Here is a 56,967-nt window from a genome sequence, read left to right as displayed (position 1 = left end):
TGCGGAACTTTGCCAGCCGCGGCAGTGAACCAATTGTTGCCATCGGGTTTAACCAGGCAAATGCGCTGGGCCAGGTGGCGTCGGAGTTTCCGGAAGAAGATTTTGCCATCGTCGATATGGTGGTCGAGCAGCCAAATGTCCGCTCTTACGTCTTCAAGGAACATGAAGGCGCCTACATCGGTGGTTTGCTGGCCAGCATGGCCTCAAGAACCGGGACGATCGGATTTGTCGGCGGCATGGACATCCCGATCATTCAGCGTTTCTTGTGCGGCTATAAGCAAGGTGCACTGGCGGCAAACCAGCAAACCAAGGTCCTGTCGAATATGACCGGAGACACGCCGGCAGCGTTTGCCGATCCGGTGCGCGGCGCGGAATTGGCGCGCGGCCAGATCAATCGCGGCGCGGATGTGGTTATCCAGGCAGCGGGTGGGACCGGGATTGGCGTCTTGCAGGCTGCCGCGGATGCTGGGGTCCTCGGACTTGGGACAGACAGCAATCAGAATGGTCTGCATCCGGGCAAGGTACTGACATCCATCCGCAAGCGCGTGGACAATGCAGTTTACGACAGTTTTACCACTGCAGTGAATGGATCCTTCGCTCCAGGCATCCAGGTTCTGGGCCTTAAGGAAGGCGGAATGGACTGGGTGCTGGATGAAAACAATCAGGACCTGATTTCAGAAGACATGAAAGCAGCTGCAGATGCAGCGGTTGACGCAATCTCCAAGGGGGAGATTGTGGTCCATGATGTGGTGGCGGATGGGCCGTGCCCTTTTTGAAGGCATGCCTGAACGCTGAACAGGACACAGCAAGAATGACAAAAAGTAATCGTCACGCCTGGGGGATGGCATGAGCGAAACACCTGCAATTGAGCTGCGCAAGATCAACAAAAGCTTTGGGGCGGTCCACGCCAACAAGGACATCGACCTTGTTGTAAAGAAGGGATCAATCCACGGCATTATCGGTGAAAATGGCGCGGGCAAATCGACCTTGATGTCGATCCTTTACGGCTTTTATCAAGCTGACACCGGAGACATTCTGGTCAACGGAAATAAGGTCACGATCTCGGATTCAAAGGCTGCGATCGGGATGGGGATCGGGATGGTTCACCAGCACTTCATGCTGGTCGACAATTTCACCGTTCTGGAAAACGTCGTTCTTGGCGCGGAAGACAGTGCGCTTCTGGCCGGTGGCCTTAACCGGGCCAGATCCGAACTGCATCGCCTGGAAACCGAATATGAGCTCCGGGTTGATCCGGAAGCAATCACCGGTGAGCTGCCGGTCGGACTTCAGCAGCGTGTTGAAATTCTGAAAGCACTCTATCGCAGCGCCGAAGTCCTGATCCTTGATGAACCGACGGGCGTTTTGACGCCTGCTGAGGCGGACCACCTGTTCAAGATCCTGGAAGTTCTGAAGAACGAAGGCAAAACCATCCTGCTGATCACGCACAAACTGCGCGAGATCATGGCTGCGACCGACATGGTGTCTGTCATGCGCCGCGGAGAGATGGTGGCGACCCGCGAGACCAAGAACACCTCAATGGAGGAGTTGGCCGAGCTGATGGTCGGGCGCAGCGTCTTGTTGCGGGTCGACAAGAAACCAGCCGAACCCAAAGCGCCCGTTCTAGAGGTGGAAAACCTCACGGTGACAGACAGCCGCGGCGTCGAAGTTGTGAAGGATGTTTCTTTCAAGGTGCATGAAGGCGAAATCGTCGGCATCGCGGGCGTATCCGGTAACGGGCAGTCAGAACTTCTCGAAACTCTTTCCGGCATCCGTCGCGCCACCCGGGGTACCTTGAAAATCAACGGTGAGACGATTGATCTGGCCAACCGGGCACCGGACGCCGCCGATATGCGCGCAAAGAGCATGGGCCATGTTCCAGAAGACCGGCACCGTATGGGGCTGATCAATAGTTTCGCCGAGTATGAGAACTCCATTCTCGGGTATCACCGGGACCCTGCCTATTCAAAAGGCCTTCTGCTCGACCTGCCGGCGATCAAGAAAAATGCCGTCGATGAAATCGAGAAATACGATATCCGGCCGCCAAATCCGATGCTCAAGACCGCAAACTTCTCAGGGGGCAACCAGCAGAAGGTTGTTCTGGCTCGGGAAATCGAACGGGACCCGAACATCCTTTTGGTTGGCCAGCCGACCCGTGGTGTGGACATCGGCGCTATCGAATTCATTCACAAGCGGCTCATTGAACTGCGTGATGCGGGGAAAGGCATCCTTTTGGTTTCCGTGGAGCTCGACGAAATCCGTGGCCTGTCCGACAGGGTGCTTGTGATGTTCGACGGCAAGGTCGTGGGCGAACGCGGCGCGGATGCTGAAGAAAGTGATCTTGGCCTGCTGATGGCCGGGATTGAGGACAAAAAGATCGCCGTTGAAGGAGACGTCCAATGAGTGGCGGCCAGCTACCCCGGTGGGTCGATTACGGCCTGATCCCGTTCCTGAATCTTGCGGCCGCATTTCTGGTCTCCGGTCTTGTGGTGATCTTGATCGGTGAAAACCCGATCGATGCTGTCAAAGTCCTAATCTGGGGCTCTCTCGGTTACACGGAAGGCTTCGGATACACACTCTTTTATGCGACCAACTTCATCTTCACCGGGCTCGCGGTGGCAGTCGCGTTTCACGCAGGCCTCTTCAACATTGGCGGTGAAGGGCAGGCGTACCTGGGCGGTCTAGGCGTAGCCATCGCGTGTCTGGCTCTGGACCATTATGTGCCATGGTATGTGACATTGCCGTTCGCCATCATCGGATCCGCCTTGATGGGCGCGGCATGGGCCTTCATCCCGGCCTGGCTGCAGGCAACGCGCGGCAGCCACGTGGTTATCACTACCATCATGTTCAACTTCATTGCCGCCTCTTTGATGGTCTATCTGCTCAATGGCTTTCTGAAAAAGCCAGGCTCCATGCAGAACGAGACCCGCACCTTTGAAGATGGCGGCCGCTTGCCGTTCCTGAACGACATTTTCCCGTCTTTCGGCTTCGGTTTTGCGCCGGTCAATCTCGCGCTGTTTGTTGCTTTGGCAGCCTGCGTCCTGGTCTGGCTGTTGATCTGGCGGACCAAGCTCGGATTTGAAATCCGCTCCTTCGGCGCCAACGCGACAGCGGCAGTCTATGCGGGTATCTCACCCGTGCGTATCACCGTGGTGACGATGCTGATTTCCGGCGGTCTTGCTGGCATGATGGCGATCAACGAGATCATGGGCTCACAACATCGCCTGCTGATCGATTTCGTGACCGGATACGGTTTTGTCGGCATCGCCGTTGCGCTTATGGGTCGGGCCCACCCGGTCGGTATCCTGCTGGCGTCTATCCTGTTCGGGATGCTGTATCAGGGCGGCGCAGAGCTTTCTTTTGAGATGCCAAACATCACGCGCGACATGATCATCGTGATCCAGGGCCTGGTGATCCTGTTTGCCGGTGCGCTTGAGCATATGTTCCGGCCTGCCATTGCCCAGTTTTTCATGCCCGCTCGGCCCAAAACGGCGCAGGAGGCTTGATCATGTTTGAGACGTTGATCCTGACACTTGATTCCACGGTCCGCCTGTCAACGCCGCTCCTGCTCGCCTGTCTAGCAGGGCTTTACTCCGAACGTTCGGGGATCGTCGACATTGGCCTGGAAGGCAAGATGCTTGGCGCTGCCTTCGGCGCCGGTGCGGTCGCCTACATTACCGGCAACGCCTGGATTGGGCTCATGGCGGGCATTGCCGTATCGATTGGCCTGGCGCTCATCCACGGATTTGCGTCCATCACCAACCGCGGCAACCAGATTGTCTCCGGCGTTGCCATCAACTTCCTGGCGGCCGGTCTGACGGCCCTGCTCGGACAAACCTGGTTCAGCCAGGGGGGACGGACGCCGTCGCTTCAAGGGGATGGCCGCTTCCGCGACATCGTCTTGCCGGGCGCTGAGCAAGTGCGCGATGTGCCGATTATCGGCCCGATCTATGCCGAACTTTTGTCCGGTCATAACATCCTGGTCTATGCGGCCTTCGTTGCCGTGCCGGTGACATGGTGGGTGCTGTTCCGCACGCGTTTCGGTTTGCGACTTCGTGCGGTGGGTGAAAACCCGGCCGCCGTGGACACGGCAGGTATTTCGGTGACCTGGCTTCGCTACCGGGCCGTGATTGCATGCGGCATTCTCTGCGGGCTTGCGGGCAGTTATCTTTCGATCGCTCAGTCTGCCGGTTTCATCAAGGATATGACCGCCGGTAAGGGCTTTATTGCGCTTGCAGCGCTGATCTTCGCCAAGTGGCGGCCTGCGAGCGCGATGTTCGCTTGCCTGCTCTTTGGGTTCCTCGATGCAACGGCGATCCGCATGCAAGGACAAGAAGTTCCTGGCATTGGCGAGATCCCGGTCCAGTTCTTCCAGGCGCTGCCATACATTCTGACGGTCATCCTGCTTGCGGGCTTCATCGGGAAAGCGATCCCGCCGAAAGCTGCTGGCATTCCGTATCTGAAGGAGCGGTCATGAGTGATCTGGACAAGCTGTTCGAGGCCGCCAAGGCGGTGCGCGAAAAGGCATATGCTCCTTATTCCAACTTTCTGGTCGGGGCAGCATTCCGCACTCCGGATGGGACGATTTTCACCGGCTGCAATGTGGAGAATGCATCCTACCCGGTCAGCGTATGCGCTGAAGGTGGTGCAGCCAGCGCCATGATTGCCGCCGGTTACCGGGAAATCGAAGAAGCGGTCGTGATTGGCGATGCGGCCCTGTGCACCCCGTGCGGCATGTGCCGTCAGCGGTTTGCGGAATTCGGAACTGAAAATCTTGTGGTCCATGTTGCGGACCTCAACGGCATTCGCCGCAGCTTCACACTGGATGAATTGCTGCCGGCGGCATTTGAACTAGAAGACAAGAAGGACTGACCCACCATGAGTGGTTATGGCCGTGAGTGCGCGGATATTGTGCGCGCCGCCCGCGAGGGCTCCTACAAAATTGGCATGATCCTGGGATCCGGGCTTGGAACCCTGGCCGAAGAGGTCGAGGATGCAGTCCGCATTCCTTATTCTCATCTGACCGAGTTTCCGGTATCCACGGTAACATCGCATTCCAGCGAGCTGGTTGCCGGCACACTTGCCGGGGTTCCTGTGGTCATCCTGTCTGGCCGCGCGCACTATTACGAAGGTGGCGATCCGACCGTTATGCGGACACCGGTTGAAACCTTGAAGGAGCTCGGCTGCGAAATCCTTCTTGCGACCAATGCGGCCGGGTCCTTGCGCGAAGACGTCGCTCCCGGAAGTCCGATGGTCATTTCGGACCATATCAATTGGTCCGGCAAAAACCCGTTGATCGGCGAAGAAGACGAGAAGCGGTTCCTCGATATGAGCGCGGCGTATGATCAGGACCTTCTGGCGGCAATGAAGAAAGTTGCCGAAGAAACTGGCGACCCTGTCGCAGAAGGCGTCTACATGTGGTTCTCCGGCCCGTCATTTGAGACGCCTGCCGAAATCCGCATGGCCAAGATGTTGGGAGCAGATGCGGTCGGAATGTCGACCGTCCCGGAAGTCATCATGGCCCGGTTCCTAGGGATGCGTGTCGCAGCGATGTCCATCATCACCAACTACGGTGCTGGCATGCAAACCCATGCCTTGTCGCACGACGAAACCAAGTCCGTGGCGCTCACCGGCATGGAACGGATGAAGCAGCTCGTCCGCGCTTTTGTAAAAGAGGTCGGCCAATGACCGATATGATTGAAACCGCCAAACGGGCCCTTGGCCTGGTGGATTTAACCAATCTGAATGACGATTGCACGGCCGAAGATATTACGGCTTTGACAAATCGCACGGTAACCCCGCATGGCGCCGTTGCTGCCGTATGCGTGTGGCCCTGTTTCGTCGCGCAGGCTGTCAAGGAACTCGCCGGAACTGGGGTCAAAGTTGCGACAGTTGTCAACTTCCCGGCTGGCGGTGAAGACACGCAAGCTGTGGTCGCTGAAACTCGCCAGGCGATTGCCGATGGTGCGGATGAGATTGATCTCGTCATGCCTTACCGGACGTTTGTCGAGGGTCGGAAGGGCTTTGCCGAAGAGCAGATCGTTCAGGTCAAGGCCGCGATCCCAGAACCTGCCATCTTGAAGGTTATTCTCGAGACAGGCGAGATCAAGGATCCGCTCCTGATCCATGCCGCGTCCAATGTTGCGATCGCAGCCGGTGCAGATTTCATCAAGACCTCGACCGGCAAGGTTGCTGTCAACGCCACTTTGGAAGCTGCTGAAATCATGCTGACGGCCATCGAAGAAGCGCGGCGCGAAAACGCTGAGCGCGTCATCGGCTTTAAACCTGCCGGCGGGATCAAAACCGCTTCGGATGCGGCCGCTTATCTCGCGCTGGCAGACAAGATCATGGGACACAATTGGGTGTCCGCCTCAACCTTCCGTTTTGGCGCGAGCGGGTTGCTCGATGCTCTCACGGCAACGATAGACGGCAAAGACGCCGCAGTGGGTGAAGGATACTAAGATGCTGCCACAAGAGCTCATCAGGAAAAAACGGGACGGCGGAGCGCTGTCCTCCGAAGAGATCGCGTTTTTCGTAAAGGGCCTCGCTGACGGATCTGTCACCGAAGGACAGGTTTCCGCCCTTGCCATGGCGGTCTTTTTCAAGGGTCTCACCATTGATGAGCGTGTCGCTCTAACGCTCGCGATGCGCGACAGCGGCGATGTTCTGGACTGGTCGGACATTGAAGCTCCGGTCCTTGATAAACACTCCACCGGCGGTGTGGGTGACAACGTTTCGCTAATGCTGGCTCCGGCACTTGCGGCTTGCGGTGCAGCTGTCCCGATGATCTCTGGCCGTGGTCTCGGCCATACCGGTGGTACACTCGACAAGTTCGACAGCATTCCGGGCTACAAGACGCAGCCGGACAATGCGCTTTTCAAAAAGGTCGTGAAGGAAGTCGGCTGTGCCGTGATCGGTCAGACTGGCAATCTCGCTCCAGCCGACAAGCGTTTTTATGGCATCCGGGATGTGACCGCGACGGTCGAGAGCATTGACCTGATCACCGCATCCATTTTGTCCAAGAAACTGGCAGCGGGTCTTCAAGGGCTTGTGCTCGATGTGAAGTGGGGCAGTGGCGCGTTCATGGCAACGCTTGAAGAAGCGCGCGCGCTTGCCGAGAGCCTTGTCCTGGTCGCCAACGGTGCAGGCCTCAAAACAACCGCTCTGCTCACCGACATGAATGAGCCCTTGGCCTCTGCTGCGGGCAATGCGATCGAGATGCAAAATGCGGTCGACTTCCTGAAAGGCGCTGCCATCGACAACCGTCTGTGGGATGTCACCGTCGCGCAAGGCGGCGAACTGCTCGCAAGCGGCGGCCTCGCTGAAGATGCTGAGGCCGGATGTGATATGATGCGGTCAGCCTTTGAAAGTGGCAAGGCGGCAGAGAAGTTCGCTGAGATGGTGAGCGCGCTTGGTGGGCCTGCCGACTTCATGGAAAAGCCGGAACTCTATCTTGCGACAGCGAATTTCGAGGCACCGGTCTATCCATTTGAGGACGGCGTCGTCACGGAAATCGACGCGCGCGGTGTCGGGGTTGCGGTTGTTGCGCTTGGCGGCGGACGTAAAGCTGCTGCTGACGTGATCGACCCATCTGTTGGATTCACAAGCCTTGCAGGCGTGGGCAATTCGGTTGACGCAGATAGCCCGCTTGCGATCGTGCATGCCCGCAATGAAGAAGAAGCAGAAGCAGCTGCGATCGCATTGCGTGCAGCCTACACCGTCGGTTCAGCAAAGGACGTTATGGATCGTCCGAGTGTTGTAGAGCGCATCGCGCCGTAACCGCGGCCGGGCCGGGCGTAAAATCCGGCCCTCTCCGGCATAACATGTCGGCAACAATAATGAGGAGATGCTCATGCCCCGTGCGATCTTGTGCGTACTTGACAGTTTCGGGATTGGCGGCGCGGCGGATGCGGACGCCTTTGGCGATGTGGGGTCGGATACCCTTGGCCACATTGCGCAGCATTGCGCGGCAGGAAAGGGCGACAGGAACGGCCTTCGATCTGGTCCTCTGTCTGTCCCGAATATGGATCGGCTTGGGCTTGGTGCGGCCGGCCGTCTGTCCACCGGTGAAGACGTCCCGGGTCTGACCTATTCTGGAGAGCCAGAAGGACTTTGGGGCTATGCAGCCGAAGTCTCGAACGGCAAGGATACCCCGTCCGGGCACTGGGAAATCGCGGGCGTGCCTGTCCGGTTCGACTGGGGCTACTTCCCGGAAACAATCCCGACATTTCCGTCAGAGCTGATTTCCAAGATCAGCGAAAAAGCCGGATTGAACGGGATCCTGGGCGACAAACATGCCTCCGGGACCGAGATCATCGCAGAACTCGGGGACGAGCATGTGAAGACCGGGAAGCCGATCTTCTACACTTCCGCTGACTCGGTCATTCAGATCGCCGCTCACGAAGAGCATTTCGGCCTGGAGAAGCTCTATGACCTTTGCGAAATCACGCGCGAATTCGCGGACCCGTACAACATCGGCCGCGTGATTGCGCGACCCTTTCTCGGCGACAGCGCTGATACGTTTGAGCGCACGGCCAACCGCCGCGATTATTCCGTTTTGCCACCTGAACCAACGTTACTTGATCGGCTGACTGCTGATGGTCGGACAGTCTATGGCATTGGAAAAATCTCCGACATCTTTGCGCATCAGGGCGTGGCCAAGGTTCTGAAGGGGGCTGGCAATGATCAGCTTTTTGACAAGACCCTTGAAGCCATGGATCTGGCGCAAGATGGCGACATGATCTTTGCCAATTTCATCGACTTCGATTCCCTTTATGGGCATCGCCGCGATGTTCCGGGATATGCTGCAGCACTGGAGCACTTTGACGGACGTCTTCCGGAAATGATTGCCAAAATGCGGGAGGGTGACCTCCTAATCCTGACGGCTGATCACGGATGCGACCCGACCTGGCGCGGGACGGATCATACCCGTGAACATGTTCCTGTGATCGCCACGGGACCCGGCATTGCGGGTAAGGGTATTGGCGGGCGCAAGACTTACGCCGATATTGGGGAGAGCGTTGCGCATCATCTTGGGATCGACCAAGGCCCGCACGGAACCAGTTTCCTGTAAAAGAAGGACAGCGAACGACTGTGGCCCCAAAAGGTAAGGACGAGACCCTCGCGGTCCCAAAGGTCGAACTTCACTGCCACATTGAAGGGGCTGCTCCTCCGCGTCTCGTCCGTCAGCTCGCTGATCAGCATGGTGTCGATGTCTCAGAGGTGATTGACGGCAAGGGGCAGTACGTCTGGTCCGATTTTACCTCTTTCCTAAAAGCCTATGACACGGCCAGTTCCGTCTTCAAGACACCGGCTGACTACGCGCTCCTTGCCGAGACTTATTTCCGGATGCTTGCAGCAGAAGGGGCGATCTACGGCGAGATTTTCATTTCGCCCGATCATGCTCAAGCCGCCGGTCTTTCCTACCGTTCCTATGTAGAAGGCCTTGCGGCCGGGATCGAACGGGCAAAAATCGATACGGCCATAGACGGCCGGATGATCGCAATCGGTGTACGGCACTTCGGCACAGCCTCCGTCGAACGTGTCGTCAAGGAAGTGATTGGCAATCCCCATCCCCTGGTCACCGGTTTTGGTCTTGCAGGGGATGAACGTTCCGGACATCCGGCAAACTTTGCCAAGGCGTTCCGTATGGCAGCCGATGCCGGGTTGGGAACGACAGCCCATGCCGGGGAGTTTGGCGGACCGGAAAGCATCACCGCAGCTCTGGAGTTCTTGCGGGTCAAGCGTCTTGGCCATGGTGTCCGGGTCATTGAAGATCGGGATCTTGTGAAACGGCTCGTCGACGAAGACGTTGTCCTGGAAGTGTGTCCGGGATCAAACATCGCGCTTGGCGTTTATTCCGTCTTGCGCTTTCACCCGGTGAACATGCTTCGAAAAGAAGGGGTCAAGATCACCCTGAATTCCGATGACCCGCCCTTTTTTGGCACCACACTCGGCAAAGAGTATTCGTCTGTCTCGGAGACGTTTGGCTGGACAAGAGACGATCAAATGGAGATTAGCCGCACTGCGATCATGGCCGCGTTTTGTGACGACAGCACACGCAACCGGTTGCTGACCCGTCTCGACAGCGCAAAGATTGGCAGCTAAGTACGCCGACCATGACCACCAAAGCCCAAAATGACAACGGCCTGTTGGAAACCTTCAAGGCCGAACGGGTTCGCTTAGTCGCGAACAACCTTCTGGATCGCGCGCTCGCTGATAAATTGGATCATGTGAGCGTGGACATCAGCAAACTGGATCAAGCCTTGATCCAGGTTCTTGAAATCACCAAGCAGACCTATCCTGATTTCCAGATCCCGCCCTACGGCGTCTGGCGTTTGTTTGAAGCAGGGGGCGTTGATCGGTGGAGCGCCCTTGCCTCAGCGCGAAACTTTCAGTCGGCGGATGAGCTTCTTGCAGCGGCATCGGACTTGGCAATTCTCGCGGCCTACATGGATGTGCACACACCTCAGGGCTGGTCCTACGAAGACACGATGGCTGGAACCGAAGTCAAAGGCCGTGAGGCCGCGGCATTGGCGGTCATCAACATGTTCGCCGCAGGATCGTTTTCCTCCGATCCTGTCGATCCTTTCCGAGTTGATGCAGACGCTTTGATCCGTCTTGAAATCGAAGAACTGGCCAACGGACTTCAGCTTAGCGCCGAGCAGGAAGGTGATTTCTTTAAACTCCTCCAGCGCCACTTGAAGCGGTTTGGCGAAGCGCTGGCCTTGCGTCCCGATCTCTTTGGCGAAGGTCAATCCACGCGTCCTGGAAACCTCGTTGTAAAAGTTGGCAGCGAAGGCTGGGGGTCGGTTGACGCCGCTGTTCTGCTGGATCGTTTGTTGCAAAGCCTTGCTCCGTTGTGGGAGGGCGGTGCCGCCGAGGGCGACGTCTCGTTTGGAGACAGTTTTGCGCATCCTGTGAAGGCCAATCCCGCAAATCAAGATATTGTGCCCTTTCATCTGACCGCCCAAAGAATGGTCTATTCCCTTGTGGAGCCGCTGGCCTGGGCCGGATATGAGGTGGATGAGCTTGATACGCTGACAGGACCGGGCGAGGCAGAACACACCGGATTATTCGTGAGCACCGGTGTTCTCAGTATGAAATCCGAAACTGACGACTTGTCTGATGATCAGGCATTGGACCGGCAGACGGAACTACGCGCTGTCACGATTGCGTTGACGGACAGACTTGCGGCCATGCTGCGCAAGGAGCTGGATGTTGAGCAAGAACAATTGCCGTTGTCCTGCATTCTGGAAGGGGGAACTAGCCGGGCTGGAGCCGCGATAATCTCCGAAAACCGGGAATTGCGGGAAAAACTGGAAAAAATCATGAACCCGGGCTCTATTTTTTGGTTGCCGTTCGGGGCATAGGTCCACAACATCAAACAAACGGAAGACCGCCCGCTATCGGATGCGGCCCACACAAAGAGAGGCAGATATGTCCGGAGCAAATGTCATCAGCCATCCGCTGGTCCAGCACAAACTCACCATCATGCGCGACAAGGGAACGTCAACTCAGGGGTTCCGGCGTCTATTGCGCGAGATTTCGACGCTGCTGTGTTACGAAGTGACCCGCGATCTTCCGCTGGTTCGCCAGACCATCGAAACGCCGCTTGCCGAAATGCAGGCACCGTCACTGGCGGGCAAGAAGCTTGTGTTTGCATCCGTCCTGCGCGCCGGTAATGGTCTTTTGGAAGGTATGCTTGACCTCGTGCCATCTGCACGCGTCGCCCACGTCGGCCTTTATCGTGATCCGGAAACTCTTGAGCCGGTTGAGTACTATTTCAAGGCTCCGGAAGATCTGAACGAACGTCTCGTGATTGTTGTCGACCCAATGCTGGCGACCGGAAACTCGGCCATCGCAGCTGTCGATAAACTGAAAGAACGCGGCGCAAACAACATCCGGTTCCTGTGCCTGCTGGCATCTCCTGAAGGTGTGGCGAAATTCAACGAGAAACAGCCAGATGTGCCGATCTATACGGCTTCCATTGATGAGAAGCTCAACGAAAAGGGCTACATCGTGCCAGGTCTTGGAGACGCTGGTGACCGGATGTACGGCACCAAATAAACCTGACGGCTTTGTGTCTTTAAACGCGGTGCCAATGGCGCCGCGTTTTTCTTTTGTGTCAGCCGTATTGGACCGATGTTCGGGGGTCTAAATTGAACCCAGAACGCTTTACGGTGCGATAAGGTTGTTGTGATAGCGCTAGGTTTCCGGCAAACGAGGCGGCCCATGTATCGTTTTCTAATCGTCTTGGTTTTGTGCGCAGCAATTGCGCCTATCGTCCCGTTATGGGTTGAACATCAAAACAACCAGACAAGTGAGACTGCAGCTGCAACATCAAATGCCCCTTTAGAGACCGGTGAACGCCGGCATCGGATATCGGCAAACCGAAGCGGTCAGTTTGTGGCAGACGTTCATCTAAACGGTCAGATGCATGAAATGCTGGTCGATACGGGCGCGTCTGCGACGGTTCTGCCGGTTTCAGTCGCGCGGACTGTGGGTATTTTCCCGGCAAACGACGATTTCAAACTTCGGGTCAGTACCGCCAACGGAACCACCTATGGCGCCCGGGCTATCATCGACCGGCTGCAGATCGGCAGGATCAACTTGAGAAACATTGAGGCATTGGTGTTGCAAGACAGCAATCTGTCGATCCCGCTACTTGGCATGACGGCCCTCAACAAGCTGGACCGGTTTGACATTTCAAACGGCACCCTACTACTGATCCAGTAGATTTGTCTTTGCTGTCACAATGGCCTCCTATACACCAATTAGATGACAAAGCTTTTAGAGGACTTCATGTTTCCGAAGCCAAGACCTGCCCTTACACCGAACACCTATGAATATGAAACGTTGCCGCTTGTGAAGCCAACGGGCTTCCGCGAGTACGACGCGCGTTGGCTGTTCGAAAAAGAAATCAACCTGATGGGAATGCAGGCGCTCGGTATGGGCATCGGCACGCTCATTCATGAGCGCGGCGTGCGGCCCGATATCGTCGTTGGGCATGATTTCCGCGGCTACTCCGCATCGATCAAGATGGCTGTGATAAACGGACTTCTGGCAGCGGGCGTAAACGTTCACGACATCGGTTTGGCTTTGTCGCCAATGGCCTATTTCGCGCAGTTTGCACTCGATGTTCCGGCCGTTGCAATGATCACGGCGTCCCACAACGACAATGGCTGGACCGGTGTAAAAATGGGTATCGACCGCCCGCTCACCTTCGGTCCAGACGAGATGGGACGGCTGAAGGAAATCGTTTTGGATGCGGCCTTCGATTTGAAAGGTGGCGGAAGTTATCGCTTCGTCGACGGCTTTGCAGATGTTTACTTCAAAGAGCTGACTGATCGCGCAAAACTGAACAAACCGATCAAGGTGGTCGCAGCTTGCGGCAATGGGACAGCGGGTGCCTTTGCGCCAAAAATCCTCGAAGCGCTCGGCGCGGAGGTCATTCCGCTTGATGCCGAGCTCGACCACACGTTCCCACGCTACAATCCGAACCCGGAAGATATGAAAATGCTTCATGCTCTCCGGGACAAGGTTCTGGAAGTTGGCGCGGATGTCGGTCTCGGGTTTGACGGAGACGGAGACCGTTGCGGCGTTGTTGACAATGAAGGCGAAGAGATTTTCGCCGACAAAGTCGGTGTCATGCTGGCCCGCGATATCTCGGCATTGCACCCGAACAGCCAGTTCGTTGTCGACGTGAAGTCCACTGGTCTGTTCAACACAGATCCCGTGCTTCAGGCCAACGGTGCCAAGACCGACTATTTCAAGACTGGTCACTCCTACATCAAGCGCCGGGTGACCGAGCTGGACGCAATCGTCGGCTTTGAGAAGTCGGGACACTATTTCTTCAACAAGCCCATCGGCCGCGGCTATGATGATGGCCTGGTGTCCGCAATCGCCATTCTCGACATGCTCGATCGTAACCCGGACAAGTCCATGGCAGACCTGCGCAGAGATTTGCCCAAAACCTGGGGCTCGCCGACCATGTCACCGAAATGTGCTGACGAAGTAAAATACGATGTCGTTGACCGGGTTGTCGCCCGGTTCAAGGAAATGCATGGCGCTGGCGAGAAAATTGCCGGGCAATCCATTGCCGATCTGATCACCGTCAACGGTATCCGCGTTGTCAGCGAAGACGGCACCTGGGGCCTCGTTCGGGCCTCCTCGAACAAGCCGGAGCTTGTCGTCGTGGTCGAAAGTCCGGCTTCGGAAGCGCGGCTGCATGAAATGTTCAAGGCTGTTGACGCCGTGCTACGCGAAAATCCCGAGGTTGGCGAGTACAATCAGACGCTCTAAAGTCTTGACGTAGTTTGAGAAAGGCGGCGAAATCCTCGCCGCCTTTTTTGTTTTTCTCCAGGAGTTTTCTTAATGATCCAGGAATTCGGTGTTCTTCCGGATGGCACTCCCGTTGGGGAGATCACCTTGAAGAAGGGCGAGCTTGAAGCATCGGTACTGACCTTCGGCGCTATCATCCGGGATCTGAAATTCGCAGGTCAATCAGTCGTCTTGGGTTTCGACAATTTGCAGGACTATCTGGATCACTCACCGTATTTCGGCGCAATCGTCGGCCGGTGTGCGAACCGGATTGCAAATGGCAAGTTAGAGATCGACGGGCGTGCGTATCAGTTGGATCAGAATGAAAATGGCCATCATCTCCATGGAGGGACTCAAGGGTTCTCGCGACGAAACTGGCAGATTGAGCAAAGCGACAAAGCGAGTGTGTTGCTCAAACTCGTGTCAGAGGACGGCGATATGGGCTATCCGGGACGCGTTGAGGTGCTGGTCCGGTACACCCTGACGGGCGCAGGTGCGGTGCGTGTGAAGATGTCAGCAACGACTGACCAGACCACTCCGGTCAATCTGGCGCAACACAGTTATTTCAATCTCGACGGCAGCGATACGATCCTGGATCACCAACTTGAGATCGCCGCAGAAACTTATGTCCCCGGGAATGATCACCTGATTCCAATTGGGGAGATCCGCAGCGTTGCATGGACACCTTATGATTTTCAGGATGGCCGGCGGCTGCGTAGAAGGTCTGGTGAAGAGTCAGTGATCTATGATCACAATTTCTGCCTGTCAAATGCGCCAAGAGATGCTGTCACGTTTGCTGCAGCACTGGAAGACAAAAGCGGTGACCGACGGATGGAAGTCTGGACGACCGAACCCGGGCTACAGCTCTACGACGGCGGAAAAATCGATGTTCCTGTGCCTGGGCTCGCCGGGAAAAACTACGGTGCTCATGCAGGCTTGTGCCTGGAAGCACAACGTTGGCCAGATAGCGTCAATCAGAAGACGTTCACGGATGTGTTGCTGAGACCCGGTGCCAGCTATAACCAGGTAACGGAATTCCGTTTCTCTTAAGATCGTTTAGAGTATTCTTCGACAAAGTGATTTCACCGGGACGGGGGCCAAATTGTGAAGACGGTTTTTTCAGCGACCCAGCTAGCCCACGCACCGGCGCAGGAAATTTCAGACGGTAAGCTCCAGCCCGCTGTCGAAATTCCGAGCAGGGCGGAAATCGTCTTGTCGACGGTGAAAGACCGCAAGGTCGGCGACGTCATCTCTCCATTGGAGTTTCCGATCCGACCGCTTCACCGGGTGCACTCTGAGGAATATGTATCCTTTCTTGAGCGGTTTTGGTCGCTATGGACAGCCAGTGGCCGTGATGCGGAAGCCTTTCCCTTCGTCTGGCCAATCAGAAGCCTTCGGCAAGACACAAAGGTTGAACACATCGACGGGCTGCTGGGGCGCTACTCCATGGATGCCGGCACACCGCTTGGTGAGCATACCTACAGGGCCGCACGCGCCTCAGCAGATACCGCGTTGACGGCTGCCAAACTCGTGCTCGACGGGGAAAAGTCTGTTTTCGCACTTTGCCGCCCCCCGGGACACCACGCCGGGCACGATTTTTTCGGCGGGTATTGTTTCTTCAACAATGCCGCAGTCGCTGCGCAATACCTTCGGGATTATGGTCTTCACCGCGTCGCTATACTGGATGTCGACTATCACCACGGAAACGGCACGCAAGCGCTGTTTTATGATCGGCCAGATGTTCTTTTCCTGTCTCTTCATGCCGATCCGAAGGATGAATATCCTTATTTTCTAGGCTATGCGGATGAAACCGGTGAGCATGCCGGAACCGGTTTTACCCGCAACTGGCCATTGCCCCTTGGAACAGACTGGGAAGCATATTCGCCGGCGCTCGACGAGGCGTGCCGCTGGCTTCTCGTTTACAAGCCGGAGGCAATGATTGTTTCTCTCGGATTGGATTGCTTCGAGCGGGATCCGATCTCCGGTTTCAAGTTCAAATCCGAAGACTTTGTGAGGTTGGGGCAACGTCTTGCGCGCGTTGGCGTGCCGACCATCTTTATTCTGGAAGGCGGCTACGCCGTCGATGCGCTTGGGACCAACTGCGTGAATGTCCTTGAGGGTTTCTCCGGTTAGCCGTGCGGCTCAGGTTCATCGCGTGATCAAGTTGAGCGCAGCCAGCTCACGCTCTAAACCCGCTGCGTTTTCAAAATGATGCGCAGTCATTCCCAATTGCCGTGCGGTTTCAACATTCGGGAGTGAGTCATCAATGAAGAGGCAGCGTTCGGGGGTGAGATCATTACGATCAATTAGGATCTGGTAGATCCGCACATCCGGCTTAAGCATGCGCTCTTCCGCTGAGACCACAATGTCCAGAAAGCTGGTTTTCAGGAATGGAAACCTGTCTTGCGCTTCGACGAATTTCTCCGAAGAGAAGTTTGTGATCGCATAAAGCGGTGTTTTGTTCGATTTAAGTTCGGATAGAAGAACCTCTGTTCCCGGGACCGGTCCAGGAACCATTTCATTCCAACGGTCTGCGTAGGCCCGTATCAACGCCGTCTTTTCGGGAAACTCCCTTGATAAAACCTCTACGGCTTCCGTCCAGGTCCGCCCAAGGTCTTGTTGAACATTCCAGTCAGGAGTGCAGACTGTCGTCAGAAACTCATGCCGTACGTCATCGTTCGGTATAAGTTTGCGATAGAGATTTTCCGGATTCCATTCGATCAGGACATTTCCTATATCGAAGACGACGTTGGTAATCGTGTTGGCCATGAGAACCTTTTAGGCAATGATTGGTCTGAGAACTGTTCTGCAGTTTCTTCGGACAGCATTAGGGTAGATATGTGACGGACATAAAACGATTTTTTTTGTTTGTCGGGTTATGCTTGGTGCTTGTTGTGCCAACGTCGGCTGTTGCGAATCCGGATCTCCCGGATCGTGTCCGGTTGGGCGCTGTTGTCGCAACGGAACAAACAGCACGAGAGCGTATTGAACCCTTTCGCAGGGCACTCGAAGAGATCACCGATTTACCTGTCGACCTGTTCTTGATGCCGACTATGGCCGATGGCATCGAGGCTCTTGCAGCTGGGCGCATTGACTACATTCGTCTCTCACCCTCCGGGTATGCCGCATCTTTTGAGCTTTGCGAATGTGTAGAGCCATTAGCGACCGCCGGCCCGGATGATTTCCCGGCGCGCTTTTACGCCATCATGATCGCCAAGCGGGATGGTGAAACGGTTACGCTGGAGAGTCTGAAGGATATGCGGCTCGGTGTCGGTGCAAAGCATGCAGTCACAGGATACCGGGTGCCGTTGGTCAACCTGGCGGCAGACGGCATAAACGCCCGGGAGTATTTCCAAACGCTTGTTGAAGTCAGGGACCCGGTCGAGGGCATTCGGGCCGTGTTGGATGGCCGTGTTCACGCAACGCTCGGATGGTCCTCGCTGGCCGGGGAGGCGAAGAACGGCTTCACTGCCGGTACGCTGAACGAATATTACGTTTCGGGCGGGAGCCAGTTTGAAGATCTGGACATCGTGTGGCGGTCAGCGCCCATTCCATATTCGGCGCATACTGTCCGCACCGATTTACCTGATGTCTTGAAGCGGGCCATCAGAGCCGGGCTCATGGATTTGCGGCGGGAAGATCCCGCAGCCTACCTCGCAATCGAACCGGATCTCCCGGGCGGCTTTGAACCGGTTGTTCATTCCGACTACCGGCCGGTGCTGCGCACCTTCGAGAAACCTTATGCGAAGGTCATCCAGACCGACGCCAATTGACAACGCCAATAGGCGTGAGGATGCCGACCTGAACCGGCCCAGTTGTCCAAAGGGACTGTGATGAGATCAGGCCGGTACAGGACTAGCCGTAAGGAGAGCTTCCGTGTGCCGACGGATCATTTCTTCCTCGTTCGTTGGTATGACCAGCACAGCGACTTTGGAACTTTGTGTGGAAATGGCTCCATCGCCGGCATTGTTCAGCGCAGGATCGACTTGAATGCCGAGCCACTCTTGATCTGTGCAGACGCGCTCGCGAATGAGCGCGGAGTTTTCGCCAATGCCACCGGTAAAGACAAGTGTGTCGACACCACTGAGAACAGCCGCCATCGCACCAAGTTCACGGCGCACCCGGAAGACATAGTATTCGATCGCTTCCGCGGCCCTGGGATCGTCACTCTGGCTGAGTGCGCGCATGTCCTGGCTGATGCCAGACAGACCTTTCAGGCCGGACTTCTTGTAAAGAAGATCAGAAATCTCGTCTGGGCTCATGCCGTTTGTTGTCATGAGATAGAGAATGACACCCGGGTCTAACTGACCGCATCTGGTACCCATCGGCAAGCCATCCAAAGCGGTGAACCCCATCGTCGATCCGATGCTCTGGCCTGCCCGGATGGCGCACATGGATGCACCGTTACCGAGATGTGCGACAATGACTTTTCCCTTGTATGCGTCTTGGGCGTTTTGCTTCAGGTATTCGCAGATGTATTCGTAAGACAGCCCATGGAAACCGTATCGGCGAACCCCCTCGTCATAGAAGGAGCGGGGAAGAGCGAAGGTGTCGTTGACCCATGGGTGTTTCCGGTGAAATGCTGTATCGAAACAGGCCACCTGCTCTGCCTCTGGAAAAGCTGCCTGAGCTGCTGCTATGCCAGCAAGATTGTGCGGTTGATGAAGAGGCGCGAGAGGTTCCAGCACCTTCAACTCTTGCAAGACAGCATCTGTTATCCGGACCGGAAGATCGTGTTTGGTTCCGCCATGGACGACGCGATGTCCGACGGCCGCGACAGGTCGTTCTCCAAGCTCTTCATTCAAGATCGGAAGCAGTGCCGCCAGGGCCGCTCCGTGAGAGCTGCCGTCAGTGGTGTCTAACGCCCGGTCAATCTGGCGCCCGGAAAGCGGGGCCTCGAGGTTTACGTGCGGTTCCGCACCAAGCCCTGAAATTTGTCCGATGACCTGTGCTGTCGGCCCGTCATAGAGTGAGAATTTGATCGAAGACGACCCGGAATTCAGAACCAGAATGACCGGGGCCATGATCAGTCTTCCTCCCGGTCAAAGATCCCGGCAGGTGCAGAATTCTCTTTCCAATGGGTGAAAAGAAGCGCCAGCGCACAAGAGGCCAAACGTGCGCGCCCATCGTCAGCCCGGCTGGTCAACATGACCGGTACTTTGGCACCGATTACCAAGCCAGCTGCTTCTGCATGGGCGATAAATGTCAATTCTTTGGCGAGCATGTTGCCGGATTCAAGATTGGGCACAATCAGGACTTCCGCATGGCCTGCCACAAGCGACGTGATCCCTTTGGTCCGCGCAGCCTGCACATCGATTGCATTGTCCATGGCAAGGGGGCCGTCAACGATGCCTCCCTTGATTTGACCCCGCTCCGCCATTTTCGACAACACCGCTGCATCTAGACTGGACGGAATGGCCGGATTGACCGTTTCAATGGCTGAGAGAATGCCGACACGTGGAGACTGGAGACCCAGTGAAAGGGCCGCATCAATGGCATTTTGCGTGATGTCGACTTTGGTGTTCAGGTCCGGCGAGATGTTGATAGCCGCATCCGAAATCAGAACCGGTGTTTTTCGTCCTGGAATGTCCATCACAAAGACGTGGCTGATCCGGCGTTTTGTTCGAAGGCCACCATCTTTTTTCACCACATGATGAAGAAGGTGATCTGTGTGAAGATGCCCCTTCATGATGGCTTTGACCCTGCCTTCGTGCACCATCTGTACGGCTCGTCCGGCAGCTTCCGACTCGTCTTCTATGTCGACAAATTCGTATCCGTCGAGGGTCTCATTCAACTCGTCTGCCGCTTGGGTGACCCGATCCTTGGCGCCGATTAGGATTGGCTCAATCAGTCCTTCCCGGGCGGCCATAAGAGCGCCTTCAAGGGAATTTGGATCATCCGGGGCAACCACGGCTGTTGGCAAAGCGGGAAGGGTTTTTGCCAGCTCGATCATCCGGTTGAAATGCCGGTGCCGTTGAACAAGCAGTGCCGGGATATCGCTTGAATCAAACTCGATCGTTTCCGTCGGCGCGATGACCTCAGCTTCCCCCTCAACAAGGCTTTGACCGGTCTCATTCAAGACAGCCATGTCGAACATGATAATGTTGTTCGGCCTTTTTTCCGTAACGGTCACGCGGACCGTCAGTTTGTCACCAACCGCAGCGCGCCCCAAGAACCGGAATGACTGGGCTTTGTACATGGTGCCGGGGCCGGGGAGGATATTGCCAAGCACAGCGGAGGCTAGACCGCCGATCCACATGGCCGGCGCGACAGGTTTGTCGATGTGTCCGTCGCCGGTCCAATCCGTGTCAGGCAAGTGGATCGGATTCCGGTTTCCGGATGCGTGGGCGAACACCAGAAGATCATTGGAGGAGCATTCACGGACGATTTCCGCAGTGTCTCCGACGTTGATTTGATCGTAGGTTTTGTTCGTCGCCATCGGCTGGGTTACTCCTGCTCATCAGACTGCTGCGCCGCAGCAATTAGCAGGACCCTACCAGCGCTTTACAACGTTATAAATACGGCAAATCCACAATTCGAAACATGATTTCGCTTCAACAGTCAGTGCACTGGATCGTGCCGACAAGCCGTGGCCGAAGGTAATATGTGTCACTCAGCGTGATGACAGAATCTCGGGAGTAATACTGCGTGAATATCCCTGCTAAGGGAGGCGTGTACCCAAGTGTCACTGCGCCGACTACTATTGAGGTGTTGGGAGAAACAAGTGTGGCGGGAAGTGTGATGGGAGGTTCGTCGCCTGCGGACCAATCACTTGCCGGCCCGCCAACACCAGCTTTCCTTTGATAGCTCCAATCCACTTCGGGGACTCCATTTGCCTGAAAGGTGACACCTGCGATGACAAAGGTAAGATCGTCAGAAGGATATGGCTTGAGAATAGTCTCGCCGAGCTGCAAATAGGCATTAAGTTCGCTTCTAGTGACAGTCTGAGCCTGAGCCACCAAATCCGTTACGGCATTTGCCATCCGGCTAACTTTGCGATCCACATTCAGCGCGTCAGTAAGTTCCACCATCCCGATCATTAAAACCAGCATGAATGGGAGGATCATTGCAAACTCGATTCCCGCAACGCCTTGCTCGTTCCGTCGAAATAGCCTGACGGACCTCTTAATACCCCTGATTAAGGAGGCGCGGAGATAAGAGTGCTTAGGACCATGGTTCATTTCGGAAAACCATCGTTGACGACAAGTGGCGCTCGTTGCCGTGATCTAGTGCCGAAAGGTTTAGAAATGACGTGAACATGGGCCACTTATAGATGACATTCACAGCAACAATCTCGCTTTTTTGAGACTGCGTATAGGCGTTGTCATCCTTCAAGTTGCCATCCTCATCATAAAGCGAATCAATAGAGTTTACGTTCACAAAATCATTTGCAACGCTCACGTTGACGCGGATGCGATCTGCGTTGCAAAGAAACGTTGGCAAGGATGCACAGACTTGATCCCTGAAGTTCGCAGTTGAAAAATTGGCTTGGGATGCTTGGCCGGTTCTGATCATGCGGGAGGCCTCAATCACCGCATTGTCCACCATGCGATTGACAATAAATGCCAGTCCAAGCTCCAGTATGGCAAACACAACCGTGAAGAACGGCAAAGCAACCAACGCGAACTCAATTGCCGTCGCGCCCTCTTTGTTCCGGGCAAGCTTGCGTGCACAGGCACGCAGTGCAAGGCGGCGAAGGCCTTCGAAATTGCGTTTATGGCTTCCGTTCAGCATCAACGATTACTCTTTAGCCTCATCTGTTGCCGGCGGCTTGCTCTGCCAGTTCGTTTCTGGAGGTAGCCTGGGTAGCTGTGTTCTGGAACGTTTCTTCCGCATCTCCCAAACGCAAAGTTGGTTCGCAGATTGGGCTGCAAGAAAATGTCGCTCGCGCGGAGTTCCTATACACCGAGACTATGCCCTGCTCAGATGCTCGCACTTGAACGACTTCATCGACAATCGGTTTATTGTCTTGATCCAATATGACAAGATTGGTCGTTCCATAACTCTTGCCGGTGATAACTACAGTGTTCTGATCGACCATTGCGACATCGGCAATGAAGGGGTTGCCGACAATGACCGCGGCAGCTCCATCTTCAACTTGAAAAATTTTAGCTCGATCTACAGTCACCAAGACTGGTCCATCATCCGCAATTGCTGTGCTGGCAAAAGTGGCCGTCAGGAAACCTATAATAAGTCTGACCAGGTGAATTCGCATCTCACTTATCCCTAAACGCGCTAAGATCACAGCATTTTATCGAGATTATCGTGAATGTTCTGCTAACAGACCTGCGAAAGAAGTATGAAAAAATACCGTTGCTAGAGAGTTGAAAATTCGAATCGATAATAAGGCGTTGGTAATTATGGAGGGAGCGAAGGTTGTTGACACAGTACAATTTTATTAATTTTGACGGTCACTTAATGAGTGTAGCTATAAATGCCAAGTGCCGAACAAGGTGTGTCGACTCTAAAGACAAGCGTTTGATGAAAAAATACATTTATAATTAACTATAGGCACTTTTGGCGGTTATTTTTCAAGTTGTCGCTGCAAATTTAACTGATTGGAAATTTCTCTGACCTAGGGTCGCATTACACCGAGCGGGCGTTATGAAGATCTGCCGGATTGAAGCTGTCAATAAAGTGGTACTTGGAGCAGAGAAATGAAAACTCTTTTTTCACGGTTCGCGAAAGACGAATCTGGCGCAACTGCAATTGAATACGGCCTCATCGCAGGACTGCTTTCGGTCGCAATTATTGGTATTTTGGTCACCATGGGTGACAGTCTTACAAGCGTCTTTAGTCAGATCGATGATGCTCTGAAAACCGGTGCAGGCTAATCGGTCACTAGGACTTCTGATAAACGGGCGGTTCTCCGCCCGTTTTGGTTTCTGGCTACTGAGCGAACTACAGTGTCCTGTTTTGGCATCATGTCAGATCCGGTGAATATGAAATGATTGAAGCGGTAGTTCTTGTTCTTTTTCCCATGCTGGTAGCCTTCGCTGGCGCATCCGATCTTTTAACCATGAAAATCGGAAACCGGGTCTCAATCCTGTTAATCATTGGTTTTATCGTTTTGGCAGCGGTCAATGGCATGCCCGTAAATGAGTGGGGTGTGCACGGGCTTGGATTGGTGGTGGTTTTCGTACCATGTTTCGCTTTTTTCGCAGCTGGCTGGATGGGCGGTGGCGACGTAAAGCTCTTGAGCTCGATTGGCCTGTGGTTTGGTTTCGGGCCAAATCTTATTGATTTTTTGTTTCTGGTCGCCTTGCTTGGTTGTATCCTCACACTCTCACTTATTGTGATCCGAGGTTCCCTAGTTGTTTTGCCTGCCCCCCTTAGAGGTCAGGATTGGGCGCTTCGTTTACATGATGTTAAAAGCGGGATCCCTTATGGAATCGCAATTTCCGCTGCTGCACTTGTTGTCTATCCAAGGTCTAATTGGTTCTCGATGATTGCCGGCTGAGCTATCGGTAAGTCGGTGTAGCGGCACCAAAGCCAACAAGTACTTCGTTACTCCATAGCTCTGTTTCTCCTACTTGGTTCGAAAATTTCAAAAATATAGTACTTTTTAAGTAACCTTAACGCTTGTTAACCAAAAATATCTACATCCGGTTAACCATGTTTTGACCAATTGCGATCAACCTAACCGTAACGGTGCAATTGCGCCTTCGGAATCTTGGTGGTTGGTCATGAAATTCGCACGTATATTGGTCTTGGCTATTGCGGTGGCTGCCGGCGTATTGGCGTTCCGCATGGTAATGATGTCGGGTGGCTCTTCAGATCAAGCGGCCAATGCCCCCGTTCCTGTAGAACAAGCAAAAGATCAGGTTCTAACTGCGGCGAACGACATTTTGCTTGGTGCCAAGCTCACTGCAGATGACATGGTTTGGACGGATTGGCCTGAAGAAGCAGTGCCGATCGGTGCGGTGACGAAACAAGGCAACCCGGCTGCCAGTGAAGAGCTGTTGGGCCAAATTGCTAAAACTCCGATTTTCAAAGGCGAACCCATCCGACCGGAGCGACTAATCAGCACGGACAAAGGGTTCATGTCGGCAATCCTGCCCAAAGGCAAGCGGGCGATTGCAGTCTCAGTTGAGGCAGAAACAACAGCTGGCGGGTTCATTCTGCCCGGTGACAAGGTTGACCTGATCTTGACGCGCCGGACAGACGACACCGCTGTCAGCGAAACAATCTTGGAAAACATCCGGGTGCTAGCGATCGACACCACAACGGCGGGCGAACAGGATCAAAAAAACCTGTCACCTCAACGAACCGCTACGTTGGAACTGACACTAGGCCAATCAGAAATCGTTGCCCAGTCACAACAAGTGGGGACGATTGCGCTTGCACTGCGAAGTGCACAGGACTCGGCCGACGATGCTGAGCCAACGGAAACCCGACGTGGCGTCAATCTCGTCAAATACGGCATTACCAGCCAGGCAGGCGTGAAATGATAAAGAACACTCAACATAACGGCCAATTCGACAAGCAAAGCATTCGCCGGTCCGGTTTGAGGTTCTGCGCTCTTGCTGCAGTTTTGGGAATTGTATCTTTTATGGCACCGGCTTCATGGTCTCAGGAAGCCTTTCCGAGCCAGATCCATGTTGCTGCTGGTGAAAGGGCGACTGATAGAATCTTGAATGTCGGCATTGGGCGATCTGTCGTCATCAACTTGGCAGAGGATGCCGCAGACGTTCTGGTTTCAAATCCGCAAATTGCCGATGCAGTCTTGAGAACACCTCGGCGAATCTTTGTGTTGGGCAACACGGCCGGCCAGTCCCGTCTTGTACTGTTTGGCCGGAGTGGGCGTGAGCTGGCTAGTTTTGACATTCGCGTCGAGAAAGACACTTCAGATATTACACGCATAATTCGGCGATTGATCCCTGGAACCAGCGTCCAGGCTGAATCTATCAATGGAAAAGTTGTCTTAAGCGGGACAGCAAAAAGTACCCTGGAAGCGCAGCAGGCCGCTGATATTGCCGCCAAATTCCAAGGCGATGAGACTGGGTCCTCCATTGTGAATCTGATTGCTGTCTCTGGTTCGGACCAGGTCCATTTGAAAGTGACTGTCGCGGAAGTTGAGCGGTCGATTATCAAACAGCTGGGCGTGAGTTTCCAAGCGAACCTCGGCGCTGGCAATTTCTTCCCGTTCGGAAGCAATTTCCCTAATTTCAACGTGAATCCATCGATCGTCAATCAGGCAACTGGCGGTGTGACATTTTCAAGTGGCACATCCTCGTTGACCGCCCAAGTGGAAGCTCTGCAACGCGACGGTGTGATCCGCACATTGGCAGAACCGACACTAACCGCAACTTCCGGCGAAAATGCCAGTTTTCTCGCGGGTGGCGAGTTTCCCATTCCGATCGCTCAGGAAGACAACCAAATATCGGTGGAATTTAAGAAGTTCGGTGTCGGTCTCGATTTTACACCCATTGTGCTGACGGGCGGCCGCATAAGTCTGCGTGTCAAAACCGAAGTGAGCGAACTTTCAAATGAAGGCGCGGTGTCTGCTGGCGGGATCACGATTTCCGCACTCAAAGTCCGTAGAGCAGAATCGACAATGGAACTTCCGTCTGGCGGGACCCTTGTTATGGCGGGTCTTCTAGAGGAGTCTTATCAGCAAGCTGTCGAAGGCGTGCCTGGACTGATGCAAATCCCTGTGCTGGGTGCGTTGTTCAAAAGCCGGGATTTTCTGAAACAACAAACAGAACTTGCCGTCTTTGTAACGCCTTACGTTGTTAAGCCGGTGGCAGCACAAAAGATGGTGCGGCCCGACAAAAACCTATTTGCTCCATCGGATGCTGAGGCGATTTTTCTGAACCGGCTAAACAAGATCTTTAATCCGGCAGGTGAGCAGGCCCAAGGCACATACCACGGCCAAGTTGGTTTCATCTACAAATGAGGACGGTCGGATGAATATGACCCTAGATCCCAGGTATAAACTGACTGTCTCCAAGGGAGCGTTCCTCGTGGCAGCATTGATGCTGTCCGGCTGTCAGACCGAACCGAAGTCCAATGCTGAGTTGCTTGCGACCCACGATTACCGGTACCAGCATCCGATCGTAATTTCCGAGGCACCGGAAACCCTTGACTTACCGGTTGGCAAGAACACGAGGAATCTACGGAGCCCTGTAACAGATACCATCACGTCTTTCGCGATGGATTCGCGCCGACACGGGAGCGGTAGTGTGGAGATCCTTGTGCCGACCGGGGCTGCAAATGAGAGTGCGGTTCATGCGGTTGTGCGCGATGTTCGGGGAGCTCTGAGCCGGGGCGGTGTCAACGGGAAGCACGTGACAACGCGCACATACCGCTCCACTGACTCGTCTGCCGATGCGCCAATCCGTCTCTCATATGCGCGCATGAAGGCGACGACCGGAGAGTGCGGAGTCTGGCCGAAAAACATCGGCGGTGGTATCGGCGAAAACACAAACTACTACAACTACGGCTGTGCTACGCAGGCAAACTTAGCGGCAATGGTCGAGAACCCGTCAGACCTCATCACTCCGCGCGCAATGACACCGTCGGAGCAGAACCGGCGGGCGGTAGTGATCGAAAAGTATAGATTGGGCGAAACAACTGCCAGCACCTTCACAGAAGGCGTCGGCGCAGAAGTTTCGGAGTAACGGCATGATGACAACCAGCTCTGAGCCAACGCGCGTTTCTGGTGATGCGGAAACGTACCTAAATCAGGACAGTCATGGGTACACAGCTTCTGCTGACACATCGGACATCGCAATGATCCCGCGGATAACAATTCATGCATTTTGCCTGGAAGACCGCACGATGCATGTTGTCGAGGCTGCGACCGAAGACCGGCGGATGCTAAAGGCGCATATGAAGGCAGAAATGGGGGGGATACCAGCTGCCATTGAGATGTTCGAAAAGGCCCCCACGCCTAATTTGATCATTGTTGAAACGTCTGGCGCTCGCGAAGATTTGCTCCAGAGTCTTGATCAGCTCGCCGAGTACTGCGACGCTGGAACAAAAGTCATCGTGATTGGGGACGTGAATGACGTCACCCTTTATAGGGAGCTCATCGCTCGTGGTGTGAGCGAGTACCTGATTACGCCAGTATCTATCTTTCAGCTTATTGGTTCCGTCAGCAGTCTTTATAACGATCCTGAAGCAGAGCCTTTGGGACGAACGGTTGCATTCTACGGTGTGAAGGGTGGGTGTGGTTCCTCGACTATCGCCCATAATGGCGCTTGGTGTCTGGCAAGGAAGTTCGATAGTGAAGTCGTGATTGCCGACTTGGATCTGCCATTCGGGACGGCCGGCCTTGATTACAATCAAGATCCATTGCAAGGGGTCTTCGAAGCGATCTCTGCGCCTGAAAGACTAGATGAAACATATCTGGACCGGATACTTTCTAAATGCAGTGATCATTTGAGTCTGCTTGCAGCACCAGCAACGCTGGAGCGGACATATGATCACGGTGAAAAGACGTTTGAGCTTCTCATAGACACGATGCGATTGGGAACACCGCACGTGGTTCTTGATGTACCGCATGCTTGGAATTCTTGGATCAGAAACACGCTGCTGAATGCGGATGAAATCGTGCTGGTGGCCGAACCGGATCTTGCAAATCTTCGGAATGCGAAGAACGCGGTCGATCTCCTTAAACAGATACGGCCGAATGACAAACTGCCGCATTTGGTCATGAATAAAGTGAACGTTCCAAAGCGGCCGGAAATCAAGCCAGACGAATTTGCAAACGCCTTGGGTCTTAGTGTGGATGCAGCCATCCCGTTCGATCCTCATTTGTTTGGCACTTCTGCGAACAACGGCCAGATGATTGGAGAACTCGACAGCAAGCATGCGATTGCGGGAATGTTCCAGGATTTGGCACAAACAATTTCAGGAAAAGTGCAACCCGCTAAGACGTCGAAGTCGCCCTTGGGCGGATTGTTTTCCAAACTAAAACGAAGAGCAGGCTAAAGGCCAAGGCAACGGAGCGGCAGGTTCACTATGTTTGGTAGACGTGGCAGTTCATCTTCTGGAGCGCCCGAAATTCGGCCTGGAAACGTGCCGGAAATGCCGGAGACTCCGGCCACGGCACCGGCTGTGCCAATGCCAGAAGCGCCCGTACAACAAGCTCCTGCTCCTTCACCTGCTCCACGTGCGCCTGCTTCCCCAACCGTTGCCGTAAGCGCACCAGCGGAGCCAACTGCGGCATCGCCGAGCAGAAAAAAGACCGGTGAATACTACGAGACGAAAGCGCAAATCTTCAACGCGCTTGTTGAAGCAATCGACCTGTCTCAGCTCGCGCGACTGGATGCAGAAGATGCTCGGGACGAAATCCGGGATGTTGTGAATGACATTATCGCGTTGAAAAACGTTGTAATGTCGATTTCCGAGCAGGAAGACTTGCTTGAAGACATCTGTAACGATGTTCTTGGGTATGGCCCGCTGGAGCCTTTGTTGGCGCGCGACGACATTGCCGACATAATGGTCAATGGGGCGCACACGGTTTACATCGAAACCCAGGGCAAGGTTGAGCCAACCAGCATCGCATTTCGCGACAACGCGCAGCTCATGAACATATGCCAACGGATCGTGAGCCAGGTGGGCCGACGTGTAGATGATGCCAGTCCAATCTGTGATGCACGCCTTCCCGATGGATCCCGCGTAAACGTTATTGCCCCCCCACTGTCTCTTGATGGTCCTGCACTCACAATTCGTAAGTTCAAACGCGACAAGCTGACGCTCGATCAACTGGTGAAGTTCAATTCAATAACGCCAGAAGGTGCAACCATACTGCAGGTTATCGGCCGCTCTCGGTGTAACGTACTGATCTCCGGAGGTACGGGGTCCGGTAAGACCACACTCTTGAACTGTTTGACGGCTTACATCGAGAACACGGAACGCATTATCACTTGCGAAGACTCCGCTGAGCTTCAATTGCAGCAGCCGCATGTTGTACGTCTCGAAACAAGACCTCCCAACCTTGAGGGGGAGGGTGAGATCACGATGCGTGACCTTGTAAAAAACTGCCTGCGTATGCGCCCTGAACGTATTATCGTGGGCGAGGTACGTGGACCGGAAGCCTTCGATTTGTTGCAGGCAATGAACACGGGCCACGACGGGTCAATGGGCACGTTGCACGCCAACTCTCCGCGCGAAGCCTTGTCTCGTCTGGAATCCATGATCACCATGGGGGGCTTTTCCTTGCCCTCTCGAACCTTGCGGGAAATGATCGTATCGTCGATCGACGTGGTCGTTCAGGCTGCACGCCTAAGGGACGGTTCTCGCCGTATCACGCATGTGACTGAAGTGATGGGGATGGAAGGGGACATCATTACCACCCAGGACATCTTCCTTTACGACATTGTCGGAGAAGACCCGAACGGGATGATCATCGGGCGGCATCGGTCAACCGGTATCGGTCGTCCCAAGTTTTGGGATCGAGCACGTTATTTCGGAGAAGAATCCCGCTTGGCAGAAGCGCTTGATGCGTCGGAAATGCCCGAGTACATCGCGGAATAGGAAGAAACATGCCTGTATTCGAGCAATTCATGACACCTGCCATCACCGGAGCCGCGGTTGCGCTGCTGGTCATGTTCAGCGTCGGCGGCATCATCTACGGGCTATTTCTTCCTTCGTTATCTGGGACAAAAAAACGCGACGCTCGGATGAGCGCCGTCTCGGCACGGCCTCAGTCAGAGACGCAGCGCAAAACCATGCGAGATACCAATCGTAGAAAAAAATCGATTCAAGATCAGTTAAAGGATTTTGAAGAGCGCCAGAAAGCTAAACACGAAAAACAGAAAAACATTCCTCTTAAAGTAAAAATAGAGCAGGCCGGTTTGGAATGGGAGATGCGGCACCTTGTTCTTTTTAGTGTTGTAAGTGCAGTTGTTTTCTTCGTAATTTCTTTGATTGCGAGTGGCAATTTGTTGATCGCAGCCGCTTTCACATTTGTAGGTGGAATCGGTTTTCCGCGTTGGTACATCGGAAACAAGCGGCAACGTCGTTTCAATGCGTTTCTGAATGAATTGCCCAATGGGATCGATATCATCGTCCGCGGTGTCAAGGCAGGTCTTCCACTAAGCGATTGCGTCAAGGTTGTTGCGAAGGAAGCCCGTGAACCCGTCGCGACCGAGTTTCGAAAGGTGACGGAAACTCAAGTCATGGGAGTTTCGCTTGCCGAAGCTCTGTCGAGAATGCCTGATCGTGTTCCGTTGCCGGAGACAAATTTTCTGGCGATTGTTGTGAGCATCCAACAAAAAGCCGGTGGTGGTCTAGCAGAAGCCCTGGGAAACCTCTCAAGGGTTTTGCGCCAGCGGAAGGCCATGAAGGCCAAGATCAAGGCATTGAGCTCTGAGGCAAAGTCGTCTGCGGCGATTATTGGGGCCCTTCCTTTCGTGGTCGGAGGGATCCTCTTTTTCATCGCGCCAGATTACATGATGATCCTTTTCACAGTGACAACGGGCAAGATTATTGTTGCCGGGTGTCTGTTCTGGATGTTCTGCGGAATAATGGTCATGCGGTCCATGATCAATTTTGACTTCTAACGGGGGCAAGACATGGACCTTGAATCGATCGCATCGGCACAATTCCTTGCAGCGGTTTTGGCTATGATTGCCGTAACAGGAACTATTTTCTCCCTTGTTATGCCGTTGTTGTCGCGAGACACGTTAAAGGCACGCATGAAAAACGTTGCCTTGGAGCGTGATAAGCTCCGAGCAAAAGAGCGGGCTCGGTTGCAAACCTCCCAAGGGGATGCACGAATGTCATTGAGGAATCAGCCGAAGGCGAAGATGAAGAACTTCGTTGATCGGCTGAACCTCAAAGAAATGCTCGCGGATGACAGTACGCAGGACCGGTTGCGCATGGCCGGCTATCGGGGTAGCGCTCCGATGTATTATTTTCTTACTGCGCGAATTGCGCTTCCCGGCGGACTGTTTGTTTTTGCTTTGACGTATGCGTTTCTTCTAGCGCCGAACACGATTCCTGCTTTTTCTAAAGTATTGTTTTGTATTGTATTTTCCGGTTTCGGAGCGTTTTTGCCGAACATATACTTGAAGAACCAGATTGATAAACGGAAGCTTGGAATCCAGCGTGCTTGGCCAGATGCGCTTGATCTGATGCTAATTTGCGTTGAATCCGGCATGTCGATTGAAGCTGCTTTTCAGAAGGTTGCTGAGGAAATCGGCGCGCAATCCGTGGAATTGGCAGAGGAACTGTCTCTCACCACAGCTGAACTATCGTACTTAAGTGAACGCCGGATGGCTTATGAGAATTTGGCCAAACGCACCGGAGTAGATGGTGTCAAGAACGTGATGATGGCACTTATCCAGGCGGAACGGTATGGTACTCCGGTAGGGACTGCTATCCGCAACATGGCCGATGATACGCGCGCGGAACGGATGCAGTTTGCCGAGCAAAAAGCAGCGTCGCTTCCGCCAAAGCTGACGGTTCCGATGATCATGTTCTTTCTGCCGGTACTCTTCTTCGTGATTCTCACGCCGGCAGTCATTCAGGCGATGGGCGCATTCTGATATGACGTGCTGGTTGTGTAAATTCTGAGAACCGAAGACGCTTTGGCAAATTGAAGTGAGGTCGTGCAAGGCGAAGAAGTGAGCGCCGCAGCTTGCAGAAGTTATTCTAATTCAGAAAATAAAGTTATGGCTGCGTACTAATTTGCCTGAACAAAAGCATAGTCTGGCTCACGTTTGGCAGACTATGGCAGCCAATAAGAAAACTGCACCCGATTGAGTGTTTTCCAGTCTAGCCCTGACGTTGCTGCATCATGGATCTGAGATAGGCGATGTTGGCTTCCGCCTGGCGAGGGTCCAATTCTGCACGCGCCACCTGAATGGCCTCATCATATTTGCCCTGGATACCGAGGACAAGCGCCAGGTTTTGACGCACGCGGCTATCTGCACCGGGCAGGGTCGCGGCACGGCGCAGGGTGTACTCGGCATCGGGAAGTTCATTCGACAGCAAATAAGACAGGCCGAGATTGTTTAAGAGACTTGGATCGTCCGGAGCAATCTGCAGGGCTTGCTTGTAGATGCTTCGCGCTTTTTTGTGCTCGCCCATCTGATCGTAGATCGCAGCTTTTGCGGACATCAGTTTCCAGTCCGGGGTATCGGGACGTTGCGCGCCTTTCAGAACGTTCATCGCCTCATCGAAGCGACCGTTCATTGCAAGCACTTTCCCATAGGCGGACGCGATTTCACGGTCCTTCGGATGTGCGATGACGCCAGCACGCAGCACGGCCATGGCTTGCGGTGTCTGACCATTGCGACTCAGAGCATCAGAATACCCGAGAATGGCCATCCGGTTGGTCCGGTCCTTCTCATAAGCGCTGCCCCATTTCGAAACGGCGGCCCGCGCTTGGGCCGAACCCGGATTGGAGTAATGCGTTCCGGATGCCGGGGAATGGGTTCCAGTATTGGATTTGTTCGATGCACAGCCTGTGACCAGCACAAGAGCCGTCATGGCCATGAGCGTCTTTGTCAGGCGGGAGCGCTTTGTTGCCGAGTGTGTCGAGGGCGCTTGCATTGTCAAAATCCTAGCTGTCCGCAGCATGTAAGTCCTCTACAGCAATAGATAATTAACCCTAATGGATGGTTAAGCTCAGCTGCAGAATGCGAAACAGCCTTTTTCCTCATCGCGCTTGCTTCTGAATTTCTCGCAGACTAGGTCTTGAAGCACTTGCCCAGTCGTTGAATGGAGAGCCCTCGTGCGTGAAACGCTGATCCGTCAAAGTGATGCCCAATCTTCAGTGCCGATTGTCGCGGTTGACGCGGAAAGTCTGGAAACAGTCCTCACCGGGTTGGGAGAAACCGCGAAAGTCTGGTGCCAAGCAAATGGCTTTTCAGCGAAACCTTCCTCCTTCCAGCTTGTGCCGGGCTTGAGCGGAGACCTCCAGGCGGTTCTATTCGGCGTCGATAGCGGAGGAAACGCTGATCCGTTCAGTCTTGGAAGCTTGGCAAATGCGCTTTCAAGCGGTGATTACCATTTGGCAGATGGTTTTCCGGGTGCAGCGGAGGCGTCACTGGCGTTTGCTCTCTCAAGTTACAAATTTGACCGATACAGCGCGTCTTCAAACAAAAAGGTTGTCCGGCTTTGTGTTCCGTCAGATGTGGACCTCGATAGGCTCTCTGCCGTTCTCGATGGGGTTCAGCTGGCCAGAGATCTGATCAACACGCCGGCCAATGACTTGGGGCCGGAGGAATTGGCAAGTGCTGTTGAGGCGTTGTTTGTCGAAAACGGTGGCTCTGGCCAGATCACCGCCGGGGGTGATCTTCTAAGGCATGGTTTCCCGATGGTACATGCCGTTGGCCGTGCGAGTTCTAGAGCGCCCCGCATCGCGGACTATTCATGGGGCGCCGAAGACGCTCCGAGAGTCACGCTCGTGGGCAAAGGTGTGATCTTCGACACCGGCGGTCTAAACCTGAAGCCCGGCAACTCCATGACGCTTATGAAAAAGGATATGGGTGGAGCGGCAAATGTTCTCGGGCTGGCCTCTATGATCATGGCCGCAAAGCTGCCTGTTCGGTTGCGGGTCATTGTGCCGTGCGTTGAAAACGCGGTTTCAGGCAATGCGTTTCGGCCGGGAGATATCCTGAACAGCCGCAAAGGACTAACAGTCGAAATTGGAAACACGGATGCGGAAGGCCGCCTGATCTTGGCCGATGCATTGGCATTGGCCGATGAAGAAAGCCCGGAAGTTTTGATCGACATGGCGACACTCACTGGTGCGGCACGAGTCGCTTTGGGTCCGGATCTGCCGCCGTTTTACACCGATGATGAAGCCTTGGCGGAAGATATCGCCGTGATGTCAGAAGCGGCTACTGATCCCTTGTGGCGATTGCCGCTCTGGAAGCCATACATGAAATACCTCGACAGCAAAGTGGCCGACATCAATCACATCAATACATCCGGCACCGGTTATGCCGGTTCCATAACTGCCGCTTTATTCCTCTCCCGGTTTGTCGAGAAGGCAGAAAGCTGGGTGCATTTCGATATCTTCGGTTGGACACCTGCCGAAAAGCCGGGAAAACCGATGGGCGGAGAAGCGCAGGGAATCCGGGCTTTGTTCGACCTGCTCAGTGAGCGCTACACCAAAACAAAATAACGGAACCGAAACGTATTCATGCTTGAATGATCCCGAATAGGAATTGGGAACGGATCATCAATGGGCATTGAAATACGCGGCGCACAGGCGTTGCGGCTCATGCACGAGGTCAATTTGGCGTTGGTGCGCGGCAGCGATCAGGATCTGTCCGCACGGCAATTGACGATTCTTTTGACGGTTTACCTCGAGCCGCCGCCCCACACTGTGCGTGGCTTAGCGGCAAAGTTGAACGTCACCAAACCAGCCATCACCCGGGCTCTCGACACTCTTGGCTCCATGCGGTTGCTGTCGCGAAAAAGGGATGAGGCCGACAAACGCAATGTGATCATCACACGCACGGTTGAAGGTGCGCTCTATTTGGAGCAGCTTGGAGACCTCGTTGTCGAAAAGGCCGCCGAGCTTCCTCGATAGTCAACTCAACCCTCCATCTACTCCAGCCTAGGCGGATTGCTTTCTATGAAGACCAACTTCGATCGACGGCGTCATCCGGTGCGCTTGGATCTGGCAGCTAAATCGTATGAAGGGCAGGTAACCGCAGACCGGTTCGTCGAGGGTGAGGAATACCGGGTGAACGCTGACCGTTTGGAGTTTAGGCCGCAACCTCGGCCAGACGTTTCAATTGATACCGAAGCGTTGTTCGGTGAGAATATTACCGTTTACGAACAAACCCCTGAGGGCTGGGCCTGGGGTCAGTTGGAAACCGATGGCTATGTGGGCTGGTTTTCCTCTGACGCCATTCAGAAGGCCGGAAAGCCAACGCACCGCGTGAAAGCGCTGAGGACATTTCGGTATCCAGCGCCAGAGCTCAAGATGCCGCCGCTGGGCCTGCTTTCAGTCGGGTCTTTGGTGAGTGTTGTAAGTGAAGCAGAAACGCGAGGCTTGCAATACGCTCTCTTGGCAGATGGCTCTGCCATTGTCGCAAAGCACCTGGTTCCCTTGGATCACACCGAGGGCGATTGGGTTACAAGTGCCGAAGCACTCCTCGGAACTCCTTATTTGTGGGGCGGGCGCTCCAGTTTGGGGCTGGATTGTTCTGCGCTCGTTCAACTGGCGGCGCAAACGGGCGGCATGCTGCTTCCGCGGGACAGTGATATGCAGGAAACAGAAGCCGGGACCGAAATACCTTTCGATGACTTATCGTCACTTGTCCGTGGCGATCTTTTATTTTGGAAGGGGCATGTCGGGATCATCACAGCTCCAAACCAGCTGCTTCATGCCAACGGCCACACGATGACCGTGGCCTATGAGGATCTTGAAAAGGCTGTTGCTAGGATAGCGGCGACGGAATGGGGCGCGATAACGAAAGCGCGGCGCCTGGGCTGAGATAGGATGCGGCTCGCTGTCCTATAGCGAGCAGCCCTACCGGTCGGGAGCTAAGGCCAGCTGAGGCGCATCATCACCTTGTGTATCAGCGCTCGAAGAGACTTCCCCAAGCTCCAGGTCCTCGATCCTTCGGCTGCGTTTGCCGATCTTTTCTGACGAGATGAGGATCTGGTCGATGTCCTTGTTGGCCTGGGCAAAGTGTGACTGCAGCTTACCAACGCGGTCGTTCAAGCGGCCGACATCTGCAATTAGGTGGCCAACTTCGGCTTGAATGAGATGCGCTTGTTCACGCATTTTCGCATCGCGCAACACGGCCTGAATCACTTGGATCGACAGCATCAAGAGCGACGGAGAAACGATCACCACGCGGGTGCGGTGAGCTTTCTGGATCAAGTCTTCAAACCGCTCATTAAGCTCTGCGAACACGCTTTCGGAAGGTACAAAAAGGAATGCTGTGTCCTGGGTTTCTCCGGGCAGCAGATACTTGTCGCCGATGTCCTGAATATGCTTTGTGAAGTCCCGCCGGAACTGTGCTTGCGCGTACTTGAGCTGTTCGTCCGTTTCGGCATTCCGAATGAGATTGAACGCCTCTAGCGGGAACTTTGCGTCGATGGCGAGCGGAGGCGCGCCGTTTGGCATGTGAATGAGACAATCAGGCCTGCTGTTGTTGGAAAGCGTGGATTGGAAGGAGTAGCCGCTCGGCGCCAACTGATCCTGGATGATCGCTTCCATGCGTCCTTGCCCGAATGCCCCCCGCGTCTGTTTGTTGGACAGGATCGCCTGCAGCTGCCCGACCTGTCCGGAAAGGTCGGTAATGGTCGCTTGTGCCCGGTCGATCACTGCAAGCCGCTCATGCAGATGGCGCAGCCCGTCCTGGGTGCGCTTGCTCGTATCTGCCATGGAGAGCCCGAGCTTGTGTCCCATCCCGTCGAGGCGCTCATTGACAGCGCGCATCATGTCCGACTGACGGGAGCCGAATACCTCGGCCATGGTCTGCATCCGGCCGGTCATCTCGCCTTGAGATTTCAGCAACTGCGAGAGGTGGCTTTCCAGCTCGTGAATGCGTTCCGTAGCGGCTGTATCGGCTTCAGCGCGCAGACGGATCTCTCGCATGGTTTTCATGACCAGCCAGACAATCAGAGCAAGCAGAAACAGTCCGCCTCCAACGGCCGTTTCCAAAACTGTGACCGGTCGTCCGCTCAATTCAAAAAGGATCTCGTTCATGAAACAAACATAGAACGATTCGGTGGAAAGAACATCCGACAAGAGGGAAAGCAAAGCTGAACAAGCAGGCACACTTGGCGGAATTACGCGTTGACCGGGATGCCGCGATTTCCTATGTCAGGCGCATGACAAAACGCCCGATTATCACCATTCCTGACCCGGTACTCCGCGAAGTATGCGCGCCAATTGGAAAGGTCGACGCTGAAACCATCGCTTTGGCCGATGATATGCTGGAAACCATGTATGACGCCCCCGGTATTGGCCTTGCTGCCAGCCAGGTCGGCATCTTGAAACGGATATTCGTTCTTGATGTTGCCAAGGAGGATGCACCAAAGGACCCGATGGTTTTCATCAACCCGGAAATCATCTGGTCCAGTGATGAACTTTCAGTCTATCAGGAAGGGTGTTTGTCGATCCCGGACTATTACGAAGACGTCGAGCGTCCGGCTGAAGTTGCCGTCAAGTTTATGGACCGGGAAGGTGCAGAGCAGGAGATCAAGGCTGACGGATTGCTGGCAACGTGTATCCAGCACGAGCTCGACCACCTGAACGGCAAGCTGTTCATCGATTATCTGTCCAAACTGAAACGCGATCGGGTGGTCAAGAAGTTTACGAAACAGGCCAAACTGGCCGGCCAACTCTAAGCAACGCCGCAAGGCACTCAATCCTCCAGCTTCTGGGAAACAGATGTCACTTCGCGTCGTTTTTATGGGCACCCCCGATTTCTCCGTGCCAACCCTGATGGAAATTGTCGGGCAGGGCCATGAGGTTGTGGCTTGCTATTCACAGCCGCCGCGTCCGGCCGGGCGGGGCATGGATTTGAAGAAGTCCCCCGTCCACGAGGCGGCGGAGTCGTTTGGCATTCCGGTTTTCACGCCCACAAGCCTGAAAGGTCCGGAAGACCAAGCCCAGTTCGCAGCGCTTGACGCCGATGTTGCGGTTGTTGTCGCGTACGGTCTGTTGCTGCCGAAGGCGATCTTGGAGGCTCCGGAAAACGGCTGTCTGAACTTGCACGCATCGATGCTGCCGCGCTGGCGGGGGGCGGCGCCGATCAATCGGGCGATCATGGCCGGGGACAAAGAGACCGCGGTTCAGGTCATGCGGATGGAAGAGCGGCTGGACACGGGTCCTGTTTGTATGTCTGAGACGGTAGCAATCTCGGAAAATATGACCGCCGGAGAGTTGCACGACCAATTGTCGAGCCTCGGTGGCGACTTGATGGTTCGGGCGCTCGCAGCCTTGTCCCGGAGCGCGTTGAGTGAACAGGTGCAATCCGAGGAGGGTGTCACCTATGCGGCGAAGCTCTCCAAACAGGAAACCCGGATCGATTGGTCTTTACCGGCTAAAAACGTACACAATCACATCCGTGGCCTTTCACCGTTTCCGGGCGCCTGGTGCGAGATGCAGCTGGGCGGCAAAACCGAACGGGTGAAGGTTTTGCGCAGCAGCTTAGCAGATGGCAATGGCGATCCCGGAAATGTATTGGCTGTTAACGGGGCACCAGTTGTGGCTTGTGGCGCTAATGCGGTGCGCCTCGATCAGGTTCAACGTGCTGGCAAGAAACCGATGACAGGCGAAGATTTCTTGCGCGGCGCTGCCCTATCTGTTGGAGCACATGTCAGCTAGGCTGCAGCAGGAGCGACCGATGAGCAATGACAGCACCATTTCCGACGTTACCATCCGGGAGCTGACACCTGCGGATGAAAAGGCTGTTGAGGCGCTTCTTTTGTCCGTTTATCCGTCGGATATGGAAGCGCGCCTCGTGCACAAGCTACGTCATTGCGGTGCGCTCGTACTGGAACAGGTGGCAGCAGCATCTGATGGCGCCATTCTTGGACATATCGCCTTCAGCCGAGTCACGAACACCACGATAGGGGCAAATCAAGCCGTTCAGGTTGCCTGTCTTGCTCCAGTCTCGATACGAGCTGATGAGCAACGCAAAGGGATCGGATCCCGGCTCATTGGATCGTCGATGGAGCGTCTCGGCGAGCTGCAGGAAGATCTGGTTTTGGTGCTCGGTCCGCCGAGCTATTTCCCGAAGTTTGGCTTTGATGCGGAGCTGGCTAAAAAAGTTCATGGGCCCTATGCCGGTGCGGCTTTTATGGCGGCACCCTTGACCGAAGCTGGGTCGAACAACTTGCCGATCGAAGTCACCTTCGCCACGCCCTTTGAAGAATTTGAATAAGAAGACCGATGCCGCGATACAAGCTGACCGTGGAATATGATGGCCGACCCTTTTGCGGCTGGCAGCGGCAAGCAAATGCGCCGTCTGTGCAGGCGGTGATCGAGCGGGCGATCAAGGCGTTCTCCGGCGAAGCAGTGACCATTGGCGGGGCAGGACGCACGGACACAGGCGTTCATGCAACAGGTCAGGTCTGCCACGCGGATCTCTCCAAGAAATGGCCAACCAAAACGGTCATGGGCGCGCTGAATTTCCATTGCCAGCCCGACCCGGTGGTCATCCTTGAGTGTGAAGAAATGCATAAGGGATTTGATGCCCGCTTTTCTGCGATCCGGCGTGCCTACCGCTATCGAATTCACAATCGTCTGCAGCCATTGACGCATCAGCTCGGATTGGCTTGGCATGTGAAACATGAGCTGGATGCCGATGCCATGCATGAGGCGGCGCAGGAGTTCGTTGGCCACCACGATTTCACGACCTTCCGTCACTCCCGGTGTCAGGCAAAAAGCCCGGAAAAGACACTTGAGCATTTTTCAGTTTACCGGGACGGCGAATTTGTCATTGCCGAATGTTCCAGCCGATCCTTTCTGCACAATCAGGTCCGGTCAATGGTGGGAACGCTTCGTCTCGTTGGCGAAGGCCGGTGGGGTCCAGGGGATATCTCCAAGGCGCTGCAGGCGCGGGACCGGAAAACGTGCGGACCGGTCGCTCCAGCTGACGGTCTTTATCTGACCCGAGTTGATTACCGGCCTGCACAAGTCGATATCGACTCTTTGGCAGAGTGGCAGGCGCGCAAAGCGGTGATGGCTGCTGAGGAAGCGCCCGCCGACTAGGCCGACCAACCGCGGCTAGCCGACCTCTGCTTTTTCAGGAAACACCACGCACTTTTTGTAAAGGTGCCATGTTGTGTGTCCGAGGATCGGCAGTGTGATGATCAATCCCAGGAAACCGGGTGCCATCGAGACGATCAAGGTGGCAGTCACGGCGAACGCCCAGCCGATCATTGGCACTGGAGACGTGACAACCGCACGAACACTCGTGATCATTGCTGTGATGAAATCCCGGTCCTCTTCGAGAAGGAGCGGGAACGAAATGACAGTCAATGAGAAGAGGATCAGAGACAGGATCGCGCCGACCACGTGACCAACCGCCAGGAACATCAGGCCTTCCGGTGTCGAGACAATCTCGGTCAAAAACTCTTCGAACGAGGCGAATGACCTGAAGCCCAAAAATAACGCAAGCAACAGTCGGACCTGGTACATCCACATGATCTGGATGAAGAGAACCACAAACGCCATCCAGGACAGCTCCCGGCCCTTTTGCGCCCACATGGTGCCCAAAATCTTGGACCAGGAGAGTTCTTCCCCCGATTGCAGTCTGCGGCTGACCTCGTACAGTCCCACTGCGGCAAATGGGCCGAGCAGCACGAACCCTGCTGCGGCCGGATAGGACAGGTAACTCATCTTCAGTGCGGCGGCGCTGAGGACAACAAACAGCCCTCCCGCCGCGAAGATTGCTCCGATCGTAATGCCGTAGACCGGGGCGCGGCGGAAATCCGCCATACCTGCGGCCAGGGCATCAATCACATCATTGGCGGTGATCTTGTTGACCTGCGGCATTGGGCGCAGCTCATTTGACGCCAACTCTTGTTCGCTCATGTCTCAGCTTCCTCCCAAAAGCACACGAAACAATTGTTTGTGGTTCGATGATACGCTTGAGAGAGCCCTTCCGCCAATGCGCAGAAGGGCTTACTTTTCAAACTAAGTCTGAGGGGCAGGCTTAGGAGCAGCTGCTTCTGCCGCTGCGGCGGCAACGGCTTCCTTTTCGCTATCATCGAGTTTTGCGTTTTCCGGCAACTGTACTCGAACCTCCTTGCGGGCAAACTGGATACCGTTTTCTTCAAACGCTTTTTGGACACGCTTGTAGATTTCCCGGCGGACACCGAACTGTTTGCCTGGCTTGGTTGTGAATTTGCCCCGGACCACAATACCAACATCGTCGACATCGGCGACACCTTGACCTTTGAATGGCGCAAGCATGTCGTCCTTGTATTCGTCCATCTCCATGATCTCTTGGCCGATTTTCTTGAAGATCTTGCGGACCTTCTCCTGATCGGTGTCGAACGGGATGGTGAACTTCAGCTTCATGATCACCCAGTCGCGCGACAGATTGGTGAGATTTGAAATCTGACCATAAGGCACGACATGGACGGCGCCCTTCGTGCCGCGCAGCTGCATCGACCGAATCGAGATTTTTTCAATCGTGCCTTGAGCACCGCCTGTGTTGATGAATTCACCCATGCGGAATGCGTCGTCCATCAGGAAGAAAATGCCCGCAACGACATCGCTCACAAGCGTTTGCGCACCAAAGCCGACCGCCAGGCCGACAACGCCGGCACCAGCAAGCAACGGGGTGATGTTGACCCCAAGCTGACTCAAGCCAAGCAGGACGGTGAGGGTGACAATGGTGACCTGTAGAACAATCCGGACAAGCGGCAGAATTGTCGCCAGACGGGACTTGCCGGCACCGCCCATTTCCGATTCCTCATCTTGAGCGGCTTGCGGCGGTGAATCCTTGGCCAGCTGGCGGCTGACCCAGAGATTGGTGATCTCCCAGGCCAGATAACCGGCGGCCAAAATCAGAAGGAAGATGACACTGTTGCGTGCAACATCGGATCCCCCATCACCCCCAAGAGCCAAGAGGTTCAGGCCGTAAATGCGGCCCACGGTCAGGATGAGGAAGGCAAGCAGTGCGACACGGGCGATCCGGACATAGCTGTGCCGGGTTTGCATGTGCGCGGCCTCCGCAACCGGTCCTTCGCCCTGCATCGGCGGAACAATATGCGACACGATCCCGCGGACCATCGTATCGAGGAACGGGGCAAAGACCACAAGAGCAATGACGCCGAGTGATCGGCCCGCAGTCAATGCATCAATGCCCATGCTGGATGTGATCTGGACGAGCAGCCAATTGAAGACGATGAACGCCATTGAGAAATAGGGCCAGAACCGCGCCATGCGCTCCAGGCCGCTGGTGGGTTCTTCATCGTCGCCCAAGATAATGTTTGTGAGGCCATGCCGCGATTTCCAGAGAACAGCGACCAGCCAGGCGTTCACGCCAAAGCCGATAAAAAACCGATAGGTCTCGCCAACATCGGCCCCGGTCGCCAGCATTACGTTGCGCACAAAGAACGAAACACCGACAAAGGCGAACAGTGACGTGAAGCTGCGGTAGAGGGACTTTGCGGTCGTGTCATTGGCACTTACCAAACGCAGTTCGCTGCGCTGAGGCGCAAGTGCAAATCGCAACAAGGCTGCAATGATCCTCGGCAGCAGGACAATCCAAAAGACGGCCTGGAACGCAAAGGACCGGGTCACGGGGTCGAAGATCGCCATTCGGCCGACAATCATGACGACAATCGCGAAAATGATCAGTCCGCCAAGATCCAGTCCGGCCCGCGTGGAAACAGTCTTAATGGTCTGGAAGAGGGAGTCAGGCTCCTGAGACTGGATTTGCACTCGTTTCTTGATGACCAAGCGATTGAAAAGAAACTCGGCAGCATAACCAGTCACCAGGAGCAGAGCGATCGAGCCGAGTAGGATGTGGACCGGTCCAGCGACCGAGCCCGCGAACAAGGCGGCGATCCCTGACACGATCCCTGTAACAAGTGCGGGCAAGTTTTGGAAATGGCCGGCGATCATGGCCCCAAAGGCGCCAACTGCGGATTGCAACTGCTCGATGAAGCTTCCCCCCTTAGCAGATGCGTCAGTGCTTGCATTCTTGGCGTCTGCGCCTTCTTGCAGCAAGGTAACAAGATCAGCCAGCGCATTGACTTGATCCGGATCGAGATCAGACGCCAGCTTTTCCATCGACTCTTGCTGGAGTGCTGGTGGAAGTGCCGATGCCGTTTCCTGGGCGTTTGACGGAGTTATGAAAAGTGGGATGGAAATGAGTGCGATGAGGAAATAGGCGATGGGATTCTTTATTATTGAAGCATTGATCATGGGTGCCCCGCTCAGGAAGTGGAACTGGAGGGTAGTTGCGTTAATCTTCCTACCGGCAAAAGCCTGCCAAAAAATTACGCAGCGGTATTATTGACTTGTTGCGACAGAAAAAACCAGTGCGGCGTTGGTGTGCGTCTTTCGCGCAGAACGAAGCTTGATCCCGATGTCTTAAGCGACTAACTCCTGTCCAGATCCGATTTTAACAAGTGGACTTCTATGACCAACGCTCCGAGCGCCAATATTTCCCCCGGTCCCGTCTGGGCCCTGTTCAGCCCGATCGGGAGGATCGGGCGGGAGCCGTATTGGCTGTGTTTTGCGCTTGTGTGGGTCGTGATCGCGATTTCAGTGAACATGTGGTGGAGCTCGACTGAGATCGATTTCACGGCGGAGACGGTGGCGATTTCCCAATTCATGGAATCCAATCCGCTGTTTCCGATCTTGTTTTTTGTTCTGCAGTGGATCGAATTGGCGCTTGTAATCAAACGATTGCAGGATATGGGATTCAGTGGATTCTGGGCCTTGCTGATCTTTGTGCCCGGTCTGAATATTCTGATGGTCTTGATCGTTGGTTTTACGCCGGGTGTCGCAGAACCCAACAAGCATGGCCCCTTGCCCAACAGTTACTGGCGCAAAAGCTGATTCCGCCTGCCATCCAACACTACAAAAGTTCGCATCATGTCCATGTCGCCTGCCACCGCCATCGCCCGTGATTTGATCCGGTGCCCGTCTGTCACGCCGAAAGAAGGTGGCGCTTTGTCGGCGCTTGAGACGCTTCTAATAGACGCCGGTTTCCGCGTGGATAGAGTGGTTTTTCAGGATGACGACACACCGGATGTGGAAAATCTCTTTGCCTCGGTTGGATCTGGAGCCCCGCATTTTGTTTTCGCGGGGCACACTGATGTCGTTCCAGCTGGTTCTGAGTTGGATTGGACGCACGGACCGTTCGATGGCGAAATCGATAATGGAGTGCTTTATGGCCGCGGCGCTGTTGATATGAAGGGAGGCATTGCCTCCTTTGCAGCCGCCGCGCTGGAGTTCGTTGACCATAAAGGAACGGAATTCGGCGGCACGATTTCGTTCCTAATAACGGGTGACGAAGAAGGGCCGGCGATCAATGGCACGGTCAAATTGCTGGAGTGGGCTGACAAGCAAGGCCATCGGTTTGACGCCTGCATCGTCGGCGAGCCAACCAATCCGGACGCTCTTGGAGACGCAATCAAGGTGGGCCGCAGGGGTTCTCTCTCGGGCATTGTCACAGTCACCGGCGTTCAGGGCCATGCAGCTTATCCGCATCTTGCGGACAATCCGATCCCGGGCCTGACAAATCTGATGGCTGCACTCAACGATCTAAAATTGGACGAAGGCAATGAGCGGTTTCAGCCCTCCAATTTGGAGATCGTGACGGTCGATGTCGGCAACACGGCATTCAACGTCATTCCGGCCCGGTCAGAGTTCCGGTTTAACATCCGGTACAATGACACTTGGACGCTGGACAGCCTGAAGACGAAGATCCTGGAGACGCTGGAAACGGTGGACCTGGGTTCCTTGAAAATGAATATCGAGTTCAAGAGAGACGCCAGCGAGTCTTTCCTGACCGAAGATGAAATGCTGATTGAGGCGCTCAGCATGGCCGTCTCTGAGGAAACGGGGCGGACGCCGGAACTATCGACAGGCGGCGGGACGTCAGATGCCCGGTTCATCAAGAACTACTGTCCTGTTGTGGAGTTTGGTCTGGTCGGTCAAACGATGCACAAGGTTGATGAATGTGTCGCAGTGGAAGATCTTGACCGTCTGGCTGCAATCTATCATCGATTCTTGGTCAGCTACTTTTCGAAATAGGCCGGAGCCGTCGGGATTTGATCAGCACCAATGAATTGCGGGCAGCGTGGGAAGGCTCATGGCTTCTTTTGCGCAGCGACCCTCAGGGAATGTCCTATTTCGACTTGTCCCTACAGGGGTTCTGGCGATCGTTTCAGGTGATCTTCTTGTTGGCGCCTGTGTTTCTGGTCAGCGCCATGGCGGAAAAGAAGCTGCTGATTTCTGAAAATGTCATCGTCGCAGAGCTCTTTCCCGCAGACACCTACTGGTTTGCTCAATTCATGAGCCTTGGCATCGATTGGGTTACATTACCGCTCATCTTGGCGTTGATTGCCGGCCCGATTGGTATTTCGCGGCAATACGTGCCGTTTATTGTGGTGCGCAATTGGACGAGCATTCTGGCGTCCATGCCCTATCTGGCTATCGCTCTGCTGTATCTGACCGGCATCATCCCGTCCGGGATCATGGTGCTGCTGTCTTTCACCTGCCTGATTGTAGTGCTGTGGTATCGTTTCCTGATTGCACGCATTGCCTTGCAGGCATCAGTCAGCATGGCGATCGGAATCGTATTCCTCGACATTCTTTTGTCGCTCGTGATTGGCGAGCTGACGGGACGTCTTTGGGCAGCTTGAGTTAACCGGCCAAAACGCAGAAAACTCGCCGCAGACCGGCGGGTTTTCCAATTTAACTCAAGCTTTTACTGTTTAGTCGCGCAGCAGCTCGTTGATTGCGGTCTTGGACCGTGTCTTTTCGTCGACCGTCTTAACGATAACGGCGCAGTAGAGGTGCGGGGCAGCTTCACCATTGCCCATGGTGTTCGCGCTGGGCATGGAGCCGGCCACAACGACCGAATACGGCGGGACTTCACCGTAGGTGATCTCACCGGTCATGCGGTTGACGATTTTTGTCGACTTGCCGATGAAAACGCCCATACCCAAGACAGAGCCTTCGCGAACAATGCAGCCCTCGACCACTTCTGAGCGGGCTCCGATGAAGCAGTTGTCTTCGATGATGACAGGACCGGCCTGAAGTGGCTCCAGGACACCGCCAATGCCAACGCCGCCCGACAGGTGAACGTTCTTGCCGATTTGAGCACAGGAGCCGACAGTTGCCCAGGTATCCACCATCGTGCCCTCGTCGACATACGCGCCGAGGTTGACGAACGACGGCATTAGCACAACGCCTTTGCCGATGAAGGCGGAGCGGCGGACGGTGCAGTTCGGCACAGCCCGGAAGCCAGCGTCTTCAAAATCGAGACCGCGCCAGCCGTCAAACTTGGACGGCACCTTGTCCCACCAAGTCGCATCTCCCGGCCCCCCCTTGATTACATCCATCGGGTTGAGACGGAACGACAGCAGAACCGCTTTCTTGGCCCACTGGTTGACAACCCAGTCGCCGTCTTTCTTCTCAGCGACCCGCAATTGCCCACGATCGAGAAGGTTCAGCGTGGTCTCAACAGCATCACGAACGTCGCCGGTCGTGTGGATGTCGATCGAGGCACTGTCTTCGAACGCCGCGTCAATGATTTTCGAAAGGGCTGCAAGGTCGTGTGTCATCTGGAAGCAAGTCTCCGGAACTGAGGAATTCAGCGCGGACCTAAGCCTTCACGCCGTCAGGTGTCAAGCGTGCCAGCGACCAGAACAGACCGGCAAACGGCAAACAAATGGCGCTTGGACGGGAAACACTTTCTCTCCTTGATCTCAGAATCGCCGCTATAGTTGAAAGAAACTCATAGAAGGGCGTTCAAAACAATAATTATTAGGGCTTTCCGTAGGCTGTAGAGTGAGTTCATATCAATAATTAGACTGATGCTCTGATGGAACTTTGGATCCCGATTACGCTCTTTGCCGCATTTTGCCAGAATCTGCGCTCCGCGGTTCAAAAACACTTGAAAGGCCAGCTCGGAAGCACAGGCGCGACATTTGTCCGGTTTGGATACGGGTTTCCATTTGCCTGTCTTTATGTCGCGGTCTTGCATGCCGGGTTCGGTTTTGAGTTTCCCGAAATCAACGCCGTATTCTTGATTGCAGGGGCACTGGGAGGCTTGGCTCAGATCTTCGGCACGTTCTTGCTTGTCTATCTGTTCTCATTCCGGAATTTCGCGGTCGGTACGGCTTACTCGAAAACGGAGCCGATCCAGGCGGCGCTTTTTGGTTTCTTGCTTTTGGGCGAACACATTTCCTGGGCGACAGGTGTCTGCATTCTAATTGGTATTGCGGGCGTGATTGTCATTTCACTCGCCCGGACGTCATTGAGTGCTTCTGTCGTCCGGCAATCTCTATTGGGTCGACCTGCCTTGATCGGTCTCGGGTCAGCGGCCATGTTTGGTGCCTCTGCCGCCGCTTATCGTGTCGCATCATTGTCCTTGGAGGGCACGGGTGTTCCGATGCAAGCCGGTTTTGCGCTGGCCTACGCCACGCTTTTCCAGACCATCGTCATGATTGTTTGGATGATCTTCCGGGAACCCGAGCAACTGACAGCCAGTTTAGCCGCTTGGCGCGTTGCCATCTGGGCGGGGGCGACAGGCGTTGCCGGTTCGATCGGGTGGTTTACGGCCATGACCTTGCAGAACGTTGCCTATGTCCGGGCACTGGCACAGATCGAGCTGGTGTTCACATTCCTGGCGTCATGGCTTGTTTTTAAGGAAACAATCGCAAGGTCAGAGATCGCCGGCTGCGCCCTGATCGTGCTGGCTGTGTTGGGCATTATCCTTTGGAGCTGAGCGGATCACGCAGCGTCCTGGAGCCAGTCACGAAAGGCTGAGACAGGGCGACTCAGGGTCCGTGCCGGGGAGCGGACAAACCAGTATCCAGTCTCCAGCTCTAATACGGTCCAGTCCGGGCAAATGAGATGGCCAGCCTCCAGTTCCAGGGAAACAAATCGGCGATCGATCGCAATTGCACCCATGCCAGCTATGGCAGCCTGTATGGCAAGGTCTCGGCTCTGCAGCAGGGTTCCTGATTTCGTATCTGGATGATCTAGGCCAGCCGCGTTTAGCCACTGGCTCCAGTCATTACGGCGGGACGCGCTGTGTAGCAGGGGCAGTCCGGTCAGGACGGATGGGTCCTTAGGGTCCTTGCCAGCCAAAAGCCCAGGCGCCATGGCAACTGCCAAATGCTCCTTCCAAAGAAGATGGCTTTCGACGCTTGGCCAGTTGCCCGTCCCGAGGCGGATGGCGCAATCATAATTCTCGCGATCCAGATCAACCATCCGCGTGGATGTCGACAAAAGCAATTCAACATCCGGCTGGTTGGATTGAAACTGTGGAAGGCGAGGGATCAACCACCGAGTGGCAAAGGTCGACACGGTGCTGATGCGCAACTCTGTGCGGCCACGCCGCTTGAAGCTGTCGACAGCTTCATCAATTCTATCAAACGCATCGCCGAGACTGAGTGCGAGCCGTTGACCTTCCTCGGTCAAGGTCAAGCCGCGGCCATCCCGGTTGACCAGTGTCGCGCCGAGTTCACTTTCCAGCTTGCGCATCAGATGGGACAAGGCGGAGGGGGACACGCCCAGTTTTTCAGCCGCCAGTGCTGCCCGTCCGTGACGGGCAAGCAGGGCAAAAGCGTTAAGTGCGCGAAGAGACGCCATAGGTGATCGAACCAGGTTGAGTTTTTCTCAATCTAAGAGATACGCGCTTCTTAAGCCAGCGATCCTTTGACGGCTTTCAAAAATCCCGCCAGGTCCTCGGTCACAAAATCAACATGCGGGTAGGGATCTGCTTCCAGATCCAGGTTTTCCTGCAAGACTTCGCGAGATCCTCTCGGTACAATCAGCGTAGTGCGCATGCCGAGATGGTGCGGAACAGAGAGGTTCTTGGCGAGGTCCTCGAACATGGCAGCGCGTGCCGGGGCAACGCCTGTCCGTGACAGGAACATCTCGTATGTCTCACGGTTGGGCTTGGGGATCAGCTCTGCGGATACGATATCGAAAATGTCTTCAAAATGGTTCGAAATGCCGAGCGCTTCCGCAGTGCGTTCGGCATGCGGACGATCACCATTCGTGAAGATGAATTTTTTGCCCGGCAATGCCTCGATCGCGGTGCCCAGATCGGGATCGGGCGCGAGGTTCGAATAGTCGATGTCATGGACGAAGGCAAGGTAGTCGTCCGGGTCGATGTTGTGGGTGGTCATCAGCCCGCGCAACGTGGTGCCGTACTCATGATACAGCGCCTTCTGGTGCACCATGGCTTCGTCCCGCCCAAGATCCAGAATTTTCTGCACATACTTGGAGATCTGGTCATTGATCTGCGGAAAGAGGTCTGATTCATGCGGATAGAGTGTGTTGTCGAGATCGAAGACCCACGCTTCAACGCCCTGGAATACGCGCAGGTCTTGCCGGTGCGCATGCCGGCCTTCGGTCGGAAGAGAGGAGTTGTCGGTCACGGGCGTATCAGCGTCCCGGCGCCGCCATCGGTGAAGAGCTCCAAGAGAACCGCATGCGGCACCTTGCCATTCAGGATAACGACGCCCTCCACACCGCGTTCCAGCGCATCAATGCAAGTCTCGACTTTTGGGATCATGCCGCCGGAAATCGTTCCGTCTGCCATCAGATCCCGCGCTTTTGCAACGGTCAGCTGCTTGATCAGTTGACCATCCTTGTCGAGAACACCTGGAACATCAGTCAGGAACAACAAGCGTTTGGCATTCAAAGAACCCGCAATAGCACCGGCACAAGTGTCGGCGTTGATGTTGTACGTCTCGCCGTCATCACCCGGAGCAACCGGTGCAACGACAGGGATGATGTCCTCTTTGAGAACGAGTTTGAGGACCGTCGGGTCAACTTCTGCCGGTTCTCCGACAAACCCCAGATCCAGAACGCTTTCAATGTTGCTGTTTGGGTCGACCACCGTGCGCTTCAACTTGCGTGCTTTGATCAGATTGCCGTCCTTGCCGCACAGGCCGACCGCACGGCCGCCTTCGGCGTTGATCAGCTGCACGATCTCCTTGTTGATCGCGCCGGCAAGGACCATTTCGACGACTTCGACCGTTGCCTTGTCCGTGACCCGCAGTCCGCCCTTGAACTCGCTGACGATGTTCAGCCGTTCGAGCATTTTGCCGATTTGCGGACCTCCGCCGTGGACCACCACAGGGTTGACGCCACTTTGGCGCAACAAGGTAATGTCCCGGGCAAATGCCTGACCGAGATCCGTATCGCCCATGGCATGCCCGCCATACTTCACGACAACAGTCTTGTCGTCATAGCGCTGCATGTAGGGCAGGGCCTGCGAGATGATGTGCGCGCGGCTCGAAGTCTCAGTTGCGGTCATAAAGAAACGTTACTCTTCAGTTTAGTCGGCAGAAGTCCATGAAAGCGAAAGAGCTTTGCTATACCGGGTTTGGCGAGATCTCACAATCAATGATGCGCCGGAGGTCTATTGAGTGGCGAGGTTACACAATTCCGCCCGAAGCTCATCTACGCCCCGATTTTTCTCCGAGGACGTTGTGATAATCTCAGGATGGGCTGCCACCCGTTTTGCCAGTGCAGCCTTGGTTTCATCGACCAGGCGCACCAAGGCCGGTGGCTTGATTTTGTCGGCCTTGGTCAACACGACCTGATAGACAACCGCAGCCTTATCAAGCAGCTCCATTGCCTCAAGATCGTTCTTCTTGATCCCGTGACGACTGTCGATCAACAAGATTACGCGTCGAAGGTTCGGACGGCCACGCAGATAAGAGAACACGAGGTTGGTCCAGGCTTCGACAAGCTCCTTGGGGGCTTGCGCATAGCCATAGCCTGGCATGTCGACGATCGTGAGTGGGGTTTCGTGGGCGACAAAGAAGTTCAACATCTGTGTCCGACCGGGGGTGGACGATGTTCGGGCAAGCCCCTTTCGCCCAGTCAGCGCATTGATCAGGCTGGATTTGCCGACATTCGATCGGCCCGCAAAAGCGATCTCGGTGCCGGCGGCAGGCGGCAAATTTGCCATATCGGTCACGCTGGTCAGAAAATCCCATGGCCGGGCAAACATTAGCCGCCCGGCTTCCAGATCTTCCTCGGTATAAGTTTCATTGTCACTCATGAGTTGCCTTCTAACCTGCCTGTGCAGTTGCGTCGAGCATGTTTGCAGGTTCCATGGCTGCAGTTTCCAACGCTTCGATATCCGATGCTCTGATTGCCGAAAGGTGCCTGGAGATTTTCTCAACCGGCCAATCCCACCACGCAATATCCAGGAGTCGGTCAATCGTTTGCTCGTCAAAGCGCATCTTGACGACCCGCGCCGGATTGCCGACAGCAATCGCAAATGGAGGGATATCCGACGCCACGACAGCATGTGCACCGATGATTGCGCCAGAGCAAATGGTTACACCCGGCATGACAACGGAGTTGGTGCCAAACCAGACGTCATGCTGCACAAGCGTGTCCCCGCGCAAATGATCAAAGATCGTCGCTGGATCGAGGCCTTCTTCCCAACCGTTGCCGAAAATATTGAACGGGTAGGTCGAAAAGCCGGTCAAGGCGTGGTTTGCGCCATTCATGATGAATGTTGTGCCTGATGCGAGTGCGCAAAACCGTCCGATCCTGAGTTTGTCTCCGACGAAGTCAAAGTGATAACGCACGTTGCGGTTTTCAAATTCCGCCGCATGTGTGTCATCGTGATAATAGGTGAAGTCGCCGACCTCGATGTTGGGTCGGGTAATAACGTTCTTCAGAAAAACCGTGTGCGGCTCACCGTTGAATGGGTGCGTATTATCAGGGGTTGGGCCGTGCATGGGACCTCCAAAACAAAGAAACAAGGGAAGTTGGGCGCGTCATTGACAACGCGGTCGACCAACCGGTCAGCGGCTTCGCCTTGCGGAACTGGTCTTTGTCTTAGTGGTTCATTGACTGGACACTCCGAATATGGGAAAGGCCCCGCCGTCTGGCGAGGCCTTTGGTCTATATCTTGATTTTCCGGATTTGTCAGCTCTTGTCGTCGGCTGCCGGTTTCTTTCGTTTGAACATGGAGCCAAGATTGTCCCAAAGCTCCACCTTGACGCCTTGGCGGCTCATAATCACCCACTGCTGAGCAATCGAGAGCGAGTTGTTCCAAGCCCAGTAGATGACAAGACCCGCTGGGAAAGATGCCAGCATGAAGGTGAAGACCACAGGCATCCAGGTAAAGATCATCTGTTGTGTCGGATCTGGCGGAGCCGGGTTCATCTTCATTTGGACAAACATTGTGATTCCCATGATCAGCGGCCAGACCCCAAGCATCAGAAGCTGCGGCGGATCCCACGGAATCAAACCGAACAGATTGAACAAGGATGTCGGATCCGGGGCACTGAGATCCTGGATCCAGCCGAAGAACGGCGCGTGGCGCATCTCGATGGTGACGAAGAGCACCTTGTAGAGTGCGAAGAATACCGGGATCTGGATCAGGATCGGCAAACAGCCGGCCAGCGGGTTGATCTTTTCCTTCTTGTACAGCTCCATCAGCGCTTGCTGCTGCTTCTGCCGGTCATCCGCATACTTTTCGCGGATCTCCGTCATCTGAGGCTGCACCAGTTTCATCTTACTCATGCTGACATAGGATTTGTTTGCCAGCGGGAAGAAGAATAGTTTGATGATGACGGTGACGAGGAGGATCGCGACGCCAAAGTTTCCGAAGTAATGAAACAGGAAATCGATGGCGTAGAACATCGGCTTGGTCAGGAAGTAGAACCAACCCCAGTCGATCAGCAGCTCAAAGCGCTCGATGCTGAGGGACGCCTCATAAGCGTCAAGGAGGTTGGTCTCCTTGGCACCGGCAAAAAGGTACGAGCTGGTTTCACCGATACCACCGGCAGGGACGACAACCGCATTGCCGAGATAATCGGCCTGGAAGTTTCCGCTCTGCGCGCCGTAGCTGAAGCCGGGTTGGAATTCCTGGCCAGGTGTCGGGATGAGGGTCGCAGCCCAGTATTTGTCGGTGATGCCAAGCCATCCGCGATCTACTGCTGCCGGGCGTACCGGACCATCTTCTTCCAAATCGGAATAGTCGACTTCCACGAGGCCTTCTTCGCCAAAGACGCCAAGCAGACCTTCGTGAAGGATCCAGATACCGGTTGTTTCCGGGATGCCTTTGCGCGCGATCAAGCCATATGGGTAAAGGGTTACCGCATCAGCAGAGTTGTTTGTCACCGATTGTGTGACGTCGAACATGTAGTTCTCGTCCACTGAGAACGTGCGATTAAACACAAGGCCTTCGCCATTGTCCCAGGACAGGGTCAAAGGCGTGGATGGCGTGAGGTTCGACGAACCGTTGACGGACCAAACAGTATCCGGTCCTGGCAGGGTAATGTTGGCACCTGCATCAGCAACCCAGCCATAATCGCTGTAGTACGGGTTCGGACTACCGGTTGGGGAGAACAGCACGATGGTCGGGCTGCTCCGGTCGACCGTCTCGTGGTAGTCCTTGAGCCGCAAGTCATCGAGCCGGCCGCCTGTCAGGTTGATGGAACCTTCCAGACGCGGTGTGTCGATGACCACGCGTTGTGTCGCAGAAATAGCTTGGTCGCGTGAGGCAAAACCCTGCAGGCCTGTAGCAGACGGCGCGACAGTCGCGCCAGAGCCGGTAACAGTTGGGGTCGGTGCGTCAGGGTTTACCCCACCTGGCGTAGCCTGTTGAGCAGTCTCTGCTTCCTGTTGGGCCTGAAGTGCCGCCTGTTGGCGCTCCAATTGGGGACCGGCATAAAAATACTGCCACGCCAGCAGAACGATCAGGGACAGAACGATTGCGAGAATCGTATTGCGGTTTTCAGAAATCAACTGGATTTACCCCTGTTACCTGTACGGTGATGCATCTGTTTCTGCCGGTTGCCCTTGCGTGGCTTGCCGCGCCCACGCGGTGTCGCCGGATCCAGCACCTGGTGTAGCCCAGACTTAAGGTCTGCAACCAGATTTGGGAAGGGAAGAGTCAGCGCAGAATCACGCGCGACCAGCACAAAATCTGCATTTTTGGGAATTTCGGCTGGTGAAAGCTCAGCAACTGCTGCACGCAAGCGCCGCTTGATACGGCTTCGGACAACGGAATTGCCGGTTTTTTTTGTGACTGTGTAGCCAATCCTCGGCGCAGCCTCGGAGCTGTGTTGCAGGCCTTGAACAACAAAAGCGCGCCGACCTACACGGCCACCTTTGGCAACCGCAAGGAAATCGGAGCGCTTTTTGAGTGTGTTCATGGCTGCGGATTGGCTGTTGGCATGCGCCGCCAATCCGGCGCTGCAAGCAGTTGCCGCTTAGGCGCTGAGGCTCTTACGGCCCTTCGCACGACGGCGAGCAAGCACCTGACGGCCGCTTTTGGTGGCCATACGTGCGCGGAAGCCGTGGCGACGCTTGCGGACAAGACGGCTCGGTTGATACGTACGCTTCATTGTTCTTCCCCGCGCGGCTTAAGCGCGGCCCTTGTTCATTTAAATTCTTTGGAGGAAGCATTCGAAGCGCTCAGCCAGCGCAGCTCCTAAAAAGCCTTGGGTCCGAATGCATGTCCCGATCGAGCGCGCTTATAAGCGTCATGGTGTTTGGAGTCAACTTGTGTCGCCGAGATTCTCGCTTTCTCAGGCAATCACACACAGGTGACCGAAAAGAGCGCCAGCCTCACTTATCAGTGAAACCAACTTCTTTTTACCCCGTTTAAGGTACACCTCAATTAAGACATCGGCACACCTACCGATCAAAAGCGGCGGAAATAGGGATAATGGAGTGATTGGCCAATGCGCGGCAATGAGGCGGAGGCAATGAACGCATCCGACGAAAACGATAAAAAAGAGAATGCGGTGGCCGGACGCTCGTTTACAGCCCTTGCGAAAAAGTGGGCTCCGCTTGTTGTCCTGTTTTCCCTTATGGCACTCGCGTTTTCACAAGGCCTGCACAAACATCTCACGCTTTCTACGCTGATCATGGAGCGGCAGCAGCTTATCACCTTCGTTGACGCCAATCTGGCGGTGGCCGTCCTGAGCTATATCGCTCTTTATGCCGCTACTGTCGCCTTGTCGTTCCCGGGTGCTTCGCTTTTCACGATCGCTGGCGGTTTCCTGTTCGGCTGGGTGATCGGTGGCCTGGCAACGGTTTTTGGTGCGACATTGGGCGCAACAGCAGTGTTTCTGATTGCTCGTTCCTCAATCGGGGATGTGCTGACGAAACGGGCAGGTCCCTTCCTGACACGGTTGTCCGAAGGATTCCGGCAAGACGCCTTCAACTATCTACTCTTCCTCCGCCTGACGCCGATTTTTCCCTTCTGGCTGGTGAACATTGCACCTGCTGTTTTTCAGATGCCTTTACCGTCCTATGCGCTTGCCACATTTGTCGGCATCATCCCCGGGACATTCGCTTTTGCCTTCATCGGGTCCGGTCTCGACAGCGTTATTGCGGCTCAGGAAGCGGCAAATCCAGGCTGTGCGTCTGCGGGCACTTGCTCGGTCGACATCTCGGCACTTGTCACACCGCAGTTGATCGCAGCATTTTTTGCCCTTGGTATTGCAAGCCTGATCCCCGTCGTCTTGAAGCGTTTGCGTTCCAGCAAATAATAGAAATCCCGCCCTTACCGAACCAATATGACAGGAACCGTGCATGGCGAAACTGCTGACCCCAGACATTTGCGTGATTGGTGCAGGATCGGGTGGCCTGTCGGTCGCCGCCGCTGCCGCCGCATTCGGCGTGGATGTAGTTCTGATCGAAAAGGGCAAAATGGGCGGAGATTGCCTGAATTACGGGTGCGTGCCGTCAAAAGCTCTTCTGGCGGCAGGCAAAGCGGCAAAACATGCGCAGGGAGGCGCGGCGTTTGGCATTCACGCCACTGCAGCTGATATCAGCTTTTCTGAAGCAAATGATCACGTCCGAAGCGTAATTGCGGCGATCGAGCCGCATGATTCTCAAGAGCGCTTTGAAGGTCTTGGCGTCACTGTGTTGCGGGAGCATGGGAAATTCACCAGCCCGGAGTGTGTTTTAGCCGGTGACCACGAGATCAAGGCACGGCGCTTTGTCATCGCGGCGGGCTCCTCCGCTCTCGTTCCTCCGGTCCCCGGGTTGGATGAAGTGCCGTATCTGATCAATGAAACCCTGTTTGATCTGCGAGAAACACCGGAGCACCTCGGCATTATTGGTGGTGGCCCGATTGGCTTGGAAATGGCACAGGCGCATCGCCGTCTTGGGGCGAAGGTGACGGTGTTTGAAGCTCAGACCGCGCTCGGTAAAGACGATCCGGAATTGGCGGGAATCGTTCTGAAGGCCTTAAAAGACGAGGGGATCGAAATTCTCCAGAAAACGGCCGTCGAGACGGTCGCAAAAACGGGTGACGGGATCACCGTGACAGCGCACAACGAAGCCGGAGATACTGTTACTCAAACGGTCAGTCATTTGCTGGTTGCGACGGGCCGTGCACCCAATGTGGACAGCTTGGGGCTGGAGGCGGCGGGCGTCGATTTCTCAAAAAAAGGTATCACGGTCGACAAGGGTCTTCGGACTTCCAACCGCAAAATCTACGCAATCGGTGATATCGCCGGCGGTCTTCAATTTACCCATGTTGCCGGGTATCAAGCCGGGTTGGTGATCCGTTCCATTTTGTTCCGGCTGCCGGTTTCCATGGACAACGATCAGGTGCCTTGGGTGACATACACATCGCCGGAACTGGGGCATGTCGGCCTCAGCGAAGCTGTGGCACGCGATCGGTTCGGCGACAAGGTCAAGGTTTTGACGGCTGACTATTCAGGCAACGACCGGGCTCAGGCTGAGGGGGCAACAACAGGGCGCTTGACATTGATTGCGGGCCCCGGCGGTAGGCTTCTCGGCGCGCAGATTGTGGGGGCGCAGGCTGGTGAAATCATCAACCTGTTGTCACTGGCGTTGTCGAAGAAACTGAAGATGAAAGACCTCGCAGGCTTCATTGCTCCATACCCAACATTAGGCGAGCTGGTACGCCGTGCTGCAATTTCGTACTATGCTGACATGCCGAAAAGTGGTTGGTTACGTATTGGAATCGGTATCTTGCGCAAGTTTGGATGAGATGTATTGGGCTGAATGGGCTCTTGCCGTGATCGTTGGACGGAGCTGTC

Annotated in this window: 58 protein-coding genes (1 of these 58 cut by a window edge); 39 read left to right on the top strand and 19 right to left on the bottom strand. The window is 55.0% G+C overall.

Annotation, left to right across the window (positions count from 1 at the left end; translation table 11 throughout):
- The 16 genes from AC0J4F_RS02140 to AC0J4F_RS02065 form a co-directional block, all read left to right on the top strand.
- Window positions 1-776, top strand: the 3' portion of a protein-coding gene (locus AC0J4F_RS02140; RefSeq protein ID WP_133948836.1) for a BMP family ABC transporter substrate-binding protein. It extends 217 nt beyond the left edge of the window; 776 of the gene's 993 nt are visible here — the last part of the coding sequence; its start codon lies off the left edge, out of view; its stop codon occupies window positions 774-776.
- 70 nt (window positions 777-846) lie between these two features.
- Entirely contained in the window at window positions 847-2,400 is a 1,554-nt protein-coding gene (locus tag AC0J4F_RS02135) for an ABC transporter ATP-binding protein (protein WP_133948834.1), read from the top strand.
- A complete protein-coding gene (locus AC0J4F_RS02130; RefSeq protein WP_133948832.1) occupies window positions 2,397-3,503 on the top strand; it encodes an ABC transporter permease in 1,107 nt (368 codons plus the stop codon). Before AC0J4F_RS02135 ends, AC0J4F_RS02130 begins: the two co-directional genes overlap by 4 nt.
- A gap of 2 nt (window positions 3,504-3,505) precedes the next feature.
- Complete coding sequence (locus AC0J4F_RS02125) at window positions 3,506-4,474, top strand: ABC transporter permease (protein ID WP_133948830.1); 969 nt, start codon at window positions 3,506-3,508, stop codon at window positions 4,472-4,474.
- Entirely contained in the window at window positions 4,471-4,869 is a 399-nt protein-coding gene (locus tag AC0J4F_RS02120) for a cytidine deaminase (RefSeq protein WP_133948828.1), read from the top strand. Before AC0J4F_RS02125 ends, AC0J4F_RS02120 begins: the two co-directional genes overlap by 4 nt.
- A 6-nt stretch (window positions 4,870-4,875) precedes the next feature.
- Window positions 4,876-5,685: a purine-nucleoside phosphorylase gene (locus AC0J4F_RS02115; protein ID WP_473025284.1), complete on the top strand. Its 810-nt coding sequence runs from the start codon at window positions 4,876-4,878 to the stop codon at window positions 5,683-5,685.
- The gene (gene deoC, locus AC0J4F_RS02110; RefSeq protein WP_473025283.1) at window positions 5,682-6,458 is read left to right on the top strand and encodes a deoxyribose-phosphate aldolase; all 777 of its coding nucleotides are present in this window, start codon (window positions 5,682-5,684) and stop codon (window positions 6,456-6,458) included. The genes AC0J4F_RS02115 and deoC overlap by 4 nt, the downstream gene beginning before the upstream one ends.
- A gap of 1 nt (window position 6,459) precedes the next feature.
- Window positions 6,460-7,776 (top strand): thymidine phosphorylase, encoded by a 1,317-nt coding sequence (deoA, locus tag AC0J4F_RS02105; protein ID WP_133948822.1) that lies wholly within the window; start codon window positions 6,460-6,462, stop codon window positions 7,774-7,776.
- 73 nt (window positions 7,777-7,849) lie between these two features.
- Entirely contained in the window at window positions 7,850-9,070 is a 1,221-nt protein-coding gene (locus AC0J4F_RS02100) for a phosphopentomutase (RefSeq protein ID WP_473025281.1), read from the top strand.
- Between the two features lie 20 nt (window positions 9,071-9,090).
- Window positions 9,091-10,104 (top strand): adenosine deaminase, encoded by a 1,014-nt coding sequence (locus AC0J4F_RS02095; protein WP_473025280.1) that lies wholly within the window; start codon window positions 9,091-9,093, stop codon window positions 10,102-10,104.
- 11 nt (window positions 10,105-10,115) lie between these two features.
- The gene (locus tag AC0J4F_RS02090; RefSeq protein ID WP_133948816.1) at window positions 10,116-11,369 is read left to right on the top strand and encodes a DUF1688 family protein; all 1,254 of its coding nucleotides are present in this window, start codon (window positions 10,116-10,118) and stop codon (window positions 11,367-11,369) included.
- A 67-nt stretch (window positions 11,370-11,436) separates the two neighbouring features.
- Entirely contained in the window at window positions 11,437-12,066 is a 630-nt protein-coding gene (gene upp, locus AC0J4F_RS02085; RefSeq protein ID WP_040451420.1) for a uracil phosphoribosyltransferase, read from the top strand.
- Between the two features lie 165 nt (window positions 12,067-12,231).
- Entirely contained in the window at window positions 12,232-12,735 is a 504-nt protein-coding gene (locus AC0J4F_RS02080) for a TIGR02281 family clan AA aspartic protease (protein WP_133948814.1), read from the top strand.
- Between the two features lie 66 nt (window positions 12,736-12,801).
- Entirely contained in the window at window positions 12,802-14,301 is a 1,500-nt protein-coding gene (locus tag AC0J4F_RS02075) for a phosphomannomutase/phosphoglucomutase (protein WP_133948812.1), read from the top strand.
- A gap of 72 nt (window positions 14,302-14,373) precedes the next feature.
- Window positions 14,374-15,369, top strand: coding sequence for an aldose epimerase family protein (locus AC0J4F_RS02070; protein ID WP_473025279.1), 996 nt, complete (start codon window positions 14,374-14,376; stop codon window positions 15,367-15,369).
- A 54-nt stretch (window positions 15,370-15,423) separates the two neighbouring features.
- Window positions 15,424-16,452 (top strand): histone deacetylase family protein, encoded by a 1,029-nt coding sequence (locus AC0J4F_RS02065; RefSeq protein WP_133948808.1) that lies wholly within the window; start codon window positions 15,424-15,426, stop codon window positions 16,450-16,452.
- Window positions 16,453-16,467: 15 nt separating this feature from the next.
- On the opposite strand, the gene AC0J4F_RS02060 is transcribed toward AC0J4F_RS02065, so the two are convergent.
- Entirely contained in the window at window positions 16,468-17,088 is a 621-nt protein-coding gene (locus tag AC0J4F_RS02060; RefSeq protein WP_473025278.1) for an HAD family hydrolase, read from the bottom strand.
- Window positions 17,089-17,213: 125 nt separating this feature from the next.
- Here AC0J4F_RS02060 and AC0J4F_RS02055 point away from each other — a divergent pair, with 125 nt between their 5' ends.
- Window positions 17,214-18,092, top strand: a complete 879-nt coding sequence (locus AC0J4F_RS02055; protein ID WP_209002329.1) for a PhnD/SsuA/transferrin family substrate-binding protein — start codon at window positions 17,214-17,216, stop codon at window positions 18,090-18,092.
- A gap of 66 nt (window positions 18,093-18,158) precedes the next feature.
- Here AC0J4F_RS02055 and AC0J4F_RS02050 read toward each other — a convergent pair whose 3' ends face one another.
- The 5 genes from AC0J4F_RS02050 to AC0J4F_RS02030 form a co-directional block, all read right to left on the bottom strand.
- Window positions 18,159-19,343 carry an acetate/propionate family kinase gene (locus tag AC0J4F_RS02050; RefSeq protein ID WP_473025276.1) on the bottom strand — a complete coding sequence of 395 codons (1,185 nt, stop codon included), beginning with the start codon at window positions 19,341-19,343 and terminating at the stop codon, window positions 18,159-18,161.
- A gap of 2 nt (window positions 19,344-19,345) precedes the next feature.
- Entirely contained in the window at window positions 19,346-20,758 is a 1,413-nt protein-coding gene (locus AC0J4F_RS02045; protein WP_133948800.1) for a bifunctional enoyl-CoA hydratase/phosphate acetyltransferase, read from the bottom strand.
- 115 nt (window positions 20,759-20,873) lie between these two features.
- Complete coding sequence (locus AC0J4F_RS02040) at window positions 20,874-21,398, bottom strand: TadE/TadG family type IV pilus assembly protein (RefSeq protein WP_473026394.1); 525 nt, start codon at window positions 21,396-21,398, stop codon at window positions 20,874-20,876.
- An 85-nt stretch (window positions 21,399-21,483) separates the two neighbouring features.
- Complete coding sequence (locus AC0J4F_RS02035; protein WP_473025275.1) at window positions 21,484-22,053, bottom strand: TadE/TadG family type IV pilus assembly protein; 570 nt, start codon at window positions 22,051-22,053, stop codon at window positions 21,484-21,486.
- Window positions 22,054-22,072: 19 nt separating this feature from the next.
- On the bottom strand, window positions 22,073-22,534 hold the full coding sequence (locus tag AC0J4F_RS02030; protein WP_473025274.1) for a pilus assembly protein N-terminal domain-containing protein: 462 nt from the start codon (window positions 22,532-22,534) through the stop codon (window positions 22,073-22,075).
- A gap of 442 nt (window positions 22,535-22,976) precedes the next feature.
- Between AC0J4F_RS02030 and AC0J4F_RS02025 the strand changes: the two genes are divergently transcribed.
- The 9 genes from AC0J4F_RS02025 to AC0J4F_RS01985 all read left to right on the top strand — a co-directional run bounded on the left by AC0J4F_RS02025 (window position 22,977) and on the right by AC0J4F_RS01985 (window position 31,820).
- Window positions 22,977-23,153, top strand: a complete 177-nt coding sequence (locus AC0J4F_RS02025) for a Flp family type IVb pilin (protein ID WP_133948794.1) — start codon at window positions 22,977-22,979, stop codon at window positions 23,151-23,153.
- 113 nt (window positions 23,154-23,266) lie between these two features.
- Complete coding sequence (locus AC0J4F_RS02020; protein ID WP_133948792.1) at window positions 23,267-23,779, top strand: prepilin peptidase; 513 nt, start codon at window positions 23,267-23,269, stop codon at window positions 23,777-23,779.
- A gap of 226 nt (window positions 23,780-24,005) precedes the next feature.
- Window positions 24,006-24,770, top strand: a complete 765-nt coding sequence (gene cpaB, locus AC0J4F_RS02015) for a Flp pilus assembly protein CpaB (protein ID WP_133948790.1) — start codon at window positions 24,006-24,008, stop codon at window positions 24,768-24,770.
- A 101-nt stretch (window positions 24,771-24,871) separates the two neighbouring features.
- On the top strand, window positions 24,872-26,218 hold the full coding sequence (locus AC0J4F_RS02010; RefSeq protein WP_209002327.1) for a type II and III secretion system protein family protein: 1,347 nt from the start codon (window positions 24,872-24,874) through the stop codon (window positions 26,216-26,218).
- A gap of 10 nt (window positions 26,219-26,228) precedes the next feature.
- Entirely contained in the window at window positions 26,229-26,942 is a 714-nt protein-coding gene (locus AC0J4F_RS02005; protein WP_133948786.1) for a CpaD family pilus assembly protein, read from the top strand.
- 112 nt (window positions 26,943-27,054) lie between these two features.
- Entirely contained in the window at window positions 27,055-28,257 is a 1,203-nt protein-coding gene (locus AC0J4F_RS02000; RefSeq protein ID WP_473025273.1) for a CpaE/TadZ family protein, read from the top strand.
- 30 nt (window positions 28,258-28,287) lie between these two features.
- The gene (locus AC0J4F_RS01995) at window positions 28,288-29,805 is read left to right on the top strand and encodes a CpaF family protein (protein WP_473025272.1); all 1,518 of its coding nucleotides are present in this window, start codon (window positions 28,288-28,290) and stop codon (window positions 29,803-29,805) included.
- 8 nt (window positions 29,806-29,813) lie between these two features.
- Window positions 29,814-30,833 (top strand): type II secretion system F family protein, encoded by a 1,020-nt coding sequence (locus tag AC0J4F_RS01990; RefSeq protein WP_473025271.1) that lies wholly within the window; start codon window positions 29,814-29,816, stop codon window positions 30,831-30,833.
- Between the two features lie 12 nt (window positions 30,834-30,845).
- The gene (locus AC0J4F_RS01985; protein WP_473025270.1) at window positions 30,846-31,820 is read left to right on the top strand and encodes a type II secretion system F family protein; all 975 of its coding nucleotides are present in this window, start codon (window positions 30,846-30,848) and stop codon (window positions 31,818-31,820) included.
- A 229-nt stretch (window positions 31,821-32,049) separates the two neighbouring features.
- On the opposite strand, the gene AC0J4F_RS01980 is transcribed toward AC0J4F_RS01985, so the two are convergent.
- Window positions 32,050-32,829 (bottom strand): tetratricopeptide repeat protein, encoded by a 780-nt coding sequence (locus AC0J4F_RS01980; protein WP_209179184.1) that lies wholly within the window; start codon window positions 32,827-32,829, stop codon window positions 32,050-32,052.
- A gap of 181 nt (window positions 32,830-33,010) precedes the next feature.
- Between AC0J4F_RS01980 and AC0J4F_RS01975 the strand changes: the two genes are divergently transcribed.
- Genes AC0J4F_RS01975 through AC0J4F_RS01965 form a run of 3 tightly spaced genes read left to right on the top strand, consistent with a single transcriptional unit; the run spans window position 33,011 to window position 35,731 of the window.
- Window positions 33,011-34,408 (top strand): leucyl aminopeptidase family protein, encoded by a 1,398-nt coding sequence (locus AC0J4F_RS01975; protein ID WP_473025269.1) that lies wholly within the window; start codon window positions 33,011-33,013, stop codon window positions 34,406-34,408.
- Between the two features lie 60 nt (window positions 34,409-34,468).
- Window positions 34,469-34,819, top strand: a complete 351-nt coding sequence (locus tag AC0J4F_RS01970) for a MarR family transcriptional regulator (protein WP_008190665.1) — start codon at window positions 34,469-34,471, stop codon at window positions 34,817-34,819.
- A gap of 45 nt (window positions 34,820-34,864) precedes the next feature.
- Complete coding sequence (locus AC0J4F_RS01965) at window positions 34,865-35,731, top strand: C40 family peptidase (protein WP_473025268.1); 867 nt, start codon at window positions 34,865-34,867, stop codon at window positions 35,729-35,731.
- Between the two features lie 36 nt (window positions 35,732-35,767).
- On the opposite strand, the gene AC0J4F_RS01960 is transcribed toward AC0J4F_RS01965, so the two are convergent.
- The gene (locus tag AC0J4F_RS01960) at window positions 35,768-36,955 is read right to left on the bottom strand and encodes a DNA recombination protein RmuC (RefSeq protein ID WP_473025267.1); all 1,188 of its coding nucleotides are present in this window, start codon (window positions 36,953-36,955) and stop codon (window positions 35,768-35,770) included.
- A 125-nt stretch (window positions 36,956-37,080) separates the two neighbouring features.
- Here AC0J4F_RS01960 and def point away from each other — a divergent pair, with 125 nt between their 5' ends.
- Genes def through truA form a run of 4 tightly spaced genes read left to right on the top strand, consistent with a single transcriptional unit; the run spans window position 37,081 to window position 39,970 of the window.
- A complete protein-coding gene (gene def / locus AC0J4F_RS01955) occupies window positions 37,081-37,599 on the top strand; it encodes a peptide deformylase (protein WP_133949687.1) in 519 nt (172 codons plus the stop codon).
- A 43-nt stretch (window positions 37,600-37,642) separates the two neighbouring features.
- The gene (gene fmt, locus AC0J4F_RS01950; RefSeq protein ID WP_473025266.1) at window positions 37,643-38,581 is read left to right on the top strand and encodes a methionyl-tRNA formyltransferase; all 939 of its coding nucleotides are present in this window, start codon (window positions 37,643-37,645) and stop codon (window positions 38,579-38,581) included.
- A 19-nt stretch (window positions 38,582-38,600) separates the two neighbouring features.
- Complete coding sequence (locus AC0J4F_RS01945) at window positions 38,601-39,140, top strand: GNAT family N-acetyltransferase (protein ID WP_133948768.1); 540 nt, start codon at window positions 38,601-38,603, stop codon at window positions 39,138-39,140.
- Between the two features lie 8 nt (window positions 39,141-39,148).
- A complete protein-coding gene (gene truA, locus AC0J4F_RS01940; protein WP_473025265.1) occupies window positions 39,149-39,970 on the top strand; it encodes a tRNA pseudouridine(38-40) synthase TruA in 822 nt (273 codons plus the stop codon).
- Window positions 39,971-39,985: 15 nt separating this feature from the next.
- Here truA and AC0J4F_RS01935 read toward each other — a convergent pair whose 3' ends face one another.
- Together AC0J4F_RS01935 and AC0J4F_RS01930 are read right to left on the bottom strand one after the other, a co-directional pair.
- The gene (locus AC0J4F_RS01935) at window positions 39,986-40,795 is read right to left on the bottom strand and encodes a DUF2189 domain-containing protein (protein WP_133948764.1); all 810 of its coding nucleotides are present in this window, start codon (window positions 40,793-40,795) and stop codon (window positions 39,986-39,988) included.
- Window positions 40,796-40,897: 102 nt separating this feature from the next.
- Complete coding sequence (locus AC0J4F_RS01930) at window positions 40,898-43,141, bottom strand: mechanosensitive ion channel family protein (RefSeq protein ID WP_133948762.1); 2,244 nt, start codon at window positions 43,139-43,141, stop codon at window positions 40,898-40,900.
- Window positions 43,142-43,357: 216 nt separating this feature from the next.
- Between AC0J4F_RS01930 and AC0J4F_RS01925 the strand changes: the two genes are divergently transcribed.
- The 3 genes from AC0J4F_RS01925 to AC0J4F_RS01915 are packed head-to-tail and all read left to right on the top strand — an operon-like array spanning window position 43,358 to window position 45,591.
- Entirely contained in the window at window positions 43,358-43,780 is a 423-nt protein-coding gene (locus AC0J4F_RS01925) for a DUF805 domain-containing protein (protein ID WP_040451441.1), read from the top strand.
- Between the two features lie 36 nt (window positions 43,781-43,816).
- The gene (dapE, locus tag AC0J4F_RS01920) at window positions 43,817-44,980 is read left to right on the top strand and encodes a succinyl-diaminopimelate desuccinylase (RefSeq protein WP_473025264.1); all 1,164 of its coding nucleotides are present in this window, start codon (window positions 43,817-43,819) and stop codon (window positions 44,978-44,980) included.
- A gap of 17 nt (window positions 44,981-44,997) precedes the next feature.
- Window positions 44,998-45,591 carry a hypothetical protein gene (locus tag AC0J4F_RS01915; RefSeq protein WP_209002326.1) on the top strand — a complete coding sequence of 198 codons (594 nt, stop codon included), beginning with the start codon at window positions 44,998-45,000 and terminating at the stop codon, window positions 45,589-45,591.
- A 72-nt stretch (window positions 45,592-45,663) separates the two neighbouring features.
- On the opposite strand, the gene dapD is transcribed toward AC0J4F_RS01915, so the two are convergent.
- Window positions 45,664-46,515, bottom strand: a complete 852-nt coding sequence (gene dapD / locus AC0J4F_RS01910; protein WP_133948758.1) for a 2,3,4,5-tetrahydropyridine-2,6-dicarboxylate N-succinyltransferase — start codon at window positions 46,513-46,515, stop codon at window positions 45,664-45,666.
- Window positions 46,516-46,775: 260 nt separating this feature from the next.
- Here dapD and AC0J4F_RS01905 point away from each other — a divergent pair, with 260 nt between their 5' ends.
- A complete protein-coding gene (locus AC0J4F_RS01905) occupies window positions 46,776-47,681 on the top strand; it encodes a DMT family transporter (RefSeq protein ID WP_133948756.1) in 906 nt (301 codons plus the stop codon).
- Between the two features lie 5 nt (window positions 47,682-47,686).
- On the opposite strand, the gene AC0J4F_RS01900 is transcribed toward AC0J4F_RS01905, so the two are convergent.
- The 8 genes from AC0J4F_RS01900 to rpmH all read right to left on the bottom strand — a co-directional run bounded on the left by AC0J4F_RS01900 (window position 47,687) and on the right by rpmH (window position 54,291).
- Window positions 47,687-48,550, bottom strand: coding sequence for a LysR substrate-binding domain-containing protein (locus AC0J4F_RS01900; protein ID WP_473025263.1), 864 nt, complete (start codon window positions 48,548-48,550; stop codon window positions 47,687-47,689).
- Between the two features lie 50 nt (window positions 48,551-48,600).
- A complete protein-coding gene (locus AC0J4F_RS01895; protein WP_133948752.1) occupies window positions 48,601-49,344 on the bottom strand; it encodes a pyrimidine 5'-nucleotidase in 744 nt (247 codons plus the stop codon).
- Window positions 49,341-50,228: an acetylglutamate kinase gene (gene argB, locus AC0J4F_RS01890; RefSeq protein WP_473025261.1), complete on the bottom strand. Its 888-nt coding sequence runs from the start codon at window positions 50,226-50,228 to the stop codon at window positions 49,341-49,343. Before argB ends, AC0J4F_RS01895 begins: the two co-directional genes overlap by 4 nt.
- A 105-nt stretch (window positions 50,229-50,333) precedes the next feature.
- Window positions 50,334-50,981 (bottom strand): ribosome biogenesis GTP-binding protein YihA/YsxC, encoded by a 648-nt coding sequence (yihA, locus tag AC0J4F_RS01885; protein ID WP_133948748.1) that lies wholly within the window; start codon window positions 50,979-50,981, stop codon window positions 50,334-50,336.
- Between the two features lie 10 nt (window positions 50,982-50,991).
- Window positions 50,992-51,672, bottom strand: coding sequence for a CatB-related O-acetyltransferase (locus AC0J4F_RS01880; protein WP_473025260.1), 681 nt, complete (start codon window positions 51,670-51,672; stop codon window positions 50,992-50,994).
- A 190-nt stretch (window positions 51,673-51,862) separates the two neighbouring features.
- Window positions 51,863-53,689: a membrane protein insertase YidC gene (gene yidC / locus AC0J4F_RS01875; protein WP_473025259.1), complete on the bottom strand. Its 1,827-nt coding sequence runs from the start codon at window positions 53,687-53,689 to the stop codon at window positions 51,863-51,865.
- Window positions 53,686-54,099 carry a ribonuclease P protein component gene (gene rnpA / locus AC0J4F_RS01870; protein ID WP_133949681.1) on the bottom strand — a complete coding sequence of 138 codons (414 nt, stop codon included), beginning with the start codon at window positions 54,097-54,099 and terminating at the stop codon, window positions 53,686-53,688. Before rnpA ends, yidC begins: the two co-directional genes overlap by 4 nt.
- Before the next feature lie 57 nt (window positions 54,100-54,156).
- Window positions 54,157-54,291: a 50S ribosomal protein L34 gene (gene rpmH, locus AC0J4F_RS01865; RefSeq protein ID WP_081450549.1), complete on the bottom strand. Its 135-nt coding sequence runs from the start codon at window positions 54,289-54,291 to the stop codon at window positions 54,157-54,159.
- A 363-nt stretch (window positions 54,292-54,654) separates the two neighbouring features.
- Here rpmH and AC0J4F_RS01860 point away from each other — a divergent pair, with 363 nt between their 5' ends.
- Complete coding sequence (locus tag AC0J4F_RS01860; RefSeq protein ID WP_473025258.1) at window positions 54,655-55,443, top strand: TVP38/TMEM64 family protein; 789 nt, start codon at window positions 54,655-54,657, stop codon at window positions 55,441-55,443.
- Window positions 55,444-55,486: 43 nt separating this feature from the next.
- Complete coding sequence (locus tag AC0J4F_RS01855; RefSeq protein ID WP_133948743.1) at window positions 55,487-56,917, top strand: FAD-dependent oxidoreductase; 1,431 nt, start codon at window positions 55,487-55,489, stop codon at window positions 56,915-56,917.
- Window positions 56,918-56,967 lie beyond the last annotated feature (50 nt).

This window comes from Roseibium sp. R5, assembly GCF_055755305.1.
The sequence above is the reverse complement of the archived record's forward strand: the minus strand, read 5'-3'. Positions and strand labels throughout refer to the sequence as shown.

Coding starts and splice junctions, on each gene's coding strand:
- AC0J4F_RS02135 (WP_133948834.1), top strand. CDS start 847: ATGAGCGAAACACCTGCAATTGAGCTGCGCAAGATCAACAAAAGCTTT.
- AC0J4F_RS02130 (WP_133948832.1), top strand. CDS start 2,397: ATGAGTGGCGGCCAGCTACCCCGGTGGGTCGATTACGGCCTGATCCCG.
- AC0J4F_RS02125 (WP_133948830.1), top strand. CDS start 3,506: ATGTTTGAGACGTTGATCCTGACACTTGATTCCACGGTCCGCCTGTCA.
- AC0J4F_RS02120 (WP_133948828.1), top strand. CDS start 4,471: ATGAGTGATCTGGACAAGCTGTTCGAGGCCGCCAAGGCGGTGCGCGAA.
- AC0J4F_RS02115 (WP_473025284.1), top strand. CDS start 4,876: ATGAGTGGTTATGGCCGTGAGTGCGCGGATATTGTGCGCGCCGCCCGC.
- deoC (WP_473025283.1), top strand. CDS start 5,682: ATGACCGATATGATTGAAACCGCCAAACGGGCCCTTGGCCTGGTGGAT.
- deoA (WP_133948822.1), top strand. CDS start 6,460: ATGCTGCCACAAGAGCTCATCAGGAAAAAACGGGACGGCGGAGCGCTG.
- AC0J4F_RS02100 (WP_473025281.1), top strand. CDS start 7,850: ATGCCCCGTGCGATCTTGTGCGTACTTGACAGTTTCGGGATTGGCGGC.
- AC0J4F_RS02090 (WP_133948816.1), top strand. CDS start 10,116: ATGACCACCAAAGCCCAAAATGACAACGGCCTGTTGGAAACCTTCAAG.
- upp (WP_040451420.1), top strand. CDS start 11,437: ATGTCCGGAGCAAATGTCATCAGCCATCCGCTGGTCCAGCACAAACTC.
- AC0J4F_RS02080 (WP_133948814.1), top strand. CDS start 12,232: ATGTATCGTTTTCTAATCGTCTTGGTTTTGTGCGCAGCAATTGCGCCT.
- AC0J4F_RS02075 (WP_133948812.1), top strand. CDS start 12,802: ATGTTTCCGAAGCCAAGACCTGCCCTTACACCGAACACCTATGAATAT.
- AC0J4F_RS02070 (WP_473025279.1), top strand. CDS start 14,374: ATGATCCAGGAATTCGGTGTTCTTCCGGATGGCACTCCCGTTGGGGAG.
- AC0J4F_RS02060 (WP_473025278.1), bottom strand. CDS start 17,088: ATGGCCAACACGATTACCAACGTCGTCTTCGATATAGGAAATGTCCTG.
- AC0J4F_RS02050 (WP_473025276.1), bottom strand. CDS start 19,343: ATGGCCCCGGTCATTCTGGTTCTGAATTCCGGGTCGTCTTCGATCAAA.
- AC0J4F_RS02045 (WP_133948800.1), bottom strand. CDS start 20,758: ATGGCGACGAACAAAACCTACGATCAAATCAACGTCGGAGACACTGCG.
- AC0J4F_RS02035 (WP_473025275.1), bottom strand. CDS start 22,053: ATGCTGAACGGAAGCCATAAACGCAATTTCGAAGGCCTTCGCCGCCTT.
- AC0J4F_RS02030 (WP_473025274.1), bottom strand. CDS start 22,534: ATGCGAATTCACCTGGTCAGACTTATTATAGGTTTCCTGACGGCCACT.
- AC0J4F_RS02025 (WP_133948794.1), top strand. CDS start 22,977: ATGAAAACTCTTTTTTCACGGTTCGCGAAAGACGAATCTGGCGCAACT.
- AC0J4F_RS02020 (WP_133948792.1), top strand. CDS start 23,267: ATGATTGAAGCGGTAGTTCTTGTTCTTTTTCCCATGCTGGTAGCCTTC.
- cpaB (WP_133948790.1), top strand. CDS start 24,006: ATGAAATTCGCACGTATATTGGTCTTGGCTATTGCGGTGGCTGCCGGC.
- AC0J4F_RS02010 (WP_209002327.1), top strand. CDS start 24,872: ATGGCACCGGCTTCATGGTCTCAGGAAGCCTTTCCGAGCCAGATCCAT.
- AC0J4F_RS02005 (WP_133948786.1), top strand. CDS start 26,229: ATGAATATGACCCTAGATCCCAGGTATAAACTGACTGTCTCCAAGGGA.
- AC0J4F_RS02000 (WP_473025273.1), top strand. CDS start 27,055: ATGATCCCGCGGATAACAATTCATGCATTTTGCCTGGAAGACCGCACG.
- AC0J4F_RS01995 (WP_473025272.1), top strand. CDS start 28,288: ATGTTTGGTAGACGTGGCAGTTCATCTTCTGGAGCGCCCGAAATTCGG.
- AC0J4F_RS01990 (WP_473025271.1), top strand. CDS start 29,814: ATGCCTGTATTCGAGCAATTCATGACACCTGCCATCACCGGAGCCGCG.
- AC0J4F_RS01985 (WP_473025270.1), top strand. CDS start 30,846: ATGGACCTTGAATCGATCGCATCGGCACAATTCCTTGCAGCGGTTTTG.
- AC0J4F_RS01980 (WP_209179184.1), bottom strand. CDS start 32,829: ATGCAAGCGCCCTCGACACACTCGGCAACAAAGCGCTCCCGCCTGACA.
- AC0J4F_RS01970 (WP_008190665.1), top strand. CDS start 34,469: ATGGGCATTGAAATACGCGGCGCACAGGCGTTGCGGCTCATGCACGAG.
- AC0J4F_RS01965 (WP_473025268.1), top strand. CDS start 34,865: ATGAAGACCAACTTCGATCGACGGCGTCATCCGGTGCGCTTGGATCTG.
- AC0J4F_RS01960 (WP_473025267.1), bottom strand. CDS start 36,955: ATGAACGAGATCCTTTTTGAATTGAGCGGACGACCGGTCACAGTTTTG.
- def (WP_133949687.1), top strand. CDS start 37,081: ATGACAAAACGCCCGATTATCACCATTCCTGACCCGGTACTCCGCGAA.
- fmt (WP_473025266.1), top strand. CDS start 37,643: ATGTCACTTCGCGTCGTTTTTATGGGCACCCCCGATTTCTCCGTGCCA.
- AC0J4F_RS01945 (WP_133948768.1), top strand. CDS start 38,601: ATGAGCAATGACAGCACCATTTCCGACGTTACCATCCGGGAGCTGACA.
- truA (WP_473025265.1), top strand. CDS start 39,149: ATGCCGCGATACAAGCTGACCGTGGAATATGATGGCCGACCCTTTTGC.
- AC0J4F_RS01935 (WP_133948764.1), bottom strand. CDS start 40,795: ATGAGCGAACAAGAGTTGGCGTCAAATGAGCTGCGCCCAATGCCGCAG.
- AC0J4F_RS01930 (WP_133948762.1), bottom strand. CDS start 43,141: ATGATCAATGCTTCAATAATAAAGAATCCCATCGCCTATTTCCTCATC.
- AC0J4F_RS01925 (WP_040451441.1), top strand. CDS start 43,358: ATGACCAACGCTCCGAGCGCCAATATTTCCCCCGGTCCCGTCTGGGCC.
- dapE (WP_473025264.1), top strand. CDS start 43,817: ATGTCCATGTCGCCTGCCACCGCCATCGCCCGTGATTTGATCCGGTGC.
- dapD (WP_133948758.1), bottom strand. CDS start 46,515: ATGACACACGACCTTGCAGCCCTTTCGAAAATCATTGACGCGGCGTTC.
- AC0J4F_RS01905 (WP_133948756.1), top strand. CDS start 46,776: ATGGAACTTTGGATCCCGATTACGCTCTTTGCCGCATTTTGCCAGAAT.
- AC0J4F_RS01900 (WP_473025263.1), bottom strand. CDS start 48,550: ATGGCGTCTCTTCGCGCACTTAACGCTTTTGCCCTGCTTGCCCGTCAC.
- argB (WP_473025261.1), bottom strand. CDS start 50,228: ATGACCGCAACTGAGACTTCGAGCCGCGCGCACATCATCTCGCAGGCC.
- yihA (WP_133948748.1), bottom strand. CDS start 50,981: ATGAGTGACAATGAAACTTATACCGAGGAAGATCTGGAAGCCGGGCGG.
- AC0J4F_RS01880 (WP_473025260.1), bottom strand. CDS start 51,672: ATGCACGGCCCAACCCCTGATAATACGCACCCATTCAACGGTGAGCCG.
- rnpA (WP_133949681.1), bottom strand. CDS start 54,099: ATGAACACACTCAAAAAGCGCTCCGATTTCCTTGCGGTTGCCAAAGGT.
- rpmH (WP_081450549.1), bottom strand. CDS start 54,291: ATGAAGCGTACGTATCAACCGAGCCGTCTTGTCCGCAAGCGTCGCCAC.
- AC0J4F_RS01860 (WP_473025258.1), top strand. CDS start 54,655: ATGAACGCATCCGACGAAAACGATAAAAAAGAGAATGCGGTGGCCGGA.
- AC0J4F_RS01855 (WP_133948743.1), top strand. CDS start 55,487: ATGGCGAAACTGCTGACCCCAGACATTTGCGTGATTGGTGCAGGATCG.